The 57671-nt window shown below is 44.3% G+C and carries 61 protein-coding genes and 2 tRNA genes (1 of these 63 running past the window's edge); 17 read left to right on the top strand and 46 right to left on the bottom strand.

The window, feature by feature from the left end:
• On the top strand, positions 1-108 hold the 3' end of the coding sequence (gene fabI, locus Q0K92_RS05855) for an enoyl-ACP reductase FabI (protein ID WP_297324871.1). The gene continues 678 nt to the left of window position 1, outside the view; the window shows 108 of its 786 coding nt (coding positions 679-786); its start codon lies beyond the left edge, outside the window; its stop codon occupies positions 106-108.
• Positions 109-110: 2 nt separating this feature from the next.
• On the opposite strand, the gene Q0K92_RS05850 is transcribed toward fabI, so the two are convergent.
• From Q0K92_RS05850 to Q0K92_RS05810, 9 genes are all read right to left on the bottom strand, one after another.
• Complete coding sequence (locus Q0K92_RS05850) at positions 111-1991, bottom strand: SurA N-terminal domain-containing protein (protein WP_297324870.1); 1881 nt, start codon at positions 1989-1991, stop codon at positions 111-113.
• A 67-nt stretch (positions 1992-2058) separates the two neighbouring features.
• Positions 2059-2135, bottom strand: a tRNA-Asp gene (locus Q0K92_RS05845).
• 18 nt (positions 2136-2153) lie between these two features.
• A tRNA-Val gene (locus Q0K92_RS05840) sits at positions 2154-2229 on the bottom strand.
• A gap of 14 nt (positions 2230-2243) precedes the next feature.
• A complete protein-coding gene (locus tag Q0K92_RS05835; RefSeq protein ID WP_110340527.1) occupies positions 2244-2516 on the bottom strand; it encodes an HU family DNA-binding protein in 273 nt (90 codons plus the stop codon).
• A gap of 236 nt (positions 2517-2752) precedes the next feature.
• The gene (locus tag Q0K92_RS05830) at positions 2753-3745 is read right to left on the bottom strand and encodes an NAD(P)H-dependent glycerol-3-phosphate dehydrogenase (RefSeq protein ID WP_297324869.1); all 993 of its coding nucleotides are present in this window, start codon (positions 3743-3745) and stop codon (positions 2753-2755) included.
• The gene (locus tag Q0K92_RS05825) at positions 3742-4230 is read right to left on the bottom strand and encodes an SH3 domain-containing protein (RefSeq protein WP_366084112.1); all 489 of its coding nucleotides are present in this window, start codon (positions 4228-4230) and stop codon (positions 3742-3744) included. The genes Q0K92_RS05830 and Q0K92_RS05825 overlap by 4 nt, the downstream gene beginning before the upstream one ends.
• A gap of 29 nt (positions 4231-4259) precedes the next feature.
• Positions 4260-4697 carry a protein-export chaperone SecB gene (gene secB / locus Q0K92_RS05820; protein ID WP_297324868.1) on the bottom strand — a complete coding sequence of 146 codons (438 nt, stop codon included), beginning with the start codon at positions 4695-4697 and terminating at the stop codon, positions 4260-4262.
• A gap of 75 nt (positions 4698-4772) precedes the next feature.
• The gene (gene grxC / locus Q0K92_RS05815; RefSeq protein WP_297324867.1) at positions 4773-5030 is read right to left on the bottom strand and encodes a glutaredoxin 3; all 258 of its coding nucleotides are present in this window, start codon (positions 5028-5030) and stop codon (positions 4773-4775) included.
• Positions 5031-5038: 8 nt separating this feature from the next.
• Entirely contained in the window at positions 5039-5416 is a 378-nt protein-coding gene (locus Q0K92_RS05810) for a rhodanese-like domain-containing protein (RefSeq protein ID WP_366084116.1), read from the bottom strand.
• 395 nt (positions 5417-5811) lie between these two features.
• Here Q0K92_RS05810 and gpmA point away from each other — a divergent pair, with 395 nt between their 5' ends.
• Genes gpmA through moeB form a run of 4 tightly spaced genes read left to right on the top strand, consistent with a single transcriptional unit; the run spans position 5812 to position 10088 of the window.
• On the top strand, positions 5812-6561 hold the full coding sequence (gpmA, locus tag Q0K92_RS05805; RefSeq protein WP_297324865.1) for a 2,3-diphosphoglycerate-dependent phosphoglycerate mutase: 750 nt from the start codon (positions 5812-5814) through the stop codon (positions 6559-6561).
• A gap of 41 nt (positions 6562-6602) precedes the next feature.
• Entirely contained in the window at positions 6603-7817 is a 1215-nt protein-coding gene (locus tag Q0K92_RS05800; RefSeq protein ID WP_297324864.1) for a peptidoglycan DD-metalloendopeptidase family protein, read from the top strand.
• 46 nt (positions 7818-7863) lie between these two features.
• On the top strand, positions 7864-9300 hold the full coding sequence (locus Q0K92_RS05795) for a S41 family peptidase (protein ID WP_297324863.1): 1437 nt from the start codon (positions 7864-7866) through the stop codon (positions 9298-9300).
• Between the two features lie 11 nt (positions 9301-9311).
• A complete protein-coding gene (gene moeB, locus Q0K92_RS05790) occupies positions 9312-10088 on the top strand; it encodes a molybdopterin-synthase adenylyltransferase MoeB (protein ID WP_297324862.1) in 777 nt (258 codons plus the stop codon).
• An 18-nt stretch (positions 10089-10106) separates the two neighbouring features.
• Here moeB and slmA read toward each other — a convergent pair whose 3' ends face one another.
• The 8 genes from slmA to Q0K92_RS05750 form a co-directional block, all read right to left on the bottom strand.
• The gene (gene slmA / locus Q0K92_RS05785; protein ID WP_297324861.1) at positions 10107-10709 is read right to left on the bottom strand and encodes a nucleoid occlusion factor SlmA; all 603 of its coding nucleotides are present in this window, start codon (positions 10707-10709) and stop codon (positions 10107-10109) included.
• Positions 10710-10887: 178 nt separating this feature from the next.
• The gene (locus Q0K92_RS05780) at positions 10888-12066 is read right to left on the bottom strand and encodes a glycoside hydrolase (RefSeq protein WP_297324860.1); all 1179 of its coding nucleotides are present in this window, start codon (positions 12064-12066) and stop codon (positions 10888-10890) included.
• Positions 12067-12758: 692 nt separating this feature from the next.
• Positions 12759-13538: a phosphate ABC transporter ATP-binding protein PstB gene (gene pstB / locus Q0K92_RS05775; protein ID WP_366084109.1), complete on the bottom strand. Its 780-nt coding sequence runs from the start codon at positions 13536-13538 to the stop codon at positions 12759-12761.
• A 19-nt stretch (positions 13539-13557) separates the two neighbouring features.
• Positions 13558-14391: a phosphate ABC transporter permease PstA gene (gene pstA / locus Q0K92_RS05770; RefSeq protein ID WP_297324858.1), complete on the bottom strand. Its 834-nt coding sequence runs from the start codon at positions 14389-14391 to the stop codon at positions 13558-13560.
• 9 nt (positions 14392-14400) lie between these two features.
• Complete coding sequence (pstC, locus tag Q0K92_RS05765; protein ID WP_297324857.1) at positions 14401-15363, bottom strand: phosphate ABC transporter permease subunit PstC; 963 nt, start codon at positions 15361-15363, stop codon at positions 14401-14403.
• A gap of 99 nt (positions 15364-15462) precedes the next feature.
• A complete protein-coding gene (pstS, locus tag Q0K92_RS05760) occupies positions 15463-16509 on the bottom strand; it encodes a phosphate ABC transporter substrate-binding protein PstS (RefSeq protein WP_297324856.1) in 1047 nt (348 codons plus the stop codon).
• A gap of 382 nt (positions 16510-16891) precedes the next feature.
• Positions 16892-17155, bottom strand: a complete 264-nt coding sequence (locus Q0K92_RS05755; protein ID WP_297324855.1) for a hypothetical protein — start codon at positions 17153-17155, stop codon at positions 16892-16894.
• A gap of 19 nt (positions 17156-17174) precedes the next feature.
• A complete protein-coding gene (locus Q0K92_RS05750) occupies positions 17175-18497 on the bottom strand; it encodes an alkaline phosphatase PhoX (protein ID WP_297324854.1) in 1323 nt (440 codons plus the stop codon).
• A 171-nt stretch (positions 18498-18668) separates the two neighbouring features.
• On the opposite strand from Q0K92_RS05750, the gene Q0K92_RS05745 reads away from it, so the two are divergent.
• A complete protein-coding gene (locus tag Q0K92_RS05745) occupies positions 18669-18860 on the top strand; it encodes a hypothetical protein (protein ID WP_297324853.1) in 192 nt (63 codons plus the stop codon).
• An 11-nt stretch (positions 18861-18871) separates the two neighbouring features.
• Here Q0K92_RS05745 and Q0K92_RS05740 read toward each other — a convergent pair whose 3' ends face one another.
• Positions 18872-20485, bottom strand: coding sequence for a hypothetical protein (locus tag Q0K92_RS05740; RefSeq protein WP_297324852.1), 1614 nt, complete (start codon positions 20483-20485; stop codon positions 18872-18874).
• Between the two features lie 216 nt (positions 20486-20701).
• Positions 20702-20980 carry a hypothetical protein gene (locus Q0K92_RS05735; RefSeq protein ID WP_297324851.1) on the bottom strand — a complete coding sequence of 93 codons (279 nt, stop codon included), beginning with the start codon at positions 20978-20980 and terminating at the stop codon, positions 20702-20704.
• A gap of 183 nt (positions 20981-21163) precedes the next feature.
• On the opposite strand from Q0K92_RS05735, the gene Q0K92_RS05730 reads away from it, so the two are divergent.
• On the top strand, positions 21164-21754 hold the full coding sequence (locus Q0K92_RS05730; RefSeq protein ID WP_297324850.1) for an acyloxyacyl hydrolase: 591 nt from the start codon (positions 21164-21166) through the stop codon (positions 21752-21754).
• Positions 21755-21766: 12 nt separating this feature from the next.
• Here the strand turns inward: Q0K92_RS05730 and Q0K92_RS05725 are convergent, their stop codons facing one another.
• The 7 genes from Q0K92_RS05725 to Q0K92_RS05695 all read right to left on the bottom strand — a co-directional run bounded on the left by Q0K92_RS05725 (position 21767) and on the right by Q0K92_RS05695 (position 30305).
• The gene (locus Q0K92_RS05725; protein ID WP_297324849.1) at positions 21767-24988 is read right to left on the bottom strand and encodes a carboxypeptidase regulatory-like domain-containing protein; all 3222 of its coding nucleotides are present in this window, start codon (positions 24986-24988) and stop codon (positions 21767-21769) included.
• A gap of 171 nt (positions 24989-25159) precedes the next feature.
• Positions 25160-26338: a tetratricopeptide repeat protein gene (locus Q0K92_RS05720; protein WP_297324848.1), complete on the bottom strand. Its 1179-nt coding sequence runs from the start codon at positions 26336-26338 to the stop codon at positions 25160-25162.
• A 25-nt stretch (positions 26339-26363) separates the two neighbouring features.
• The gene (locus tag Q0K92_RS05715) at positions 26364-27002 is read right to left on the bottom strand and encodes an energy transducer TonB (RefSeq protein ID WP_297324847.1); all 639 of its coding nucleotides are present in this window, start codon (positions 27000-27002) and stop codon (positions 26364-26366) included.
• 6 nt (positions 27003-27008) lie between these two features.
• The gene (locus Q0K92_RS05710; RefSeq protein WP_297324846.1) at positions 27009-27413 is read right to left on the bottom strand and encodes a biopolymer transporter ExbD; all 405 of its coding nucleotides are present in this window, start codon (positions 27411-27413) and stop codon (positions 27009-27011) included.
• Entirely contained in the window at positions 27410-28045 is a 636-nt protein-coding gene (locus Q0K92_RS05705) for a MotA/TolQ/ExbB proton channel family protein (RefSeq protein ID WP_297324845.1), read from the bottom strand. The genes Q0K92_RS05710 and Q0K92_RS05705 overlap by 4 nt, the downstream gene beginning before the upstream one ends.
• Before the next feature lie 8 nt (positions 28046-28053).
• Positions 28054-29541, bottom strand: a complete 1488-nt coding sequence (locus Q0K92_RS05700) for a MotA/TolQ/ExbB proton channel family protein (protein WP_297324844.1) — start codon at positions 29539-29541, stop codon at positions 28054-28056.
• Positions 29538-30305 (bottom strand): DUF3450 domain-containing protein, encoded by a 768-nt coding sequence (locus Q0K92_RS05695; RefSeq protein ID WP_297324843.1) that lies wholly within the window; start codon positions 30303-30305, stop codon positions 29538-29540. The genes Q0K92_RS05700 and Q0K92_RS05695 overlap by 4 nt, the downstream gene beginning before the upstream one ends.
• Before the next feature lie 332 nt (positions 30306-30637).
• Between Q0K92_RS05695 and phoB the strand changes: the two genes are divergently transcribed.
• A complete protein-coding gene (gene phoB / locus Q0K92_RS05690; RefSeq protein ID WP_297324842.1) occupies positions 30638-31366 on the top strand; it encodes a phosphate regulon transcriptional regulator PhoB in 729 nt (242 codons plus the stop codon).
• Positions 31367-31438: 72 nt separating this feature from the next.
• Here phoB and Q0K92_RS05685 read toward each other — a convergent pair whose 3' ends face one another.
• Entirely contained in the window at positions 31439-32113 is a 675-nt protein-coding gene (locus Q0K92_RS05685; protein ID WP_297324841.1) for a tetratricopeptide repeat protein, read from the bottom strand.
• 85 nt (positions 32114-32198) lie between these two features.
• Positions 32199-32948, bottom strand: coding sequence for an ankyrin repeat domain-containing protein (locus tag Q0K92_RS05680; protein WP_297324840.1), 750 nt, complete (start codon positions 32946-32948; stop codon positions 32199-32201).
• Positions 32949-33285: 337 nt separating this feature from the next.
• On the opposite strand from Q0K92_RS05680, the gene Q0K92_RS05675 reads away from it, so the two are divergent.
• The 5 genes from Q0K92_RS05675 (at position 33286) to purD (ending at position 38776) form a co-directional block, all read left to right on the top strand.
• Positions 33286-34458 carry an FAD-dependent monooxygenase gene (locus tag Q0K92_RS05675; protein ID WP_297324839.1) on the top strand — a complete coding sequence of 391 codons (1173 nt, stop codon included), beginning with the start codon at positions 33286-33288 and terminating at the stop codon, positions 34456-34458.
• Positions 34459-34641: 183 nt separating this feature from the next.
• Positions 34642-35676: a tRNA dihydrouridine synthase DusB gene (gene dusB, locus Q0K92_RS05670; protein ID WP_297324838.1), complete on the top strand. Its 1035-nt coding sequence runs from the start codon at positions 34642-34644 to the stop codon at positions 35674-35676.
• Positions 35654-35896 (top strand): helix-turn-helix domain-containing protein, encoded by a 243-nt coding sequence (locus Q0K92_RS05665; protein ID WP_297324837.1) that lies wholly within the window; start codon positions 35654-35656, stop codon positions 35894-35896. The genes dusB and Q0K92_RS05665 overlap by 23 nt, the downstream gene beginning before the upstream one ends.
• Positions 35893-37452, top strand: a complete 1560-nt coding sequence (gene purH / locus Q0K92_RS05660; protein WP_297324836.1) for a bifunctional phosphoribosylaminoimidazolecarboxamide formyltransferase/IMP cyclohydrolase — start codon at positions 35893-35895, stop codon at positions 37450-37452. Before Q0K92_RS05665 ends, purH begins: the two co-directional genes overlap by 4 nt.
• Positions 37453-37468: 16 nt before the next feature.
• A complete protein-coding gene (purD, locus tag Q0K92_RS05655; RefSeq protein ID WP_297324835.1) occupies positions 37469-38776 on the top strand; it encodes a phosphoribosylamine--glycine ligase in 1308 nt (435 codons plus the stop codon).
• A gap of 13 nt (positions 38777-38789) precedes the next feature.
• On the opposite strand, the gene flgL is transcribed toward purD, so the two are convergent.
• From flgL to flgB, 11 genes are all read right to left on the bottom strand, one after another.
• Entirely contained in the window at positions 38790-39992 is a 1203-nt protein-coding gene (gene flgL, locus Q0K92_RS05650; protein WP_297324834.1) for a flagellar hook-associated protein FlgL, read from the bottom strand.
• Positions 39993-40016: 24 nt separating this feature from the next.
• Entirely contained in the window at positions 40017-41933 is a 1917-nt protein-coding gene (flgK, locus tag Q0K92_RS05645; RefSeq protein ID WP_297324833.1) for a flagellar hook-associated protein FlgK, read from the bottom strand.
• 86 nt (positions 41934-42019) lie between these two features.
• Complete coding sequence (gene flgJ / locus Q0K92_RS05640) at positions 42020-43027, bottom strand: flagellar assembly peptidoglycan hydrolase FlgJ (RefSeq protein ID WP_297324832.1); 1008 nt, start codon at positions 43025-43027, stop codon at positions 42020-42022.
• A gap of 20 nt (positions 43028-43047) precedes the next feature.
• Positions 43048-44157 (bottom strand): flagellar basal body P-ring protein FlgI, encoded by a 1110-nt coding sequence (locus Q0K92_RS05635; protein ID WP_297324831.1) that lies wholly within the window; start codon positions 44155-44157, stop codon positions 43048-43050.
• Positions 44158-44204: 47 nt separating this feature from the next.
• Positions 44205-44918 carry a flagellar basal body L-ring protein FlgH gene (locus Q0K92_RS05630; protein WP_297324830.1) on the bottom strand — a complete coding sequence of 238 codons (714 nt, stop codon included), beginning with the start codon at positions 44916-44918 and terminating at the stop codon, positions 44205-44207.
• Positions 44919-44944: 26 nt separating this feature from the next.
• The gene (gene flgG, locus Q0K92_RS05625; RefSeq protein ID WP_297324829.1) at positions 44945-45727 is read right to left on the bottom strand and encodes a flagellar basal-body rod protein FlgG; all 783 of its coding nucleotides are present in this window, start codon (positions 45725-45727) and stop codon (positions 44945-44947) included.
• Positions 45728-45755: 28 nt separating this feature from the next.
• Positions 45756-46499, bottom strand: coding sequence for a flagellar basal-body rod protein FlgF (gene flgF, locus Q0K92_RS05620; protein ID WP_297324828.1), 744 nt, complete (start codon positions 46497-46499; stop codon positions 45756-45758).
• 68 nt (positions 46500-46567) lie between these two features.
• Complete coding sequence (flgE, locus tag Q0K92_RS05615) at positions 46568-47818, bottom strand: flagellar hook protein FlgE (protein ID WP_297324827.1); 1251 nt, start codon at positions 47816-47818, stop codon at positions 46568-46570.
• A 13-nt stretch (positions 47819-47831) separates the two neighbouring features.
• Positions 47832-48497 carry a flagellar hook assembly protein FlgD gene (locus tag Q0K92_RS05610; protein WP_297324826.1) on the bottom strand — a complete coding sequence of 222 codons (666 nt, stop codon included), beginning with the start codon at positions 48495-48497 and terminating at the stop codon, positions 47832-47834.
• An 11-nt stretch (positions 48498-48508) separates the two neighbouring features.
• Positions 48509-48913, bottom strand: a complete 405-nt coding sequence (gene flgC / locus Q0K92_RS05605; protein ID WP_297324825.1) for a flagellar basal body rod protein FlgC — start codon at positions 48911-48913, stop codon at positions 48509-48511.
• A gap of 2 nt (positions 48914-48915) precedes the next feature.
• Positions 48916-49326 (bottom strand): flagellar basal body rod protein FlgB, encoded by a 411-nt coding sequence (gene flgB / locus Q0K92_RS05600; RefSeq protein ID WP_297324824.1) that lies wholly within the window; start codon positions 49324-49326, stop codon positions 48916-48918.
• A 208-nt stretch (positions 49327-49534) separates the two neighbouring features.
• Between flgB and flgA the strand changes: the two genes are divergently transcribed.
• The 4 genes from flgA (at position 49535) to Q0K92_RS05580 (ending at position 51643) form a co-directional block, all read left to right on the top strand.
• On the top strand, positions 49535-50254 hold the full coding sequence (flgA, locus tag Q0K92_RS05595) for a flagellar basal body P-ring formation chaperone FlgA (protein ID WP_297324823.1): 720 nt from the start codon (positions 49535-49537) through the stop codon (positions 50252-50254).
• Positions 50255-50411: 157 nt separating this feature from the next.
• Positions 50412-50681 (top strand): acyl carrier protein, encoded by a 270-nt coding sequence (locus tag Q0K92_RS05590; protein ID WP_297324822.1) that lies wholly within the window; start codon positions 50412-50414, stop codon positions 50679-50681.
• A 131-nt stretch (positions 50682-50812) separates the two neighbouring features.
• A complete protein-coding gene (locus Q0K92_RS05585) occupies positions 50813-51187 on the top strand; it encodes an Mth938-like domain-containing protein (protein WP_297324821.1) in 375 nt (124 codons plus the stop codon).
• Positions 51188-51394: 207 nt separating this feature from the next.
• Positions 51395-51643 (top strand): hypothetical protein, encoded by a 249-nt coding sequence (locus tag Q0K92_RS05580; protein WP_297324820.1) that lies wholly within the window; start codon positions 51395-51397, stop codon positions 51641-51643.
• 354 nt (positions 51644-51997) lie between these two features.
• Here Q0K92_RS05580 and hslU read toward each other — a convergent pair whose 3' ends face one another.
• From hslU to Q0K92_RS05545, 7 genes are all read right to left on the bottom strand, one after another.
• Positions 51998-53326, bottom strand: coding sequence for an ATP-dependent protease ATPase subunit HslU (hslU, locus tag Q0K92_RS05575; protein ID WP_297324819.1), 1329 nt, complete (start codon positions 53324-53326; stop codon positions 51998-52000).
• 118 nt (positions 53327-53444) lie between these two features.
• A complete protein-coding gene (hslV, locus tag Q0K92_RS05570) occupies positions 53445-53966 on the bottom strand; it encodes an ATP-dependent protease subunit HslV (protein WP_297324818.1) in 522 nt (173 codons plus the stop codon).
• Between the two features lie 79 nt (positions 53967-54045).
• A complete protein-coding gene (gene xerC / locus Q0K92_RS05565) occupies positions 54046-54939 on the bottom strand; it encodes a tyrosine recombinase XerC (protein ID WP_297324817.1) in 894 nt (297 codons plus the stop codon).
• Positions 54929-55630, bottom strand: a complete 702-nt coding sequence (locus Q0K92_RS05560) for a DUF484 family protein (protein ID WP_297324816.1) — start codon at positions 55628-55630, stop codon at positions 54929-54931. Before Q0K92_RS05560 ends, xerC begins: the two co-directional genes overlap by 11 nt.
• A 17-nt stretch (positions 55631-55647) precedes the next feature.
• Complete coding sequence (dapF, locus tag Q0K92_RS05555) at positions 55648-56475, bottom strand: diaminopimelate epimerase (RefSeq protein WP_297324815.1); 828 nt, start codon at positions 56473-56475, stop codon at positions 55648-55650.
• A 3-nt stretch (positions 56476-56478) separates the two neighbouring features.
• Positions 56479-56943 (bottom strand): GNAT family N-acetyltransferase, encoded by a 465-nt coding sequence (locus Q0K92_RS05550; RefSeq protein ID WP_297324814.1) that lies wholly within the window; start codon positions 56941-56943, stop codon positions 56479-56481.
• A gap of 63 nt (positions 56944-57006) precedes the next feature.
• Positions 57007-57444, bottom strand: coding sequence for a PGPGW domain-containing protein (locus Q0K92_RS05545; RefSeq protein WP_297324813.1), 438 nt, complete (start codon positions 57442-57444; stop codon positions 57007-57009).
• Between the last annotated feature and the right edge of the window lie 227 nt (positions 57445-57671).

The raw sequence follows: 57671 nt of genomic DNA, 5'->3' as shown, positions 1-57671 counted from the left end.
GGTAATGTTGCTGCTTTCTTATGCAGCGACCTAGCCAGTGGTGTTACCGGAGAAATTACTTATGTAGACGCTGGCTTCAATACCGTCGCATTTGATCTCACCAATTAAACCTAGAAATTATCTTGTTTAACCTTTACCTCATATTGCTTTCTAAGCACTGAAAAATAAGAAGAAATTTCTTCTTGAGTAATCATCTGCTGCAATTGTTTATTAAAATTATTAAGGTTCATTTCTTCTGTAAATTGCGGTTCTGTGACTTTACTGATTCGTATCAGACTAAATCCACCACTTGGGCTTACTGCGCCTACATAAGCAGGTAGATTATTTACTTGTGCTCTAAAGATTGCGCGCAAGGTTTCATGATCCACCCCTTGTGATTGCATATAAGAAATCTGCTTTGCCTCAGTCCATTCAACATCAATATTGTCACCATCTTGCAGACGTGCAAGTTTCGCTTCCCCTTCCTCGATCGCCTTGGCTTTAGCCATTTGCATCTTAAGCTTCTCAACAATTTGATCCTTAACCACCATGAGTGATTGGGCAGTGGCTGGTTTATGCTCGATGATACGAGCCGACACAAATGTATCGGGCTTTACTTCTATAGCCTCAGTATTACGCTGCTTAGAAATTGTATCTTCTGAAAAAATGGCTGACAGCAGTTTCTCATTAGCAAGAATCGATGGTTCTGTAGAATTTCTTGTAATCCAGTCGCTTTGTTGTATCGTTAACTCAAATTTTTCCGCCGCCGATTGAAGGCTATCGCTTTGCTCATAAACAACATTACCGAAATCTTCAGCAATTTCTCCAAAAACACTGCCTGCCATCTGTATTTTGAGCTTATCCGCAATTTGCTCTCGCACGTCTTCCAGAGTTGAACGTTTTTCTTCCTTAATGTCAGTTAATTTTATTACATGCAAGCCAAAATCTGTTTCCACAATATCACTGATTTCGTCCAGTTGCATCGAGAAAATCTTATCCTCAAATGATTTCACCATGACACCACGACCAAAGAAACCAAGATCTCCGCCTAAAGCCGCCGAACCAGAGTCATCTGAATGCTCCTTTGCAATCTCTGCAAATTGCTCTGGATTCTGTTTAACTTGCTCTAATAAATTTTCTGCCTTTTCTCGCGCTATCTGTTTTTCATCTTCCGGTGCACCAACCGGCACACTAATCAAAATATGACTAGCTTTCCGCTCTTCAGGTTGACTGAATTCGTCTCCATGTTCCGTAAAATATGCATTGATTGCTTCATCACTTACCGTTTCATTCTTAGCTACCGCATCCAATGATAAAACCAGATACTCAACTCGAGCACGTTCAGGTAGATGAAAATCCGTTTTATGTTTCTCATAGTAAGCGTCAATATCTGCTTCTACCGGTATTACTTGTGATAAAAATTGCTCTGGCTCAATTTGCAATTGACTAATTTCACGCTGCACCTCACTTAAATATCTCACTCTTTCAGCGACAGACTTGGGTGCAAATCCGTTCTCGCTATAGCCATCCAGCAATTGCTGCAGTAAGAGTTCCTGGCGCACACGTGACTCGAATACTGCCGGAGTAAGTCCTTGAGCACGCAACAACTCCTCATATTGCTGTTTAGAAAACTTACTATCTTTCTGAAATGCAGGTATATCTCGAATTGTCTTTACTAGCTGTGAATCAAGGACAATAAACCCATTATTAACAGCTTCTCGATTTAATAATCGTTGTTGAATCAGCCTTTCCAAAACCGAATTTCTTACTTCGAAAGTATCCAGCATTGCACTGTCAAAATTCGCACCCAACATGCCACGCATTCTTTCATGATGATCACGCAGTGCTTGCTCATATTCACGGCGCGGTATCTCTTCGCCGTCAACTATTGCAACATAGCCTTCGCCACCCTTATCACGGTACGATTCAACGCCCCAAAATAAAAACGGCAATACTGCCAAGCCCATAATGACTTGAACGACACGCTTTTTACGGTTGACGAAATCAAACACAATTAAAACCTGAGAATACTAAAAAAATAAGATTGAAGAATTTCTACTGTATGTAAACTGATATTTTTGGCGGAGTGGACGGGACTCGAACCCGCGACCCCCGGCGTGACAGGCCGGTATTCTAACCAACTGAACTACCACTCCTAGAACTAATTATTTGACTGGTGGGTGCTGACGGGATCGAACCGCCGACATTCGCCTTGTAAGGGCGACGCTCTACCAGCTGAGCTAAGCACCCAGTCATAAAGTCCGCTAGTTTACTGCATCTTTGAGTGCTTTACCAGCACTGAATTTAGGAACCTTTGCTGCCTTAATTTTAATGGCAGCACCTGTACGTGGATTACGGCCTGTGCGAGCAGCTCTAGTACCTACTTTAAAAGTCCCAAATCCGACCAGAGTTACACTTTCGTTCTTTTTAAGCGCTCCTTTTATTGCAGATAATGCCCCATCCAATGCACTACCCGCAGAGGCCTTGGAAATTTTAGCTGATTTTGCGATAGCTTCTATAAGTTCGGATTTGTTCATATAATTCCCCTTCTAAGTTAATGGTAATTAAATCACAAGCAAGTACTGCAAACGTTCTTATATCAAGCCGTCAACGCCTGGTCAAGCAAATTAAGGGTTTCCGTTACATTATTGATTTCGCCATCGCGCTAATTTAGTAAGCTCCAACCATTAATATGAATCATATAATTTCATAAAAACAAATAACTAGTTATTAAACCGACAAACTACTTGAAGTTTTGTGAATTAATTTTGTATTAATAAATTTCTGTTTTCTGTTCACGATTTAACAACACTTCAACGGCATCCCGAGCCGGCACGCCTTCATGAAGGATATTGCAAACTGCTTGTGTTATCGGCATTTCAATATGCAATCGATTGCCTAATTGCAACACCGATCTTGCCGTATGCACCCCTTCAGCAACATGCCCTAATTCATTCAAAATATCATGCAACGACTTCCCTTCTGCCAGCATCAATCCTACTTGCCGATTTCGCGACAAGTCCCCGGTACTCGTCAGAATTAAATCACCAACCCCAGCCAATCCCATGAAAGTTTTCATACTTCCACCTAAGCCGAGCCCTAAGCGGGTAATTTCCATCAATCCGCGTGTTATCAATGCCGCACGGGCATTATGTCCAAACCCGATGCCATCAGAGATGCCCGCTGCGATAGTGATGACATTCTTGATCGCTCCCCCCGTCTCCACGCCGATAACATCCTGGCTAGTATAAATACGCAATCTTGAACTGTGTAATTCAGCAGCTATTTTAGTGGCGAAATCGATATCCTTGGATGCCAGTGTTAATGCGGCCGGCAGACCCTGCGCTACTTCTTCTGCAAAACTGGGGCCGGATAACACACCACAGTATGGCAATATGTCGGAGTATTCTTCTTCAACTACTTGATGCGGCAATTTGGAGGATTCTGATTCAAATCCTTTGCATCCCCATATGACAGGTACTTTAATTTTGCTTGCGACAATTGTGCGTAAAGTCTCGCGCAGGCCTACAATAGGCACAACGATTAAAGCAAGATCTGCCTCATCTAATGCCTCATCGAGTACCGCTGTAATCTGCAAAGATTCTGGCAATGCATAGCCTGGTAAAAAGCTTCTATTAATTCGATGCTTATCCATCTCAATTGCATGATTCGGATCCTTCGTCCACAACCTAATTTGATGACGCGCCGATAAACTGATCGCTAATGCCGAACCCCATGCACCTGCACCCAATACAGCAATTCTCATGAACCCCAAACCTGATTGACTTTGACATAACCAGTTTGCCCATCAGAATGGCGCACTTTCACCCAGCCCTTCGCATCAGAATCCAGCCACTCCATAACGATATTCTCTTCCGCTTGAAAAACTAGCGTTGAATTCATATCGGCTGATTGATGTATATCAGCCAACGGTACGGTCACAACCACGTAACGTTGCTGACTCAACGCTTTCTTTTCAACCCAAGCAAGACTACCGCTACTATCACGCACTTTTGCCCAACCATCAACGTTTACCACAACTTCAACCGGAAGATATAGACTCGCCACATACAATTTATCCGCTCTAAGAGACGGCGCGTCATACATAATGACTGCATTCTCAGCAATCGAAGAATATTCGATCTCGGCCATAATATAGCCAGGCACACATAGCAAAGCACCTGCCACTAGCCCACAGGCTCGGTTTCTTAACTTCAATAACTTATACAACAAGCTTTTTTGCATCAACATCTTTACTCTATATGTTTTTCGGTTCTTTTCTAATTCTGATTGGTCTCTGCCTTTTTCTGATGATAGACCGCCTCAAAATTTACCGGACTGAGAATTACGGGAGGGAAACCAGCTCGTGTCACAATATCCGACACAACCTCGCGCAAATATGGAAAAAGAATATTGGGACACCCAATCCCCAATACAGGATCTATCTCTTCATCGGACAAGTTACGAATACGAAAAATACCTGCTTGTTGCACTTCAACCAAAAACATGATTTTGTCTTTAATTTTGGCGGTTACCGTCACTGTTAATAGCACTTCATACAATCCGTCATCAATACTCTGATTCTTACCCCCGAGCTGCATATTAATCTCAGGTGTCTCTCTCTCCAAAAAAATATTGGGCGCATTAGGAATCTCCACAGACAAATCTTTTACATAAATCTTTTCTATGGCAAAAACTGGTTGCAGTTGTTCATTCATATTTATCTACCAAGTATGTTTAATTAAGAAGTTAACCTACCATAACTGTAACCTACACTCATTCCAATCATGCGATCAGGATGCAAGCAACGCCAACAACTCACCCTTACGATCGAGTTGCGTTAAATCATCATAGCCACCAACATGCTTTTCTCCAATATAAATCTGTGGCACCGTACGACGGCCTGTTTTATCCATCATCTCAGCACGTTGCTCCGGCTCCAGATCAATACGGATTTTTTCAATATCCTGAACTCCTTTAGCACGCAGCAAATTCTCAGCCATCTTGCAATAAGGGCAAAAACCGGTTGTGTACATAATAACCTTGGCCATAGCTTCCTTTAGCGTTTGACGATAGGCAAGTTTGCGCGTTTCCAGGTATCAATTCCTCCCATTAGATTAAATACCTGAGCAAATCCATTCTTTTTAAGAAACAGGCTTGCGCGATTTGATCGAATACCACTACGATATATGATTACAATAGGTTTCTCCTTAAATTTTTGTATCTCAATCCAACGCTCTTCTATCTTCTCAGAAGGAATGTGCTTGGAGTTAGGCAAATGACCCGCCGCATATTCACTGTCATCGCGCACATCGAGTACCAATGCGTCCTGATGATTGATTAATTGGATAGCAACGCGTGTATCTATCTCCTTGATACCACGCTGCGATATCAATGGCCACAATAATAATAAGCCACTGATCACAGCTGTGATCACAAACAACAAGTTCTCCAGCTTAAGAAGAAAATGGTCTTGAAACAATGATAAGTCCATATACTTTTATTCTATTATTTAAATGTTAATTTTATCAGAAACGAAATTGAAAAATCGCAGGATACATAAAGATCCAATGAATCTCACCAACCAAACCTGCGCATATTAACATTATGCATACAAATGCATAACCATTTGACATTTGAATCGCCATTTTAACAAAAACGATATGCATCTATACCGCAATATCATTTTCCACAAAAATGTATATTACCCATAAATATTCGCACAGAAAATCAGTCAGATGCTGCATTCCCCAATAAAATATAATAAAATATCAATCTATCAGTGGTTCTCACTTACTTGATAATCATCCCCTTTTTCACAAAAAGATAACTATGAAGAAAATTGTTCTCCTACGACATGGAGAAAGTACTTGGAATAAAGAAAATCGTTTTACTGGCTGGACAGATGTTGACTTAACACCTAAAGGCCTACAGGAAGCCAAAAATGCTGGGCGACTTCTGCAAGAACAGGGATATACATTTGATATTGCCTACACATCAGTTCTGAAGCGCGCTATCCGCACGCTATGGATAGCGCTTGATGAAATGGACCAGATGTGGATTCCTATTCAGCACACTTGGCGCTTAAATGAACGACATTATGGTGCACTGCAAGGATTGAATAAAGCTGAAATCGCTGCTAAATATGGTGATGAACAAGTCTTGATTTGGCGCCGTAGCTATGATACCAGACCGCCCGCATTAACCACCGATGATGATCGTTACCCAGGCGCTGACCCTCGTTATAAAAATCTAACTCTCGACGATATACCTTTGACTGAATGTCTCAAAGATACTGTAGCAAGATTCTTACCTTATTGGAATACAACCATCGCGCCCCAAGTTCAAGCAGGTAAAAATGTCATCATTGCGGCGCATGGTAATTCATTACGGGCACTTGTAAAGTATTTGGATAACATGTCTGAAGAAGAAATTCTAAACTGCAATATACCTACCGGCATTCCACTGGTTTATGAACTTGATGACAACATGCAGCCAATTCAAAACTATTACTTGGGAAACCAAGCAGAAATTCAGGAAGCGATGCAGATTGTGGCTAATCAGGGCAAATCAAAAATTTAAAGTACTTATCAGCTCATTTATTCACAAGCAAACGTATTATCTTGAAAAAGTCATTCTTGGAAATCAGTACGTTTAATTTTATCTACTTTCAATACCTTAAGTTAATGCTGATTTGCGTTTTGGCTTCTCTTTATCCATTCTCAGCTTTCTCGGATAATCAGGAAAATCTCAAAGCATTACGTGAACGTATCCAGTCATTACAAAAAGAACTGGTAAGTAAAGAAACTCTAAAGCAAAACACGTCAGATGCAGTGCAGGAAACTGAGCGTGCAATCAACACGATCAATCACAGATTGACCAAACTCATCGAGCATGACCGGCAGGCCAATGAGGATTTCAAACAATTACAAACACAGTATCAGCAAACTGGCAACGAAATTCAGATAGAACGCAAGCAGTTAGAGCAGCTACTCTATCGACAATACTTAGGAGGACGGCAAGACTATCTGCAATTAATGCTGAAACAACAAGATCCTAATCAAATCGCCAGGGATATTCATTATTACAAACAGCTTTCACTCGCTTACTCAGGTAGTATTAAAAACCTTCAAGATAATCAATATAAAATAGCAACTTTGACTCAAGCCAGCCGTCAAAAAAAAGAAGAAATCACTACCATTCAAACCGAATATTTCGCACAACGAAAAAAACTTGAACAAGAAAGAAGTAAGCATCAGGCCATGCTTGCACAGATATCCGGGCAGATTACCCAACAACAACAAGAAATTAACAAGCTGGAGAATGATGAAAAGCGCATAACCAACTTAGTCAATGAAATCAATAAACTGCTTGTTCAAGAAAAACCCAGGGACGCACCGATTAACAGCAAGCTTCCCGATGCCTCTACGACAGGCATTGCGTTTTTATCACTCAAAGGCAAATTAAATTTACCAGTACGCGGGAAACTTATGAATAGCTTTGGTGGTCAACGCTCAGGTAAACACGTGACATGGAAAGGATTGTTTATTCAATCGTCTATCGGTAATGACGTTAAAGCTATTTCTGAAGGAAGAGTAGTATTTGCGGACTGGTTGAGAGGCTTCGGCAATCTGATCATCTTAGATCATGGCAGTGGATATATGAGCCTTTATGGTAATAACGCAACACTCCAAAAACAAGTGGGCAGTATTGTTCGCGGAGGCGATACAATTGCAATCGTAGGAAATAGCGGTGGTAATGCAGATTCAGGTTTATACTTTGAACTTCGTCATAAAGGTAAGCCGTTTGACCCTTTGACGTGGATAAAAATAGAGTAATCGTAATAGTCATCTTCATCAATTCGATTAATGCGGAGATAGCATCATGAGTAACGGAATTAAAAAAACAGGCCTAATTCTAATCGGCATAATCACTGGAATGATGCTCAGTCTGAATTTCTCTGCGATTGCCAAAAAGGACAGCATAGAAGCGATTCATCCGCTGCCAATCGAAGAATTGCGCACATTCGCCCAAGTATTCGGTCGCATCAAGAGCGATTACGTCGAGTCTGTAGAAGACAAAAAACTCATTACTGAAGCTATCAATGGTATGCTGGTCGGACTGGATCCGCATTCATCCTATCTCGACAAAGACGATTACAAAGAATTGCAAATCGGTACACAGGGTGAATTCGGCGGGCTAGGCATTCAGGTCACCATGGAAGACGGTGTGGTAAAAGTCATTTCGCCGATTGAAGATACACCCGCATTTCGTGCAGGTATCAAAACCGGCGATCTGATTGTCAAACTGGATGACACAGTGGTCAAAGGTATGACATTGAACGATGCGATCAAGCTCATGCGTGGCAAACCCAATACTTCGATAAAGATCACCATTGTGCGAGAAGGCGAAACAGAGCCACTGATTTTCAATTTAGTACGCGACATCATCAAAATCCAGAGTGTCAAATCAAAAATGATTGAACCTGGCTACGCTTATATCCGCATCACACAATTTCAAGAGCAAACCGGTGAAAATCTAGCGCAAGCCATTAAAACACTGTTTGCTGAAAACACCGGATCCATGAAAGGATTGATATTGGACTTGCGTAATGACCCAGGCGGATTACTCAATGGTGCTGTTGCCGTATCTGCTGCTTTTCTGCCAGAAAATGCATTGGTTGTTTACACCGAAGGACGTAGCGCTGATGCCAAAATGAAGTTGCACGCGAATCCTGAGTATTATCTACGTGGACCGGATGATGATTACTTGAAAGGGCTTCCTTCCGAGGTCAAAACAGTACCGATGATTACATTAGTGAATGGAGGCTCCGCTTCAGCATCTGAAATTGTCGCAGGCGCCCTGCAAGATCATAAACGTTCTATCGTAATGGGATCGCAAACCTTTGGCAAAGGATCGGTACAAACCATACTGCCGTTAGGAAATAATACCGCCATTAAACTCACTACGGCACGCTATTACACGCCCAATGGTCAATCTATCCAGGCACAAGGCATTACGCCGGATATTCTGGATGAAGCGGACAGCGGTGATGAGCAGCGCTTGCGTGAAGCAGATCTGAATCGTCACTTATCCAATGGCAAGAAAGCGGAAAAGAAAAAAGCTACCTCTGAAACTGAGAAAGCAGCACTGAAACCTGTCGGCGATAAGAAAGAGAAAAAGAATAAAGAGAAAAAAGACAAGGACAAAGCCCCTATTGAATTCGGCTCTGCAGAAGACCTCTTGTTGACGCAAGCCATGAACTACTTTAAGGGCATTACGTCATCACCCGAGAAAAAGAGTGATAAAACAGAGAGCTGATCTCAAGGATCGTGAATGACAATCAGCTGCTTCGATATAGCCGTCATATCCTGCTCCCGCAAATCGATATTGCGGGGCAGGAAAAGCTCAATCAATCTCGCGTACTCATTGTCGGTGCCGGCGGTTTAGGCTCTCCCGTAGCACTGTACCTTGCTGCCAGCGGAGTTGGCAACCTGATCATCTGTGATGGTGATCAGGTCGATCTGACCAATTTGCAGCGGCAAATTATCCATAACAGCGATTCAATCGGCGTAGCAAAAGTCCTATCAGCAAAGCAATCACTCGACAGAATCAATCCAGAAATTAACATCATCACGATCCAGGAGCAGGTTGACGCGGAAAAACTGCTACAACTCGCCGCAGAAGTCGATGCTGTCGTTGATGCCAGCGATAACTTCAGCACACGCCACCATGTCAATCAAGCCTGCGTCACCCATAAGAAACCACTGATTTCCGGTGCCGCTGTGCGTTTTGACGGCCAAGTCAGCGTATTCGATTTACGCCATGCCGACAGTCCCTGTTATCACTGTTTATATCCGGCAATCGATGGAGAACAAGAAGACATGCCTTGCGTAAGCATGGGCGTATTCTCGCCATTGGTGGGCATTATCGGCTGCATGCAAGCTGCGGAAACACTAAAAATTCTGTTAAATATCGGAGAAAGCCTGAATGGCCGCCTGCAATTATTGGACAGTCTCACGATGAACTGGCGCTCGATCAAGTTACACAAAGACCCAGCCTGCCCGGTATGTCATTCTGCAGCATCTACAAGCACTGCAACCCAATGAGCAATCAGTTTCCGGATTTTAAAGAAGTTGTGGCGGCAACAAAATCAGCCGCTGTACTTCCCAATTTACCAAAGGACCACGCCTGAATCCGCTTTTGACAAACTGATACCAACGGCCGATAACGAAGCACATGAATAAATTGGCCTGCACCGCAACATCCAAATTGGCATTTATTTGACGTTCGCCAGCTGCAAACCGCAATGCCTGTTTTAAAGTAACTTCCAACCGATCATGTAACTGATTGATGCGTAATTGCAAATGCTCATTTTCATTGACCAGCACATCGCCAATCAGAATACGCGTCATGCCTGGATTTTTTTGCGAGAAACCTAACAGCAACAGCAGTAAATTTTCAATCCGCTTAACGCCACACTGCTCTTCCTGCAAAATCTTGTTAATCAGCACAAACAATGTCTGCTCAATAAACTCAATCAGCGCCTCAAACATTTGTGACTTATTGGAAAAGCAGCGATAAATCGAGGATTCTGAAATTCCCAGCTGAGCGGCCAGCGCACCCGTGGTAATTTTTATTTGCTGAGGATGCTCCAGCATTCCAGCCAAAACTTGCAGAATCTGGTCTCTTCTTTCATCTGATTTTGCTGACTGATATGAACGCTTCAATTTGGGTAACGGTGAAAAACAAAAGTAATAGCTGGAATATATCAGACTAACAAAGCGGCGAGAAACCTATTCCATCCTAATCCAGGTTTCTCGCCGGTTAACTTATGAATTTCATCAAGGCCGGGGCAGTGCCCGCAACCAGACCGTATGTAGAGCTGCCATTTATCCTATAATAAATCTAGTCGACACAAGCAAAATAACTGCTGGGGCAAGCTGAATTCAATCCGCCTGCCGCATCACGTGTTTGATTCTTCCAGCCCATCACTTCCAGTACACCAGAAAAATAGTCTGGGCTTCGTGTCCAGAAAATGTAATTGACATCCAACTTGTGCCGCGCAAAAGCCAGGAGTTCAGAAATGGTCGGCTGATAACCTTTCCCATCGTACCGAGTATTCTCATAGTTTGCTTTCTCTATTTGAATCGTCAGGGGTATTTGCCCGGAAAGCTCAGGATAGTAACTATAGATACCTTTCGGCGGATTCTTCGCTGCATCGTAAAACAATCCTGGCTCATCCAGGAAAACATCCGGACAACCCAATGCTATTCCTGTTTCTTTCATATTATTCACGAATGACTCAATAAGCTGACGCGGGTAATTGATGAACTGAAATACCATGGTGTTTGGAAAGTACTGACGCATCTGCTGATTGATGCTGATCATATTCTTGTAATAGCCATCTATTTCAGCATTGGATAACGTGATTAATGGCTTACCCATGGAAGTCTCTGTCAGGCCCACACCTTCAAAATAAGGATGAGAATTAAAGCGATTCCCCAACTCACGCATCAGTGCGGCCAAGCGATCACGCACTAGCGGATTCCACAGCTTGATGTTGTATCCTTTAATGTCCGTGCTACGCGAACCGCTGTAAGGAAATACCCCCCCTTCATACAATATGCCTGCTTTCACGTAATCCGGCACAAGTTCTGCTTGCAGATATTCCACTGATGATCTTAGCTCCAATAAGATGATAAGTCTTTTTTTATGGATGGCCAGCTCTTTCAGATGTTCGTCGATAGCGGAAAAATCATAAACACCCTTTGCCGACTCCAGTTCTGACCATCGGTAGCGGATGGTTATGCCTTGTAGTGCTGGATTTTCTTTGAGTTCACTATACACTTGTTCCATATACCAGGGGTTATTCGGACCTGGACTCACGAGTGTCACGTAATGACCGGGATGCCATTTGATCGGATTATCCACAGGTGGAATGAATACAGCACCGGCATGCGCCATTCCCCACGGCAAAACCATTCCGATGGCAAATAATAATACAATCGATACGGTACATATTTGTTTAGCTGCGCCGCTGAGACTGATGCTGATCCTGGATTGAATACTATTTTCAATTCGCATATAAAAATTCCTTTCTTTTCAGTTAGGCTTCATCCTTTTGACTTTCATTCAAAAGTAATCAGTAGGTTAATTAATCGAGATTATCAGCGATGTCGCACACTATGCTCCGGGCCTCACCGCGCAATAGTGCGGAAATACGCAAACACCACTGCTGCTAGCCATTAGAGGGATTAGCGCTAGTTCGACACAGTTTGTTCTTTAAAAAACTTGCATAAGATGACTACACGCCTGGTCCAGCGTACTCATCTCGAATGTCATTCAAACGTTGTCGTGCGTCCTGAGCTTCTCAAGAAACCAAATAAAAACTTACTTCACTTCTTTCTTACGATACGACATTAGCTTGCAACAGCTCATGGACTTCATACAGTTTTACGCTCAATCCCGGACCGTTTTCCGCCATATTCCATATAGATTTATGACAAGCTGGAATTATAACAACCGGTAAAATCACAACTTATCGATTTTTACCAGCCTCGACTGTACCATTAAATAGCGTGGGTTGAATACCCACTTTATCTGATATTGCGTAGGAAAAACAACGCAAAAAAACAGGACATTCCTCCTAGGATACTACCCGATTAAACATATTAATCATGGATAAACAGCATGACATCAATCCTGGATTTAGCATTTTCTCAATTTGCATACACAGACACTCCGAGCTAAATTAAGCCCCAGCTTTCAATCTGCTATCAGCCGAATTTGCCGGTAATATAATCCTCGGTAGCTCTTTGCTTGGGCGTAGTAAACATGGTATCGGTATCGTCAAACTCGATCAGCTCTCCTAAGTACATATAAGCGGTATAGTCGGAAACACGCGCCGCCTGCTGCATATTGTGCGTAACAATGACAATGGTGTAATCCTCTTTGAGTTTGAAGATGAGATCTTCAATGCGCGCAGTGGAAATCGGATCCAGCGCTGAAGTCGGCTCATCCAGCAACACCACTTCGGGTCTCACTGCGATCGTGCGGGCAATGCACAAGCGCTGTTGCTGGCCACCGGAAAGACTGGTACCGCTTTGATGCAACTTATCCTTGACTTCCTCCCATAGTGCCGCCTTATTTAATGCCCATTCCACCCGCTCCGCCAGTTCGCAACGATTTAACGTTTCATACAGTTTTACGCCAAACGCCACATTATCGAAAATTGACATTGGGAATGGCGTCGGTTTCTGAAATACCATGCCGATTTTTGACCGCAGCGTATTCAAATCCTGTTTCGCATCGAGAATATTGACGCCATCCATCATAATTTCACCCTTGGCTTGTTGGTCAGGATAAAGCTGGTACATGCGGTTAAGGGTGCGCAACAACGTTGATTTTCCGCAGCCGGAGGGCCCAATAAAGGCGGTAATCTTCTTCTCCAGGATACGCATGTTGATGGATTTCAATGCATGATAGCCGGCATAGAAAAAATCCAGATCATGCAGAGTCACTTTGGCAGCAGCGGATTGCAAATGGTTTATATTCATCTCGGTGATCATTTAGAAATTAGTGCTTACGCAAGCACAGGCGGGCTGCAATGTTCAGTCCCAGAACGCTCAGCGTAATGAGTAATGCGCCGCTCCAGGCCAATTCCTGCCAGTATTCGTATGGACTCATGGCAAACTGAAAGATAACGACCGGCAAATTAGCCAAGGGCCGATTCATGTCCGCACTCCAGAATTGATTATTCAACGCAGTGAACAGTAATGGCGCGGTTTCTCCGCTGATACGCGCAACAGCTAACAATATGCCCGTCAGCATGCCGGCCCTGGAAGCGCGCCAAGTCACCAGCGTAACAACTTTCCATTGTGGTGCGCCCAATGCGGCGGCAGCTTCGCGCAAACTGTCCGGAACGAGTCGCAGCATATCCTCGGTCGTGCGCACAACCACTGGAATTACAATCAGCGATAGCGCCAGTGCCCCGGCCCAGCCGGAAAAATGGCCTACCTTGGCGACATAAACGGTATAAATGAAAAGACCGATCACGATGGACGGTGCCGATAGCAAAATATCGTTAATGAAGCGGGTAGCGGGAGCAAGCCAGCCACGCTGGCCGAATTCAGCCAAATAAGTCCCCGCCATGATGCCGATCGGGGTACCGATCAAAGTAGCAACCGTGACCATCATCAAACTACCGGCAATGGCGTTAAGCAAGCCACCGGTATCATCGGGTGCCGGCGTCATCTGCGTAAATAAAGCCACACTCATGCCGCCCAACCCTTTATTGAACAGCGTGAATAAGATCCAGAACAGCCAAAACAAACCGAAGCCCATCGCCAGTACGGAAAAGATCAGATTAATGGCATTCACAATGCGGCGGCGGGTATAAATTGGTATCATGATGCGGCTCTAGGAAGTACTGCCCTCGCGTTTTTTAAGTTGCATCAACAGCACCTTGGAGCAAGCCAGTACAATGAAAGTAATCAAAAATAAAATCAAACCCAGTTCAATCAAGGCTGAGGTATACAATTCGCCATCGGCTTCAGTGAATTCATTGGCCAGCGCTGAGGCAATGCTGTTTCCCGGCATGAAAAGCGAAGCATGCAATTGATGTGCATTGCCGATCACAAACGTAACCGCCATGGTTTCGCCCAAGGCGCGGCCAAAACCCAGCATGATTCCGCCGACAACACCGGTACGGGTATAAGGAAGAACCACATACCAGATCACTTCCCAGGTGGTGGCGCCCAGCGCATAGGTTGATTCCTTCAACATGGGCGGCACAATCTCGAACACATCACGCATAACCGCAGCAATAAAAGGAATTACCATAATAGCCAGAATAATGCCTGCGGTCAGGATGCCGATGCCCATAAAAGCGCCTTCAAATAACAAACCGATCCCGGGTACATGTCCCAGCGTATCTTGCAGCCAGGGTTGCAAAGTTTCTGCAAACAAAGGCGCAAATACGAATAAACCCCACATGCCGTAAATAATACTGGGAATTCCGGCCAGCAGTTCGATGGCCGTTCCAAGCGTGCGGCGTAACCACGGCGGAGATAATTCCGTGAGAAACAACGCAATTCCGAAACTGATCGGAATACCGATCGACAAGGCGATGATTGAAGTAATCAACGTGCCCGTGATCGGCACCAGTGCGCCGAATTGTTCAGTAACAGGGTTCCACTCAGCGTTCAAAAGAAAATCGAAACCGAAAGTCTTGATCGCCGGCATACTGCCAATGATTAATGAACCAATCAGCGCCGCCAGCAGCGTAAAAACGATCAAAGTAAACAACCAAGTGGTTTTACGGAATACCCGATCGAATAGCAGTTGTCTTTTTAATTTTGCTGCAGAATGTACTTTTGACATCATCGTGTTGTTTACTGAAAACGCACTAAGCCCAACTCTGTTATCGTTGTCATGCTATGACAGTCGCCCATAACGCTAAATTACCTTTCATATTGATTGCTATCTGGCGGTATAAATAGCATGGCCATCTTTACTTTGGATATTTGCTTGCCAGGAATCTTCGATCAACTTAACGATATCGTCGGGCATCGGAATATAATCCAGTTCCAGCGCCATTTCATCGCCTTGGGCATAGGCCCATGCAAAGAATTTCAGTACTTCTGCGGCTTGAGCAGGATTCATCTGGGATTTGTGCATCAAGACAAAAGTAGCGCCCGTGATCGGCCAACTGTTCTGGCCGGGCTTATTGGTAAGAATTTCATAAAAATCAGTTGATTTATCCCATTGCGTATTGGTGGCAGCAGCGCTAAAACTTTCCTCTGCGGGGATGACGTATGCGCCATCATGGTTCTGCAATTGAATGTAGTTCATTTTGCTTTGCTTAACGTAAGCAGCTTCCACGTAACCGATTGAGTTCTTAATCTGTTTCACGAAATTGGCCACGCCTTCGTTACCTTTGCCGCCGGTACCAATCGGCCACGCTACAGAAGCGTCCGAACCGATTCTCTGTTTCCATTCCGGGCTGACTTTGCTCAAATAATCGGTAAACAAAAAAGTGGTGCCGGAGCCGTCAGCACGATGCACTACCGTAATGTTACTGGCCGGCAATTCAAAACCATTATTCAGGCTGACAATCGCCGGATCGTTCCAACGCTTGATTTTGCCCAGAAAAATATCGGCCAGAACTGTTCCCGTTAAGCGGATCTGACCTGCTTTAATACCATCCAGATTGATCACCGGTACGACACCACCGATGACTGTCGGAAACTGGGTCAGGCCGCTCTTTTGCAGTTCTTCCGGTGACAAGGGTTTATCAGATGCGCCGAAATCAACTGTTCTGGCTTTGACTTGTTTGATGCCGCCGCCGGAACCGATGGATTGATAGTTCAATCGGGTACCGGTTGCTTTTTTATACGCATTCGCCCATTTGGCGTATATCGGATAAGGGAAGGTTGCACCAGCACCGGTAATGTCGGCAGCGAAGGTTACGCGGGTGACAAGCAGTATAGCAATCGTAAACAATGCAAGACCACAGTGTGGTTTCATCTAAAATTCTCCTGCCTAAAAGCAATGGGCAATAGCGCCTAAATCAGATGAAATCTTAATCAGATAGTATTACAAGATGATGACACGGATATTGCTTGGAAGGATGGAAGCCCTCCCAACGGCTGCCAGCAGTTCGCTGGCTGGGAGGTGCGGTAGTGGAGGTAGAAACGAAATATAAAAAACCCAATTCAACACGCCCCCGATCCCCTGGATCGTTGTGACACTTCCACTCACAGAAGTGCTTGGGCTAAGCGGTTTATCTACACAAACAAAGGGGAGTATAGATACTTATAAAGACCGTTTGAATCCTAAAAGATTCCTTGAATACAGGAATATCTTAATTAATCACACAATATTTTATTAACAAACAATTAGTTGCTTGTTAATACTCGTATACCTCGTTGCGATATACCTTTGGATTTTTTCCATGCAGCATTGCTCTTTGAAAAGACTGCAGCCGATTTTGGGGCTTGCCACAGATAATACTGAGCAAGAGATACGCCACATAGAGATAAATTCCCAGGATAATGCCCGAAATACTGTCCCAATCTACATCAACTGCATACAATGAAACGCCATACACTGCACCTAACAAAGTCAAGCAGATACTTACCGCTACAACGATAAAAACATTATCGTTTTTCATGATCTTCTACCCCTGGAAATTATTTTTCAGACTCGATGCCTCTGCGGGTAATTGCCATGGTTTTGTCATTACCCGTTTCGGAATGTTGCACGTTTACGAACAAAGTGTGCGGATCCTTGCCGAAATAAATACCCGTCCCTTCCGCACTTTTATCTTTCAGAGAAGCAAACAGGTGCACACCATCGCTGTAACCATCATCATCCTCATCAGGTAAAGCCACCCAGATATCGCTATTATCGTTGTCCTCAACAATCCATAGCTTGTCATCCGGGCCTTTTGCCAGATTATCCGGGCTCTTGAAGCCGGTCACCCCAGGCGTAGTGCTGGTAGGTTTGACTTCAACAGGCACATTCACGCCGGGCTGTACAAAATAATTCACCTTCGGTACGGATGTCAGGCGAATTGCCAGTATCGCCCCGGGACCGTTAATGTTGGCAGGATCGGTGGCATCTTCACAGGTAAGCGCAGCGTAGAGTGTGCGGCCGATACGCTCCAAATCTTCCGGACGACAGAAAGGAGTTGCATTCACCGCCTGCGCAGCGATTCTGGCATTGATTTGCACTTGATTCATGTCCAAAGCCACCCATTCGGCTTCCCCGGTTTTCTGACTATTTTTTACCCGTAGCGCATACAATTGCCCGCTGCTCAAGTCGCCAAAGGTATTGGGAACGAATTTATAAATAGCACCTTTTCTATCTTCATCGATCACATACACATTGCCTTCTTCATCAACTTCAATACCTTCGTGCGATAGTGATCCCAGCATGGGCCGCACTTTGATTTCCTCGACAGTCGTCGGATCATCTTTCGCAAATTTCAATTCATATAACATGCCGCTCTGTGCATTAGGCGCATCAGGATCGAGCAATTGCGCTGTGATGGTCTCTTCAGCAAACAGCAACGTTTGCCAGGGCGTCCATACCAGACCATCCAAGGCTTCCCAATCGGCACGCTGCGCCAGAATCTCGGCCGCACCGGTTTTTAAATCTACGATTGAAATCGCCCCACCCAAGTAGGGGTCTGTACCTGGGCGCACTTCATGCGTGCGGTAGAGATATCTGCCCGCATGCTTTCCGGTTTCGTTGGCAGTATTCATGTCATTCCAGTCGTTAGAATCTGGATAAATATCCAAATTACTCTCATCAGAAATAATGTACTGAGTAAAGCCTGCCGGAATCACCCAAGGTTTGCTATTCAAAATGAGTGGATCGTTCGTCGTTTGCTCGTAGGCGGAAGCAGCGATGGGCTTGAACTTCATAGGACCGTTGATATATACCGCATCAGCATAGACAATGGTGGTTAAAGCAGCGCAAATAGGTAGCGTTAACATCGATTTTTTCATGTGGTTCTCCATAGGAACTGAGGATTACATTCGATAAGCTTCGGGACGATAAACCGAATAAACTGCATTCGTCGCTGCTACTCTATCGCCCTGACGTTAAATACTGATGTCAGCAAAATGAATTTTTTATGAATGCTTTGTTGCAGTGCTTTCCGGATTTTTTCAGAATCCATGGAGTTTCTAAAAGAAGAAATTGCCGGTTCGCATAAAGGTAAATCCAGCAATTGTTATGAACTCAATGAAGAGAGTCTATTGAATGAATCGAAAGCTTCTCTATTCATTGAGAAAACAGAGAAGCTTTTTAGCAGGCCGTTGAAAAACTATCTGCGTTGCCGCATCAAAAACGTTTCTCAACGCCTGTAGGTCAACAAGGATTAATTAAAGTTGAAAGTCCATTCCCGGGTCCAATCATCGTTCGCATCTTTAAATGCGCCAGCATAATCCACGACAGCAAAGAAGGCGTCGTTTACAGCAGCACCACCCAGTGTCAGCGGTGATCCGGTTGCCGGCAAGTAACCGCTCAACAGAGGATCACCTTCCTGATTTTCAGATTGCGACAAGAACCAATCCGATGTGGTAAACGTAGCACCCTCGCCATCGGCAAAATTGGCAGCACAATTGACAAACGAATTTTGCATGGTTAATCCACCTGTCAAGCTACCTGGTGCACCCGCATTCGCAAAAGTTCTTTCGCCATCGATCATCAAGCAAGTTGGAGCACCGGTAATGACGGAATTCCAAATATTCGCACCTGTTCCACGGCGCAATAACACACCTTGTGTTGCTGAATCACCGGTACGGCCAATAATGGTCAAATTGGACAGAATCGGTTGAGCACGTGGAATGCTGTCATGATTTCTCTCATTGTTGTCAGCCTCAATGCCGCGATCACCAATGGTAGCCGCTTGTTTGATCAGAGCAAATTGCACACGACCTTGCCAGCCATTGGTCCAATCCAGAGAGTCATCCTGAATGTTCGTGAGCACCAGATGCTTCATCTTTACCGTACCGCCAAAGACTTCGACACCGTCATCCAAACCTTCGTGAACTTGCACATAGTCAATAATCGTTCCTGAACCCACACCATTGAGTGTCAGACCATTGAGCTCTTCATCCTGACGCACGGCACTTCCGGCAAACCGAATTTGTGTATATTTAAGCACGCCACTGTTATCAGCCGGATTGTTACCACCGTAGATTTCACTGACGAAAGCCTCAAAAGGAACTTCACAGACAGGCACGCCTTCATTACATCCGTTCACCGGTGCATTGCCGGAAATCAGCAAACCGCCCCATTCGCCAGCCGATGCCTCAGTGGGGCCAGTCATGACGACTGGATTGTCCGGTGTTCCTTCAGCCATGATCTTTGAACCACGTCTGATCCACAGAAAAGCTGCTTGATCCCCCTGGCCACCCACACCAACGATTTTAGTTCCAGGATTAATGGTAAGCGTAGCGCTTTGAGCATTATCAGCACCCACAAAAACATTGCCCTGTAGTACCCATTCAATGTTCTTTGTCAAGGTAACATCCGAAGTAATCGTGCCACTCAAAACACAGGAATTCGCTGAGGCTCCCGGTTGTGCAAAGCTTGGGCAACCGGTAAATGCGTTATTGACCAACTGATCGATGGTAAAACGCAGTGGATCAGAGCCAGGCACCAATTTCAATTTGGCATAATAGCTGTCAGCACCCACCGTTACTGAAGCCACATGCACTGAATTCGTATCCGAATCAAACACATTACGTTGCCCTGTTACAGCAGCAATCGGATTAGCGGAAACCAGTTGTAATTCATTGCCAACAAGCTGTAATTGTGCGTTATAAAATGCTGAAGATCCGCCGCTCAACACTTCAACGACGGGAAGATTTACTGTATTAGTTACAGGATCATACGTTGCGGTTGCATGCGCATTAAATGCAACGCTGCTTAATAGAATTGCTGATGTTGTTAGTAATTGTTCTTTTATATTTTTTAATTGATACATAATAAGCCCACCTCCGATTTTTATTTAGGGTAAGCCAATCTAACAGGTGAACATGACGGGAATATTACATTTACATGTAATTTCATATTAAAGAAGAATCAACAATAACTTGAATGACTTATCGATGAATAATCGATTCTCAAATTACAGATGGATCTGACGGGAAGTCCTGGAAATCAACCATGTCGATCTCTCGCCATGGGAAGCTTTGATCCATTAAAACCGCGTCCAATGCTCATCAACAATTTGACCATTTTGAATAATGAAGCGATAGTTGTACTGATCAATTCGATAGATCCACACTTCCCGTTTAATATAGAAAACGCCGCCAAATGCGCGGGTTTGGACAAGCCCCAGATCAGTCCGCACATTGGGCTCGCCTAAATTAATCAGCAACTTATCCGACAAATCCCCTTTGGAAATAATATTACCATTGGGTGCACGGAAGCCACAAAGCAACATGATTGCAATCATAAGAATGAATAGTTTTTTCATGATCAGATCCTTTCCTGATTCTTTTAATCAGCTACGTCCAATTGACGATTGCAACTATAATCTACAGAAAATTAATGCATGCTGAACACGAAAAAAATTTGGTTGTATACTCGTGTCGTTATTTTTCAATGAGATAACTTGCAATTTAGCGTGATCAGTAAAGCCAATCGGATACGCTCTGAAATGAATGACATGAATTTAAAGCAAAAGGATCAGTTACTAGATAAAGCCATTGCCAGTTGTTTACTTTTCCTTATAGGCAGCATCGGCTCTTCCCATGTCTTTGCAGAAGAGCGCAAGATGACGGCTTGGTTACATGAAATCAAATTTGGGGTGCTTCATCACGACACAGGTGGTTTATGGAGTAACTTTCGTCGTGAAAGTGGTGTTGATCTTAATTTGGAAACCATTTTCTCACCACATATCCAATTTCTCGGTGGCACCATTCGTCCTGCGCTGGGCGGTTCAGTCAATACAGTTGGAGATACTTCCAAGCTTTATACAGGCATGCGCTGGCAGTATGAACATAGCAGCGGACTATTTTCAGGTATTGGCTTAGGTGGAGCCATTCACGATGGAAAACTTCATCTGCACCATAGTGACCGCAAAGCACTTGGATCGCGAGTTTTATTTCATATTCCTGTTGAAATAGGCTACCGTTTCAACGCCAAAGGTTCATTATCGATATTCTTTGATCATGTCTCCAACGCCTACTTCGCCGCTGCCAACGAAGGCATGGATACTCTGGGTGGGCGTTTGGGTTATCGATTCTAGTTTTTAGTAATATCAATACGCCAGACGCACACTCAGATTAAAAAAGCGCCCGCGGCGGAACTGGCGCGTAATTTCATCACCTTGTGTAATGCGTATGTCATCATCCAGTAAATTTTGCATGGAAGCCTGCATGGATAGCCCTCGATATAAATTCTGGCTGAACACAAAATCCAGTTGATGCACAGGTTGTTCATACTTATCCGGCGCGGTCAATACACCGGCAGCCATGATACGCTTGCTGGAAACATTGTATAGCAGTGTTGCTTGTGTTTTCCATTTTGGATTGTCATACCCGATCTGAAAATTGACGATATGTTCAGAATGTCCTTGCAATGATCTATTGTTCGTTGTCTGAGCAATCAGATTCTGCGCACTTAACTGAGCATTCGATAAAGACCACGTGTAGTTACCGCCCACATAAAAATTCTGCAACAGCGGATGTACAAAATCCAATTTCTTCAATACCTCCCATTCAAATCCATACACGTTTGCTTTTTCCGCATTCTGATAGGTATTTAAAGCTCCGGTACCTGGTTGAGCAACCAATTCAATGGGGCTGGTTAAATCTTTCCAGAAAAAACCGGCGAAAATATTTTCTGTCGGCGATAAGTAATATTCCCAGCGTAAATCCCAATTGGTAATCGCTGTTTGTTTCAGTTGGGGATTACCAACGGTTTCCTGATTAGTATTCATATCAAAAAAGGGAGCTGACGACAATTCCCTGAAATCAGGCCGTGATAATGTTTGACTGAAACCTGCCCGCAATTGCTGTTTATCCGTAAGAAAAACAGTGGCCACTACCGACGGTAGCATATCAATTCGATCCAATCGCGCTGTTGTAGGCAGGCCTCTCAAAAATGTATTCACTCTCTGATCATTGTCTTCCCAGCGTAAACCGCCCGTAATATTAACTCTTTCATAGGACATTAAATCCAGCTTGCCATAGTAAGCCAACAAATTCTGCGAAGCGGTATATTGATCGCTCAAGCGCGTCACATCACGAAGCTGGAATCCATTGGCACCGATATACTGCGGCTGCAAAATATTTTCAAGCGATGATTGTGAAGTAATGGCAGTATTCGATGCATCGGGGCCAAATCGAAAGTAACTGAACCGTCGTGCGCTTGCATCCCGGCTTTTACTCTGAGTAATCAATCCACTACTCAACGTCAATTTATGATGGGGTGTCAGTTGCAGCGGCAATTTTCCATCCACCCGCCAGCTCTGGTCCTTGTCGACCAAATCAGCAAATGTGGTCACATTACTATCCGCTCTTTGAGAAAAAATATAATTACCCGTTGTTGGACTCGTATCGTAGCGATAATCCCGCGTTTTAGGCTCATCCCGGTTGGCCGTGGCATCGGTATATAACCAATTGATAGAAAAATCTTTCAACCAGTCAAATCGATGTTCACCGCCAAATTGATTCATCAATAATTGATTAGAGAAAAACCTCAGTCGCGTCCTGCGAACATCCGTTGTTTCGGAATCAACAAACCCTTGAGAAATCCGCGCTTCATCGACTGACTGGCGCAAAAACATGGTCTTGGCAAATAACCGGTGAGTGTCCTTATATTCCAGCTCTGTTGCTGCATAGCCGGTTACCGCGACCTCCCGCAGCGATCGTTGCACATCCAAATTCTGAGTCTCTATCAACCTCGAAGAAGCAAATTCACGATTGAGCTCATTTTGCTTCCTGAATTCCTGTTTCCAACCCGCCGCAGCAATATAGCCCACCCTGAAGTCACCAAAAGTAAAGCTATCTCCCATCGAAGTCTGAAAACCGGTATCAGGTCCGCGCTTATTTCTGTTTACATCCCATGTCCCCGATAAGTTCTCTCCCAGTTTTTCGAGTTGCCCGGGTGTCACGCCATTCGGATTAAAAGCGGAGGCTGGTTGCAGATTTCCATTTTTGGTTGCATCGGCAAGCGAATCAGGCATGGCGCGTGCGCCATCGTCGTAACTGGTAAAATCGGCTCCTCCGCCTTTGTATGTCAAACCATCCTGAAAAGTCGTATTATCATTCATACCCGTTTGCAAATTTAAATTGAAGAAAAATGCATCGGGAATACCGCGCGTGCGCAGTTCCACCGTACCCCCTGCAAACTCCGCAGGGCGATCTGGCGAATAGGTTTTTTGCACCATCACGCTTTCCAGAATATTGGTCGGAAAAAGATCCATCGGCACAACACGCCGCGTTGGATCCGGACTGGGTACTGCCGCGCCATTCACCAGGGTGGTTGAAAATCGCTCACCCAAACCGCGGATAAAAATGAATTGACCACCCACCAGCGTTAATCCGGAAGCTCTGCGTAACGCGCTGGCGGCATCGCTGTCACCTGCCCGGCTGAATTGCTCGGCACCGATAACCGTTGCAACGGATGTCGCGGTGCGCTGTTCTTCGATGATCGATGCAACAGTCCCCGCAAGATGAGGTTCCAATACCACATACTCTGCCAATTCAACACCGGCTGGTGTCAATTTAAAATTGAGATCGGTCGTCTGTGCGTCCTTAATGCTCACTTCGTCCTGCGTTTGGCTGCTGTAAGCGCTGTGCAACAACGACACACTGTAACTGCCGGCAGGCACCGTTGCCGTTACTTTCCCTTGTTCATCCGTTCTTAATTTCTGTTTTGAACCGCTTAAAAAAACCTGCACATCCTTAACGGGCTTTCCGGTTTCCGCAGATAAAACCTGCACCGTGAGAATTCCATCGCCCTGATCTTGCGTAGCCGCTGGAGCCTTATCCGTGCCTGCCATGGTGCCTGCGACGGAACTCTCAATATTGAGCAGCGGCTTCTTCTTACTGGCATAAAAAGTAACCAGAATTTGCGCATTCTCTGCAGAGCGCAGCGGCAAATCAAAGGTGAATTCCCGAGCGCCTGCTTTGATCGTGAACTGGTAAAGCCCGGGAGGTAATTTACCAGCCAAACTACCATTTTCGTTGGTTTTAAGCGGCGCATCTCCGACCTTCCAAGTATACGTAGCAGGTATCGCCTCAAAAATCAGCTTCGCGCTGGATTTATCAAAAGACTCGCTGCTGATGAGCAATTCGGCATTGGCTATCGGCAGGCCATTTTGAAACAAATGCAGGGAAAATTCAGCCTTTTCAGTTTCTCCCCAAGCAGATGGACTTATCAGGACAGTAACTACAAGAACCAATACAGCAAAGACATACGTTTCAATGCCCGGCAAACCACAAGACCAGAAAGATTTGTTAGATTCAGTGCTCATTCGGCGTATCAAGCCCCCTCTTCACCCGCAATCCAATTGCTCGTGAAGATAAATTTTTAGTTATCAGTTAAGGAAAGTGTCTTTCTTGAGTAAGGCGTTAGGGCGGCATAGAGAGAAATACAACGGATAGTACTTGCGGGCCAGAATTTACAAGCGGCTGCAGTGATCGTATTAAGTACATTGCCATGGCTCGCTTTTACAAACCTCCATCAAACGCCGCAATTCGGTGCCTTTTCTGAAAAGCTCGGCACTTGTCAAATGATCCAAATGCTTATTGGCTTCGGAAAAACGGCGGCTTGAAAACAACGCATACGCCAGTGCGTAACGGACATCCTGATCTTCCAGTAATCCGTTGCGATACAAGCCGGATTCCATATTGGCCGCACGCTCATACTGCTTTAATGCCAGCAAAATGGATAATCGCTGCTTCAGTTTTACTTTCTGATCGCTGATGCTTTCATTCAACGTCAATGCTTTATGAAATCGTCCCGCGCGCCGGTAGATTTCCGCCGCTTCGGCTTGCAAACTTGGATTCTGCAGTGCCGCCTGCTCAAGAATAAATGCCGCGGAATTGAGTTTCCCTTGATCCAGATAGGTATGTGCCAGCAGCTTGGCAACCATTTCATCGTGAGGAAATTGCAAACGCGCAATTTCCAGAATACTCAGCGCTTCCTGATATTCTTTACTGAGCCGCAATGCATTTCCCAACGCAATATAATCGGCGGCCGCAGCTTTGGATCGCTGCAAATATTGCCTGCCCAACCGAACCGCTTCCTGGTAAAGCCCAAGCTCGACAAAATAAAAAACCTTACGCTTGAGAAAGCGGAAGTCTGCCGGGAAAATCCTCTGTCCATCATTCAATGCATTGATGGCGGCCTCGGTTTGTTTCAAATGCCAGTAAGATTCCGCTTTTAAACTTATCAAAGTGGCATCTTTATTGGCCTGTTCACCTGCCTTACCAATCGCATCAATAGTCCGCTGATAATCTTTAAGTCCGAAATGGATTTGCGCCAAATAGATATAAATTGCCTGGTCTTTTTGTCCATTCTTGATCGCTTGCTGCAAACTGTCCTTGGCCGCTTCAAGGTCGTTCAAACCCAGATAGGCCAAGCCCTGCAAGGTATAAAATCTGGCCAGATCTGTTTTCTTGTTTTCCAGATCGACGCTTTGTAATGCCAATAGAGCACGATCGTTATGGCCGTCTTTCAACATGACGGCAGCCAATTCGAGAAAATCCGTCGGCTGAATTTTGTTCTCGGCTGCCCACACTGGGTTGCTGTAATATCCCAGGATAATGGCAGCAATGAGGTAATGAATCTGCCTGGTTATCGGGAATTTCATTTTATTCATCGAAATTAAGTATTCAGCGAGAACATCAGGAAAGATCAAATCGAATCTTTTGTTTTGCCCATACTTTGACAGTATCTCCCTTATATTTTGCCGGCTCGAAATGCCATGATCGGATACCCTGTAAAGCAGCCGCATCAAAAATCCCTGATGGACTGGATTCGAGCACTTGTACCTGATGCACCGAACCATCCGTTTCAACCAGTACCGACAAAACGACATAACCCTTGACGCCATTCTTTTTAGCTGCTGGCGGATATTTAAAAGCGCCGCGTGTGATCGGTTTGGGCGGAACATCGACCAGATCCGCCGTCATGACGACATTACCGGTTTTACCTAATAAGTTGTCATCCAGCCCCCCGCCCTGCCCGTTATCCAAGCCCAGCAATCCCAAGTCAATACCGGACAACGCGGTATCCAGTCCTTTAAAAGGCGCAGGGGTTTGCGGCCGGGTCGCTTGTTTTTTCGGCTCTACTTTCTTGATTTCTTTTTTGGGTTCCTGTTTGATCTCCCTGGTCATACTGATTTCTGTGACTTCCTGAGGAGGCGTCTTTTCAATCTTCCCCATATAATGATTCATTATCACGATCAGACCGAAAACCAATATCAGTCCGAATAGCATGGATACCGCGCCTGCCAAGTGCTGCTGCAATTTCATCGTTGCCATTTTTCCTTACCCCGCTTCTTTTTTAGTTGCTACACCCACGCTCTCGGCTCCCGCCAGGCGTGCCTGATCGACTACTTCAACCAGCTTGCCCGCTGGCACACCTTCATCCGTTACCACCAGAATCACTTTGCTGGCAGAAGTACTCAACAAATCACGTAACTTGCTCTGTATCAGCCATAGCCGCACCGGTTCACCATCCACATAGGTATCGCCGTTGCGGTCGATAAACAGGCGGATGGCCTTACTCGATGCCGCGACAGAACTACTGGCTTTAGGCCGTTCCAGCTCCAGTTTCATATCTTTGACAAAAGTCGTCGTCACCATGAAGAAAATCAACAAGATGAAAACGATATCAATCAATGGCGCCATATCGATGGTGGCTTCGGCTTCAGCAGGTTCGTGATTTCTCATTGTGAGTAACTCTTCGTTTGGGTGGCGTGATGGCTCAGCGTTTGATGATGGCACAACAGGTCCTTGACTTGGGCAAGATCCTGTTCGATCTGATGTTGTTTCCGGTTCAGGATGCTATGCGCCAACAAACCCGGAATCGCGACGGTCAGTCCCATCTGCGTAGTAAACAAGGCCTGTGAAATGCCGCCGGCAATGCCGCCGGATTGGGAATGCAATGTCATCGTCGCCAAGGAATCGAATGTTTCAATCATGCCAATCACCGTACCCAATAAGCCCAACAATGGAGAAATCAGGATCACCACGCGCACCAGAACAGAAAATTTCCCGATTTCCCTTTCATACTCATAAAAAGCCGCGTCCAGGTGGCGCCGCAGATTTCTGACACCTTTCTTCTTTAGCGCGATACCTTGTTTGATCGCTTGTGCCACAATATTTCCGGTCGGATTGTCATCGTGTGTCTGATAATATTTCAACATGTCGCGCACCCCCATCAATTTGGGCGCTTTCATGATCCAGAATCGACACCCCAATCCGTACCACAGTAACAAGACACAGAGCACCAACGGCGGCATGACAATTCCACCGGCAACAAACAACTCCTTAATCAAAATAATCAATTCAGACAAATTCATTTCAAGAGTTATGCGACAACCAGGGTACTTTCATTCACAGCAGGGCCAGCCGCTTCTTCCAGATCAAGCCCGCCACCCAAAAAAACATTAATGATTCTGAGTGCTGCATGTTCCATGTCACGCTTGATATTTCTCGCCCAGGAAGATAGCAAGGAACCCAGCAGCAACGTCGGAATGGCAACAATCAAGCCCAGTTCGGTAGTCACCAGTGCAATGGCAATACCTTCGGACAGTAATTTCGGATCGCCGGTACCAAACTCGGTGATCATGTCAAACGTTTCAATCATCCCGGTTACCGTTCCCAGCAAACCCAGGAGAGGCGCTATCGAAGCAATGACCAGAATGGCCGGGCCAAACCGATCCAGCGGACCGGATTCTTGCAGAATCGCCTCGTACACGATGCCTTCCATATGATCCCGATCATCTTTCAAATGACGCAAGGTATAGTGCAAAACACGCCCGATAGCGGATGAATTGTCTGCGCAGCTTTTTTTAGCGACTTCCAGATCGCCGCAAGCCAATTGCTGCATGATCTGATCAGAGAGTTGTTTCGTATTGGCGCTATTGGCGCGCAATAAATAAGACCGAATCAGGATAAGAAAGACTGCAACGCCGCCCAGTATCACGATGACCCAGCCAATCGGGCCACCTGAATCAATAATACCGATGATGGTTTTCTCGGGCGTTTCTTCGATGGCATTTGTCCGTGACTCAAACAAATACAACTGCAAAATGTCAGGTTGCTGGTTTTTGCTCAACGCAGCGGCACTTTCCGCACCGGAACCTTTCCATATCTTGAAATCACCGCCGCCCGCAGGCACCAAACTGCCACCACCTTCGCTACTGACACCATACGCTGCGATATTGCCCAGCTGAATTAGTGTTCCTTGCGTTTGCTTACCATTTTCCAGGAAGAAATTTCCCGGTTTTGTCTGAATAGCACCGAGTCCCTGCGATAAAGCAAGCGCTTGTTTAAACAAATAACCCACTTTATCCGGGTCATTGCCTTTGGTTTCCTTCATGGACGCAGGCATTTCGATACCATGATTCTTCAGGGTCGCCTCTGCCTGTAGGTATGTGGTCTCCAGTGCATCACTGCGCTCGGTAACGGCGGCCTCTTTGCGTTCAACTTCGGTTAGCTGCGCAGTCAGTTGATCAATTTTCGTCGAACGCTCAACGGAGCTGCGTTCAAGCGCATTAATCTTGCTGTTGAGTGCCTGTTCTTCGCGGTTTGCACTGGATTGATAACCTCTCAGCCGTTCGGTCAATTCCCGTTTCTGTGCTTCCAGGAATGCGTACTCGCGTTTATAGGCGGTTTCCAGGCTAACGGCTTCCTGCTTGGGTGCACCTTGCTTCTTAGGTGATGCAGCTTCAGATTTACCTTCCGGCGCTGATGCGGATACGTCCTCGGCACTAACCGCTGATTTATTCTCTTTGGCATAAGCTGAACTGGCGATCACCATCAGCACTAACGCAATCAATACTATTTTTCTCATTTTCTCAATGGATTAGGTAATTCAAAATAACCTTGGCGTATCTGTTTCTTCAACGAATCAAATAAATTTCTGATGCGCTCCAGATCACCTGCGTTATCAACGGTCTCAAATTTCCAACCACTTTCTGCTGATCGTCTGGCCATTCCCCCCCGGTTATCCCGGGTTTGAAAAAAAAGAAATACCGTGCCCAGCTTGGCAATATCCACCAGCACGCTTTCTCCATCCAGCAATATGGTTTGCTGGTAAATGCCATTTTCCTTGCCTAACCGAATTTCATCTTCAATCAATGACCATGCTTGATTAACCGCTTTATTGGGATCAATCAGTTGATTGGTAATGTTAGTTTCGAGATTATTAATCGCCTTGATACGGTCTTCCATCTTGAATGGAAAACCTGTTTGAATATGGCGTCTATAATCAGCCAGCACCGCTAACAGGACAGGCTTCAGGGTCTCGCCTGATTGCTCGGTTTTTTTTGCACTCTCGGTCATCTTGTCAATGGAATGCTGCAACTTCTCGATACTCAGCTTTTGCCTTCTTTCTTCCACGCTCAAATCCGCCAATTGCGAATTCAGTGCGGACATCCGACTGCCATGCTTTTCCTTTTCAAGATCCAGTTGTGTCTGCAGTGTCTCGACTTCACCGCGAATCTTAGCCAACGACTTCGCTAAATTCTCCAGACTGCTTCCCATCGCCGCAGAAGCGGAAAACAGCAGCGCCAATCCGGCACATGAAATTATTTTTTTCGAAAAATGGTTGCGCATAAATTCCTCATCAACAATGCTTGTGCATACTACAAGTTGAATATTGCATTTTCATGACAGTTCGATGTCATTGAACGTGACAGTCTTCAAACAGATTCGTATCCTGCGGCCCTATTTCACGCCGAGGTACGTCACGTTGATTTTTATTCTGGATATGACGCTGTGAAAGTTCTGGTCGGAGAATTGATCGGTCTTTGGCAAGAAATTAGCCGGTAAATCAGACTATTTGATAGCCATCATTTAATAAAATTCTTATTTTCATCAGGCTGTCATAAAAATGTAACGCTTTATTTATATTATCTCAACAACTCCTAATTACATTTAATATAAATATGGCTGTAACAATACTCGTTGTTGAAGATGAGCCTGCAATTCAAGAATTGATCGCCCTCAATTTAAAAAAAGCAGGCCATATGGTGTTATGCGCTGATAGCGCGGAACAAGCAAAATTATTGATCGACAACGTGCTTCCTGATCTCGTATTACTGGATTGGATGTTACCGGATGTCACGGGCTTGGAATTTGCGCGACGATTACGACGGGAAGAGCGTACTAAGGCCATTCCGATTATCATGCTGACTGCCCGCATTCAGGAAAATGACAAAATCGCAGGACTGGAGGCCGGTGCAGATGATTATATTACCAAGCCTTTCTCGCCGCGTGAGCTCATTGCCCGGATTAAAGCGGTATTGCGTCGGCGCTTGCCGGAAATGTCGGATGAAATTATTGAACTGGGTGGATTAAGGCTTGATCCAACCACGCACAGAGTGCATGTCTGTAGCAATGATGAGCCATCAAGGCCAACGGAAGTCAGTTTGGGGCCTACTGAATTCCGCCTGTTACACTTTCTGATGGCGTATAAGGAACGCGTACACACGCGCGCGCAACTGTTGGATCGCGTGTGGGGTGATCATGTATTTATCGAGGACCGCACCGTTGATGTCCACATTCGCAGACTACGAAAGATTCTTGAGTCCGTCGGCAAGGAGAATCTGGTACAAACAGTGCGGGGAACGGGTTATCGATTTTCAGTCGAATGTAACGAAGAAAGCATAGGATAAAAAATCTGATGACACTGTGCCGCGCCGGGAAGTCGAATTATTTCCAGCATTGCAGCCTCAGGCTCGCCGGCTTTACTTTCCAGCTGCTCTGATTGCATCGAGGTTGGCTTGTGCATCTTCGTTTCCTTGAGCTGCAGCTTTCTCAAACCATCCAATCGCTTTTTTCTCGTCTCTTTCTACGCCTTCGCCGGTAAAGTACAGTGCACCCAGATTGTTTTGCGCGTCCACGTGCCCCTGTTCCGCAGCTTTCTTAAATAACTCAACAGCCTGTGTCATATCTTTTTCCACACCTTCGCCATTGGCATACATTAATCCCAGATTAAACTGAGCATCTGAAAATCCTTGCTCGGCTGCACGGAAGAACCAGCCTGCCGCTAATTCCGGGTCATTATTGAGTACTTGACCCGAAGCAGTCTTTGAAATGGCTTCACCGGTATAATACATAACACCCAAGCCATTCTGCGCAGCAGGATCCCCCGCTTTTGCATCCTCCAATAGCGCTTTGAATTTTTTCTCCGCCGCTTCAACATCACCCACCCCTGAGGGCAGAATCTGTTCCTTTAGCTCAGCTTTTTCTTCAGGTGTCAGGCCTTCGCTGATCGTTGATGGAATCTCACCCAGCTTGGTCACTTCGGCCATAACCTCTGACGAAGTGCTAGCCTCTGATTTATCACTTGGTGGTTGTTCACCGCAACTGATTAGTAACAACAATGCTGTAGAAAGCAATAAAACAGTGAAAGCATTCATGTGCAATTTTCCTTATTTCCTTTGTTAGTTTAACGATACAGCTCCGTAGGATACTGTAACTTGATGAAAGCCGTTCGTTATTTTGCTATCTCGCACCAGCTTTCTTCAACAATTCAATCACTTCTTTATAACGATAAAGATTAGCAAACTGTATGGCTGTCATACCATTGCTTGCTTTCAGATTCAGGTCCGCATTGGCGGCAATGAGCGAATAAACCGCACCCAGATGACCGTGTTGCGCAGCCAGCATCAATGCTGTCGCGCCATTTTCCAATTGATAATTGACATCAGCATGTGCCTTGATCAAGATTTGGATTGTCTGTTGGTATCCCTCTTGCGCAGCAATCAAGAGCGCGGTCATGCCATTGCTTCTTTTCGCGTTGATGTCCGCATTGGCAGCTAATAATAATGGAATAACCTTTCTCCTGTCCTTCTCGGATGCCAGAATCAGCGCCGTATCATTGTCTTCGGAAACGGCGTTAACGTCCGCACCGGCAGTCAGTAACATTTCCACAACTTGATCACGGCCGTCGCGAGCGGCCTGCATCAACGGAGTATAGCGATCTTCTCCTCTTAGATTTACATCCACGCCTGCTTGCAAAAATCGCTCAACGATCGCGGCATTTCCTTTTTTGATAGCCGCCCAAAAAGCAGTATTCAATTCTTGTTGCTCAATTTGCTGAGTATCCAGTATTTTTTTTACCAGGGGAAAATTACCTTTGTCCGCCGCATTCACAAGCTCTGTTTCAATCTTCATGGACCAGGCATCGGTAACAGCAAAAGCCAATAAACAAAATAAACATCTTGTCCATTTATTATTTAATACACTCGTCATGCAAAAATTCCTATATAATACAAATCATTATAGCTTTAATAACCACCCAGACCAACATATGCACAGCATTTAAAATAATTTTGCTTTCTCAGCGCTTACACGCAAGATGATGCAATTATGCCATTTTCCTAACCGCATATCATTATCGATAGTCAATCGACTTATTCCATGACTGTAAGCGCTATGCTATGCTTAATCATGCGAAATCAATTTGGTCGAATCGCGGTTTTGGCCTATGCATGAATGAAAATGAATCACAAAACCCGAGTAGCTTTGCTGATAAACCGAACCAACATTTAATCCCGTGTCCCTGTGAAAAAATTCCAAAGAAAATCATATGGCTGCTGAGCAATATGACATTATTATCATCGGAGGCGGCCCTGTAGGCATGGCATTGGCGCTTGCGCTACACGACACCGGTATTTCCAGCTTCTTACTTGAGGCTCGCGGTCTACCCGAAAAAGTTGAAGATCCGCGCCCATTGGCCTTGTCACATGGCAGTCATTTAATTTTGCACCGCTTAGGCGTATGGAACAAGTTGACACAAAATACGCCAATTACTACGATTCATGTCTCCAATCGCGGCAATTTCGGTCAGACTATCTTAACGCCGCATGATGCCGGTGTACCCACGCTGGGATTTGTAGTGAATTATCATGATCTTTTCCGATCAATGCATAAAAAATTAACTGCAAACAAAGCGGATTATATTGCTGGCGCAACCGTTACCCGGTTGGAAACTCATGAAAGCTCCGGTACGGTATATTTCGATTACCAAGGCAAAGAAGAAAAAGTTACCGCGAAACTGCTCGTTCTCGCTGACGGCGGCCAGCTTGCCAAGCAACTCCCTGATATCACGTATCAAACCCATGATTATCAACAGTGGGCAGTGGTCGCCAATGTTAAAGCTGAGAAAAAACAAACAGGTGTTGCGTATGAACGTTTTACCAATGACGGCCCCGTCGCCTTGCTTCCACATCAGGAAGATTTTGCCTTAGTTTGGACTGTCGCTCCCGAAACAGCCAAAGAAATCACTGCACTGAATGATGCGGCATTTTTAACTCGATTGCACCAGCATTTTGGTGATAGGCTCGGAAAATTCATCGAGGCAGGCAAGCGATCTGCATTTCCACTCACCCTTAAATATGCGACACCGATTACAACACAAAGAATTGCGTTAATCGGGAATGCTGCGCAAACACTGCATCCGGTTGCCGGACAAGGGTTTAATCTGGGATTGAGAGATGCTTACGAATTAGCCAATGAAGTTATCACTACAAAAAACACACGCAATGAAATCGGCGCATCGACCATGCTGTCGAGATACCGTCAAAGCAGGCAAATGGATAGTAGTGCCGGCAGAATTTTCACAGACTCGCTGGTCAAGCTTTTTTCTAATGAAAGCAAAATGCTAAGACAAGCCTGCGGATTAGGATTAAGTACACTGGACTGCATGCCACCACTTAAACGATTTGTTGCACGTCGCATGATATTTGGCGCAAGAGGATAATTTCAGATCATAGTTGCCCAATCCGATCGGACAAAAGTTATAATTGGCAACAAAGCAATTGTAAAAATCTTACCCATATTGCTTTAGTGCTAACCGAGTTATTATTTATCTTCTTAAGTACATGAAGATACTGAATTTTATTAAATAGAAATACTTCATTCATTGACTCACAAGCATTCCCACATGCAAATCGGCCCACATATTTTAAGAAACAAGCTCATTGTCGCTCCAATGGCCGGCGTTACCGACCGACCATTCCGGCAATTATGCAAGCTCATGGGTGCCGGCATGGCGGTTTCTGAAATGGTATCGAGTAATTCCTTGTTGTGGGGTTCAAAAAAGACTGAACGCAGAGCCAATCACGAAGGTGAAGTTTCTCCAATTTCCGTTCAGATCGCAGGTGCCGATCCTGACATGCTCGCCGCTGCAGCACGCTATAATGTTGAGAATGGGGCTCAAATCATTGATATCAATATGGGCTGTCCGGCAAAAAAGATATGCAATGTCATGGCAGGCTCCGCCTTGCTACAAAATGAAAATTTGGTTGGAAAAATTCTCGATGCTGTGGTGAAGGCTGTCGATATTCCGGTAACACTCAAGATTCGCACAGGCTGGGATAAGCAGCATAAAAATGCGTTATCCGTTGCACATATTGCAGAAAACGCCGGTATCCAAGCACTGGCTATTCATGGTCGCACACGTGCCTGTGCCTATATGGGTGAGGCAGAATATGACACAATCGCTGCGGTCAAAGCGGCGGTTAAGATTCCTGTCATTGCAAATGGCGACATCACTACCCCTGAAAAAGCAAAGCATATCCTCGCTTATACCAAGGCCGATGCCATTATGATAGGCCGGGCTGCGCAAGGACGTCCGTGGATTTTTCGCGAGATAAACCACTATCTGACAACAGGCCAACATCTACAACCACCTGAAGTCACCGAAATACATCAGGTACTCATTAATCATTTACATGATCTATATGATTTCTATGGTGAATACTCCGGTGTTCGTATCGCACGCAAACATATTTCCTGGTATACCAAAGGCTTGGTTGGTTCTGCCGGTTTTCGTCACGCAATGAATCAATTACAGACCAGTGAACAGCAACTATCAGAGACAAATATCTTTTTCTCGAAATCAGCTGAAGCAAATCAAAGATTGAGTTATATCAATAATGGGGAGACGTCAGTTTATGAATGCAACGAAGGAGAATGAGATTGTATCCTGTATCCGCAAGGCTATTGGTGGCTATCTCAATGACCTGGACGGGGAGAAGCCAGGGCATCTATACAGCATGGTAATCAATAGTGTTGAAAAACCTCTGATTGAAATTGCAATACAACACACCAAAGGCAATCAAACCCAAGCTGCTGAATTACTTGGAATTAATCGCAACACACTACGTCAAAAAATGAAACAATACCAAATTAAATGACCATTAAATATGCACTCATCAGTGTCTCAGACAAAACCGGAATAATTGATTTAGCGCAAACATTAATCCAGTACGGCATAACTATCCTATCAACAGGCGGCACTGCCAAATTATTGCATGATGCCGGAATAGCTGTTACCGAGGTCAGCGACTACACTGGCTTTCCGGAGATGCTGGATGGCCGGGTAAAAACGCTCCACCCCAAAATTCATGCCGGCATACTCGCGTGCGACGATTTACCGGATCATCAGGAAGCGCTTAATCATGCAGCCATTCCGAATATCGAGTTAGTCATTGTCAATCTGTATCCATTCCGGGAAGCAATTGCAAAACAACACTGCAGTCTGGATGAAGCTATTGAGAACATCGATGTTGGCGGCCCGACCATGGTGCGTGCAGCGGCTAAAAATTACCGCAAAGTAACCATCGTCACGGATCCTCAAGATTATTCGTTGCTCAGTGAAGAATTGGGCGTGAATCATGGTGTTATCAGTCTGGCCACGCGCTTCAAATTGGCGCAAAAAGCTTTTACGCACACGGCCTCTTATGACAGTGCCATCAGCAACTATTTAACTTCCCTTGATACGAGTTATCAGTGTAAAGATTTCCCCGATTCACTCAATCTGAATTTCAATATTGCACAGCATTTGCGCTATGGCGAAAACCCGCACCAGAAAGCTGCTTTTTATCGGGACGAAACCGTTACTCCGGGCAGTTTAGCGAACTACCAACAATTACAGGGCAAGGAATTGTCCTACAATAACATCGCTGATACCGATGCTGCCTGGGAATGTGTCAAAACTTTTGATCATCCGGCCTGCGTGATTGTTAAGCATGCCAACCCTTGCGGGATAGCCATTGCCGGAACCACACTACGTGCGTATCAACTGGCGTTTGCAACGGATCCAACGTCTGCTTTTGGCGGCATTATTGCATTTAACCGAACTGTAGATAAAGATACTGCGGAAACCGTCTTGAAACAATTTGTTGAAGTAATCATCGCACCGGAAATTACCCAAGAAGCGCAGCATCTTCTGGCACAAAAGAACAATATTCGCGTATTGATTCTGCCTTTACAGCACGGATTTCATCGTTACGACTTAAAACGTATCGGTGGTGGCGTGCTTGTACAGACACCCGATACCCAGAACATCACGGTTTCAGACCTGCAAATCGTTACAAAAGTAAAACCCACATCGCAACAGTTGGAAGATTTACTGTTTGCATGGCGGGTTGCGAAATTTGTTAAATCGAATGCGATTGTATTTTGTAACAATGGCCAAACCGTCGGCATCGGTGCCGGCCAGATGAGCCGCGTTGATAGTGCGCGTATTGCATCGATAAAAGCGCAGCAAGCAGGTCTCACGCTGACAGGGTCGGTAGTTGCATCGGATGCATTTTTCCCCTTCCGGGACGGATTGGATGTCGTGGTGCAAGCGGGCGCAACTGCAATCATTCAACCCGGTGGTAGCATTCGTGACAACGAAGTCATTGCTGCCGCCGATGAACAAGGTGTTGCAATGGTGTTCACCGGCATCCGCCATTTCAGACACTAGATAATCTCAGGATATTATGAAACTACTGGTCATTGGCGGCGGCGGCAGAGAGCATGCATTGGCATGGAAATTAAGCCTATCCCCCCGGGTACATAAAGTATTCGTGGCACCAGGCAATGCGGGTACCGCATTAGAACGCAAGCTTGAGAATGCTCCGATTACGTTGATCCCTGAATTAGTCGAATTTGCAAAAAAAGAACATATCGCAATTACGATAGTCGGCCCGGAGATTCCACTTGCGGCAGGTATCGTTGATGCCTTCCAAGCCGCTGATCTTAAAATTTTTGGCCCGACACAGCAAGCAGCGCAACTTGAAACTTCAAAAATCTTTGCCAAGGAATTTATGCAGCGGCATCATATTCCTACCGCAGCTTATGCAAGTTTTACAGACCCTGTGCTGGCACATCAATATATTGATCAAAAATCTGCGCCTCTGGTAGTTAAAGCGGACGGCCTCGCGGCGGGAAAGGGCGTGGTGGTTGCTCAAACCAATGAACAAGCACATTCTGCGGTCAATGCCATACTCGTTGAAAAAAATCTGGGTAATGCTGGCAGTGAAATTGTTATTGAAGAATTTCTGCAAGGAATAGAGGTTAGCTTTATTGTGATGACTGATGGTCAACACATTTTGCCTCTAGCAACTAGTCAAGATCATAAACGTCTGTACGACGGTGAATCAGGCCCCAATACAGGTGGGATGGGTGCCTATTCACCCACGCCATTTATTTCCCCAAGCCTGCATGCAAAAATCATTCGAGATATTATCCATCCAGTCATCACAGGAATGAAACAAGAGGGGATTAGTTATAGTGGTTTTCTCTATGCAGGGTTAATGATTACTGCAGAAAATCAGGCAAAAGTATTGGAATTTAACTGCCGATTAGGAGATCCGGAAACTCAACCCATTATGTTGCGCTTAAAAAGTGATCTTCTGACATTAGTCGAACATGCCGTGAATGGGACACTGGATAAAGTGGATGTTGAATGGGATCGACGTGCTGCGCTGGGCGTTGTGATGGCAGCACACGGGTACCCTGAGAATCCGAGAAAGAATGATGTCATCCATGGTTTGTCCAACTTGATTGTTGAGCAAAATAATACAGACAGTTTCCACATTTTTCATTCCGGAACCGCTATGGGGGGGGATGGTGGCAAGGAATTTATAACTGCCGGGGGGCGTGTTTTATGTATAACAGCGCTAGGTGAGAGTATTAAAAATGCGCAACAAAATGCCTACAAATTAATCGAGAGTATTTCTTTCAATAATTATCAAGCTCGCCGCGATATAGGATATCAGGGAATTAATTTTTATCGAAAGAAGTAGTATCTCGTAGCGGTTAAATAAAATTAAACAGGCTCAAGCCAGAAATTTTAATATACGATTGTTGTGCAGCCTGCAGATATAGTTGTTGCCGTTGCAAATCCGATATCGCTTTCGCAAGATCAACTTCTTGTAATTGCGTAAGCATTTGTTCAAATTGAATATCCTGACCACTGCCTAAATTTTCCAACGACTCAATTTCCATACGCCGAGATCCAATAGTGGATTGTTTCGTGAGTATGTTTTCCAGACTGTTATCCATATTTTGTAGTGCTGTATTCAAACTATTTTCGAGCCGGGTACCGGGCTGACCATTGGAAGGTGTTTCCAGTGCTGTAATCAGATCCCCTACTGTTTTAAAAATACTTTGATTACTACTTGGAGAAACAGTAAATTTGTCTCCATTAGCAGGAGCCCCCTTAATATTCAACTGCATCCCGTCAAAACTGATCGTATTATTATTTACATAGGGATTGGCTGCCGAAACAGGTAATCCTGTAGTTGTATTAACAACATCATAAGTTGTTACACCTGCAGTAACTGTGAAGCTTATTTCATAATTATTACCGGTAAGACTGGTCGGTGTAATAACTGACCCTACATCAATAACACCTGCCCCCATATTCAATGGATCAGCTGCTGTTGTAAAAACACCATTGCCGCTTTTGATCCGATCAAAAATATCGGTACCGGAATCACTAACAGCAAGCTGGCTTGTCGGTCCCACTTGATTCAATCTCTGTCCCTGGTCTCCCATATACTGCACGTTTAATCCAGTTTGAATAAAAGGTTTCGTATTTGCTTGATATCCTGAGAACAAAAACTGCCCTTTCTCATCCGTCGTATTGGCAAGACTAACAAGCGAATCTAATCGACTACGAAATTCTGCAGCAATCATCTTTCGATCAGCGTCGGTAAGTACTTTTCCGGCACTTAGTGCCGATTCTTTCATAGCATGTAAAAGTGATGTTGCCTCTGCTAATACATTTTCCTCTAACACCAATGAAGAATCTGCACTGGCACGATTCACTGCGTATTGCTTATTTAACGATGCTGATTGTGTAATATTTAATACTTGTGCAGCAGCAATTGGATCGTCTGAGGGTGTTAAGATGCGTTTACCGGTAGAAACCTGTTGCTGTGTTTTAATTAACGACTCCTGCTGCTGAAGCATTAAGTTAATCCCAGTCTCATAAATTGTATTTGTACTAATACGCATAATACTTCCTCTGATCTAAATTTCTCAACCAATTCGAAGGATTGAGTCAAACAGTGAATTACTAATTTCAATGACCTTACTTGAAGCCTGAAAAGCCTGTTGAAAACGCATTAGATTAGCGGCCTCTTCATCCAGATTAACACCCGATATTGATTGTATTGATTTTTCAGTTTGCGCAAGCAAATTAGCTTGGGCTTTACTGGTTACATCCAATTCGCGCGTCTTATTACCAATTTGACTCACAAGCTGTCCGTAAGCGGATTGAAATGTTGCAGAACCATTTTCCAAGGTATTGGTTGTCTGCAAAATACCCAGCAATAGCACATTACGATTATCAGCAGACCCACTATTATTAGGAGTAACTGTAAAAACATCACCTGCGGCAGGATTACCATCAATCTGAAAGGTATAACCATTAAAACTAATATCAGTTCCTGCGGTATAAACTTGATTGGTAGCTGGTAATCCAGTACCCGTGCCTGTCACATCATACTGCCCATCGTATGGCGCATGGAACGTGATGGTCAGCGGTTGCTGAAGATTAGGGTCAAGTGGTAGTGAATTTACAGTTCCGGCACTAATTGTCCCAGTACCGGTATTCGACAAAGCCGCGCTGGTGCGATTGGGTCCCGCCGCTGCAATTTCAGTTGTATCAGTAATATTTACCGCTATATTCTTTGCGCCATCAATAGTTGGTTGAATTAGAAATCTTTCATTCGGAAGAATAGTCGCTCCCGTAACAGATACGCCGTCAAGTATCAGAGGTGTGGCGCCTGATGGAGCCGCCAATGTACTCACTGAGCTATTGTCTGATAACCGTGTCAGTGTATAGTTCGTGCCATCATAAGAAAATTCATAATCGCTTGTTGTAAGAGCGCCAAAATCACTAATTCCTACAGCGATAGCCGAAGACGAGTCATTAGTCGAGGCGGAAATCACCTTGGGTGGAGGCACGATAAAGAAATCCTGCCCCATGTTTCCATTAAGATCCAGCCCTAGCTGATGCTGCTCATTAAATGTTTGTGCTAACGTTATCGCTATTCTTCCCAGTGCATTTTGTGCACTATCGAGTGAAACGTTCCGAAAAGATAAAAGACCACCTAAAGCTCCGCCTGTGATCTGGCTTTCGGGTAATTGAATAGTGTTGCCGCCACTCATTAAACCAATTGTTAAATTTTCCGGATCATCGGGGGATGGAATTGCTTGCAGTGATAGTGTTTGAGAACCCACAACCAATGCCTGACCGTTGCCGATATAAACATTTATAGAACCATCATTCTGTCTTACTGTATCAGTGTTAATCAATTTACTTAATTGATTAACAAGCTCATCCCTTTGGTCCAGCATATCATTAGCAGGTTGTCCACCAGCGGCACCTTCAGCTAACAAAATCTGATGATTCATCTCAGCTACTTGATCGGCCAGGGAATTTATTTCAGTAACGCTACTGGTAATCTGAGAATTTACACCGTCTCTAATTTGGGACACTCGCTGATCCATACTATGAAAACGCGATACCAGCGCTTCTGCATTACTCAGCATAGCCTGACGTGACGGAATTACAGAAGGATTGGTCGCTACATCTTGTATAGCACTAAAAAAATTTTGCAGTGTTGGAGAAAGACCGGAAGTAGCTTCAGCAAACATATTATCCAGTTGTTTTATTTGCGCAAAATTACTATCCAATGATTGACTTTGTGTTTGGACTTGCAATGATTGACTCACAAGAAACTGACTGTAAATACGCTGTACCGTAGTTGAATGAACACCCCGCCCAACAAACCCAGCACCTGATGATTGTGGAATATTTGTATTAAGAATAACCTGCTGACGCTTATAGCCAGGTGTGTCGGCATTACTGATATTATGACTTGTTGTTTGCAACTGGCTTTGTGCAGTCAATAAGCCACTAATTCCAATATCAAGGATACTATTTCCCATAATCTTAATTCAGTTCTTAATTATATAAAAAGCTTATATTTATAATATCGGCCAATTGACAAAAGAATTAATGAAGCTCCTAGACATTAAATCAATTCTTGGCGTTGCAATACCTCACTATTAAGTATCCGAATTAACTTTTCAGCATACAATGGATCAGTTGCATATCCAGCACGTTGCAAACCATTTGCAAACGTTGCGGCATCGGCGGATTTCAAAACTTTTGCATAGCGCGGATTATCCAGTAGTAATTTGGCATAATCATTAAACCCTTCAGCATACGAATTATAAGCACGGAACTTCTCGACCATTTTCTGTGGTACACCATTAATGTATTCGGTAGTTACCGTTTCAACAACATCTCCTTTCCAACTTGCACCTGCTTTGATACCAAATAAATTATAACTTGGGCTATTATCCGCATGACGAATCTCATGTTTTCCCCACCCACTCTCCAAAGCAGCCTGTGCCAGCATGAAATGAGGAGGAATACCGGTTGATTGCGATACAGCCTTTGCATGCGGCAAAAGTTTATCGATGAAACTCGTTGAATGATTGGATGGTTTTCTAAATTGTGTTTCTGACTGGATAGTCGCAGCAGATCCTCCAATAGGGGGATTTATTATTCCTAGTGGAGCCCCTGCATTGGATGCAGTTTGAGAATTTGGCCATAACTGTGCTGATTTGTCATTTGGATGCCCATCCTTAACTAAAGAGGAGTGACTGATGGAATTAATCGTGGATAAAATAGCATCTGTTTGGCTAATAGAAGTTTCTGGATTTATTGAATTATTAGTTCGAGTTAACTGTTTCACCATCATGTCAGCAATCCCGATACCTCTGGTTGATATATGTTGAGCCAATTGTTGATCATACATTTGCGTAAAAAATTGAGTTTGCTGACTATCGAACAACCCGTCTTTAGGAGTCGCTTCGCGCATACTTTTCAGCAACATATTCATAAACAATGATTCAAACTGTTGCGCTACCTTTTGTAAGGCTTCATCTGGACGCTGCTTGGCCATTAAATGCAGGTCATCTATGCTCTTGGCATCAATTGCAAGCTTACTCGAAGTATCGGGTGAGATAATCATATCTTCATATCACCATATTATTAAATAATCTCTAGATCGGCACGCAATGAACCCGCTGCTTTTAATGCCTGCAATATGGACAGCAAATCCTGCGTCGTTGCACCAATCGCCGTCAATGCCTTCACAACTTCACCAAGATCCGCACCATTGGGCAAAAGCATTAAATTTCCCTCCTCAGTACGTATTTCAACTTGAGATCGTTGCGTAACCACTGTCTCACCCCGTTGCGCAAATGGGCCAGGTTGACTGATTACAGGTTCCGTATTGATAATTATTGATAAATTACCATGTGCAACAGCACTGCTTTCAAGCGTTACCGCTTGATTCATAACGACTGAACCAGTTCGTGAATTAACAATAACCTTGGCAGGCGCCTTTGCGGGCGTTACATCCAAACTCTCAATTTGGGAAATAAACATAATACGTTGACTATTATCAGCAGGCGCTCTTACTTGGATCACTCGGCCATCTACAGCAGTTGCAGCTGAAGGATAAATGCCATTAATTGCACCAACAATACGATGAACCGTTGTAAAATCAACTGAATTGAGTTCAAGGTTAATATAATCACCTTGCCCAACTGCAGTAGGGATCTCACGCTCCACAATACCACCACCTGCGATACGCCCAACATTGAGATGGTTAACTTGCACACTGCTGCCTCCAGCAGCCGCACCAATCCCCCCTACTAGAATATTTCCCTGAGCCATTGCATACACCTGGTTATCAATGCCTTTGAGAGGAGTCATTAACAGTGTGCCGCCACGCAAACTTTTCGCATTGCCCATGGAAGATACTGTGATATCAATTTGCTGACCGGGTTTGGTAAATGCAGGTAATGTCGCTGTCACCATCACAGCGGCGACATTGCGTAATTGCAAGTTAGTGCCAGGCGGTAAGTTAATACCTAGCTGCCCCAACATACTGATGATACTTTGTACTGTAAATGGTGTTTGAGTTGTCATATCGCCACTGCCATCCAAACCCACAACCAACCCATACCCGATTAATTGATTATTGCGCACTCCCTGAATGGATGCTAAATCCTTAATGCGATCAGCAACGCCTAGACCCGGTAGAAGCAAACCAAGAGCAAGAAAAAAACAAATAATTATGTTTTGTATTCTCATAGTTTTGTGCACCTCTAAGCTGATGGCTTTTTCGTACATTTAATTCTTTAGAAAGGCGAAACGGTAAGGAAAAACCGTGACAACCAGCCCATTGTCTGAGCCTCATCAATATATCCATTGGCTCGATATTCAATACGTGCATCCGCAACTTGAGTTGAAGAAATTGTATTCCCCATGATATGGATCGGATTCACAACACCCGAGAGCCTTATAAACTCTTGCCCTTGGTTGATACCTATTTGTTTTTCTCCGCTGACAACCAAATTCCCATTCGGTAGTGCTTCTATCACTGTCACTGTAATTGTTCCTTTGAAATCATTTTTACTTGAACTTTCACCACCGCCATCAAATTTATTGTTGGATTTAGCCTCAATGGTTGCGTTTTTCTGTAAAAGGGTCAAAGGAACCCCTAACAGATTCGGAATCGAAAAATCAATACTTCCAGAACGATCAACATTACTCCCCGAACTTTTACTAGCATTTGTTTTTTCGTTTAAAGTTACAATGATAGTATCGCCGATATTTCGTGCGCGCCGATCTTCAAACAACGGGGTATAACGAACTCCTCCAGCTGTACTATTCACAGTCTGAAAGATTGCCCCATTCGGTTGAACTGCTGTCCCGCCCTGATGGGGTGGTCGTAACGAATAAGGCTGATGGGTAGTTGTTGATGGTGTTACACAACCTGATATAAACAAAACAAGTATCAATAAGCATGCATGCAGGTTTTGATGTTTCCTCAGCGAATTGCTATTAATCATCACATTACTCCGGATAATCATCCAAATTACAGTTGAGCTAATCTTTGCAGCATCTGATCTGAAGTCTCAATTGATTTGGAATTCATCTCATATGCACGCTGGGTCTGAATCATACTCACCAACTCTTCCACAACATTCACATTCGATGTTTCAACAAAATTTTGTTCTAATAGCCCCAACCCATTCGTACCGGGAGCATTCTGATTAGGTGTTCCACTGGATGCAGTTTCCATATACAGGTTTTCACCCATTTTCTGTAATCCCGCCGGATTTACAAAACTGGCCAGTTGGATATTGCCAACTTGGATAGATGCAGTAGAACCAGGTACTGTTGCCGATACTGTCCCATCTCGTGCGATTGTGATACTCTGCGCGTTCGGGGGAACAACGATCGCTGGTTGTACTGCGTATCCACTGGATGTTACAAGCTGACCATTCAGATCGGATTGAAATGCACCATCACGAGTGTAAGCTGCTGTTCCATCAGGTAATAGAACTTGAAAAAAACCTATCCCCCGTATGGCAACATCGCGTTGATTATCCGTTTGTTGCAGCCCACCCTGGGTGAATATACTTTCTGTTGCAACCGGTTTGACACCAGTACCTATTTGTAAACCTGAAGGCAGTTGAGTTTGCTGGGAAGATTGCGCACCTGGTTGACGCACTGTCTGGTACAGTAAATCCTCAAAAACCGCACGCGCACGCTTAAATCCATTGGTACTAACATTCGCCAAATTATTGGAGATAACATCCATCTTCGTTTGCTGTGCATCAAGACCTGTTTTGGAAATCCATAATGAGCGTATCATCGTAATTGACCTCTTGAATTTTTCCTGATTAAACTCTTACAACCATTATTTCACTGGCCTGCTCTGCGTTACGTTGTGCACTTTCAAGCATTTTCATCTGCATATCAAATTGACGAGCCAAGCCAATCATGCTGACCATCTCATGCACAACATTCACATTGCTGCCTTCCAAGGTTCCATCCACCAATCTCACTCTGGCATCAACCGGCGCTTCGCCGCCATTTTTGAGACGAAACAAGCCATCAGCGCCCTTAACAAGATTGTCCTCAGGTGGATTAACCAGTTTAATGCGACCTACTGATGCAACTGTGTTTGGTTGAGGATTAATAGGAACAGACGACACAGTTCCATCAACACCAATCGTGATACGGGTCTCCGGAGGAATCGCGATAATCCCTCTGTCACCTTTCACTTTAAGTCCATTTTGCGTTAATAAAATACCACTGGAGCTCACTTGCAAACTGCCATTTCGAGTATAGGCCTCTTCACCATTATCCAATTGCACAGTAATCCAACCAGAACCTTTAATTGCAACATCCAGATCGCGGCCAGTAGTCTGTAATGTACCTGGCGTAAAATCCGCACCTATTGTTGAATCAACAACAAATGCACGTGTAGGCAATCCATCACCAAATACCGGGATAGCACGGAATGCATTGTTCTCTGCCCGATAACCGGTTGTAGCAGCATTGGCAAGATTATGAGCAACCGTAGCTTGTTGATTGATTGTATGGTTTGCTCCAGTCATTGATGTGTAAATTAATCTATCCATTTTTTACTCAATTTTGTGAAATAAAAATACAAGCAACTTCCAATAACCCATAAGCTACTGATAAATAATCAGAGATTAACCAATGTTTGCAAAACCGCATCCTGAGTTTCAATTGTTTTAGCATTAGCCTGATACATACGTTGCGCCGTGATCATTTTTACCAGTTCAGTTGTCAGATCAACATTAGCATCTTCAATGGCAGAAGCTTGAAGTGTACCCAGCGTTCCTGTTTTTGGCGGCCCGACCACAGGTTGACCAGAATTTGGTGTCTCTACCCAAAGACCATCCCCCACGGGGTTCAATCCTTGCGGATTAACAAAGTTTGCCAAAACAATTTGTCCAACTGTTCTAGTTTGACCATTCGTATAAGTGCCTTGAATCACGCCATCGGCAGCCGTGGTAAAGCCAGCCAATCGGCCGGAAGTAAAACCATCTTGTGAGATAGCGCTTTTACCAGAAGCTGCTCCATATTGAGTCGCTTTGGTTAAATCCAATGAGAAATTCAACGGAGAAACAGCACCTAATGTTGGGTTAATAGTTGTCCAGTTAACATCTACAGTCATTGGTGCAGTAGGTGCAGTTAATGCACCAGTTCCATCAAATGTTAAAGTGGTTCCCCCCAAGGTAACTCCCTCGGGCACACCCGCGGCATCAACTTTTCCGTCAACCGTTGCATAGATATTCCAAGTATTAGCCGCCGATTTCTGGAAATAAGTAGCAAGGACATGTTCATTACCTAAGCTATCGACAATCTTTCCTGATGTTTGCCAGTTATAGGTTTCTGGATTAGTTGCACTAAATGTTGTTATAGTGGGTACAGCATCACCCGAATTCAGATTAAAGCCCATTTCGAATGTTGATGTGGCTTGCGGAGCAAGATCAGAAGTAATTAATTTTAAATTGGTCGGTTTGCTGGCATCAATGTTTCCATTTGTATCGGCCATATATCCGGTTAGATTCGCGCCATTCGCATTGGTAAGAAACCCATTGCCATCTAAGCGGAACTGACCGTTTCTACTATAGCTAACCACACCACCTTCATCCATACGAAAAAAACCTTGACCATTAATGGCTATATCCAATGGGTTGCTGGTCGGTGAGATATTTCCCTGACTAAATGACTGCGCAACAGTTGATACTCTTGCACCAATACCAACTTGAGATGAACCTGAGCCGCCTAGGGAATTTGCGAAAATATCAGTAAATTGAGCTTGAGATTGTTTAAATCCGGCAGTATTCGCATTGGCAATGTTACTTCCAATGACATCCAAGTTTGTCGATGCTGCACTCAGTCCACTTAAACCATGTTGAAAACTCATGACAATCTCCTAATTAGAATACCCGTTTGACATCAGACATACTGACAAGCCCTAATTCGCCCATATCAAGCAGCGCGCCATTCTCACCCGATGAAACACTATTGACCAAACCTAGTGAAAGTGTATTTGCTTTTATTTCATTTCCATCTTGCTTCGCGTTTACAGAAAAAGTGTAGTTCCCAACAGCCGCTTTTGCACCGCTATCTGTTAGGCCATCCCACGGAATTGTGCTGATACCTGTCGGATGTGCGCCAAGATCCATATGCCGAACCGGTATACCCGCGCTATCCATTATTGTTACTTTAAGGTGATCGACGGGTTGCGCTAATTCGATTCCAGCCACAGTTGAATCTCCTTCGAGTTTAATGGCTGTTCCAGGAACAAAAGCACTGTGTCCTATCATTCCCGTCGCTTCCATGGACAGGCTATCTTCAACATCCGAAGTCAGCAATTGCAGTGTTGTATTCAATTTATCGATACCCGTTACAGTACTGATTTGTGCCAATTGACTGGTGACTTCTGCATTATCAAGTGGTTTAAGCGGATCTTGATTTTTCATCTGAGTAACCAAAAGTTTCAAGAAACGATCCTGCGAATCCTCAACATTCTTTTTAGCTGTGACACCTGTCGTTGCTGCCGATGCAGCAGTCTGTGAACTGGCTTGTTGAATTGCACTCATCATGTACTCCTTTATTGACCAATAGTCAGCGTTTTTTGTAGTAGTGATTTGGTGGTATTCATCATATCCACACTATTCTGATATGAACGCGATGCAGACATCATATTGACCATTTCGTCTACCACGTTAACATTCGGCATCGTCACATACCCATTTTTATCTGCGAACGGATGTTTGGGTTCAAACACTTGTCGCATCGGCGAGGGATCATGCACAACACCAGCAACCTTAACGCCGCTCGCACCATTAGCAGCCGCCTGCAACGTGCTGAAAACCACTTGGCGCCCACGATAAGGCTCACCCGTCGAACTGGTGACACTATCAGCATTTGAAAGATTACTGGCTACTACATTCAAACGCTGAGATTGTGCCGACATTGCTGAACTTGCAATATCAAATACATTAAATAAGGACATTATTATCTCTCCTGCATAGCTAGTGTTAGGTTCCTAAACTCGTTCGTAATGAATGTGATACTCGCATCATATTTAATTGAGTTATCCGCGAATCGGGTACGTTCCATGTCCATATCCACTGTGTTACCATCTGCACTCGGTTGCAAAGGAACGCGATACAATACGTCGTTTCCAAGCCCCCTCTGGGTAGCGGGATTAATATGCATTGAAGATGTCGTATTTAAATTTACAGTGTTCGGATTCGTAGTTGGTGAAAGCTTCTCACGTAGTACGCCAGCAAAATCAATATCCTTCGCTTTAAAATTTGGAGTATCTGCATTGGCCACATTACTCGACAGTAATTCTTGCCTTGCAGCTCTTAGGCTCAGGGCTTGATGGTGAAAATTCAGCTCTTTATCAAGTTTGTTAATCATTCTATTAATCCTGATTAAATATATCTTTCAATCGTTCTATCAGCATTTAGCATGCCAAGTATAATAAATGCTTTAATTGGTCGACCAATCAGCGAAAAAGGCGTGAAATAGATGCTATCTTTAAACATAAATTTCTGCGTACTTGTTTAAGATAACGATACTGCGGCAACAATTGCCGAAAACGGCAACAATTAATGGTCGAATAAATATGATACGTTACTTAGTGTTAACGCTTTGTCTACCAGTACTTACAATCTTTCCGTTTTCTTTGTTGGCATCACAGCACAAGCCTATTCCCCAACAGCAAGAAATTTCGCTCATTAAAAACGCGGTAGAAAATTTTATTTACAGTAATACTGCGACACTATCCGGTCAGGTCATTGCTAATGTCGATAAAATTGATCAACATCTCAGTTTGCCCAAGTGCCCGGAACTGGAGCCTTTTGTACCTACCGGCGGCCGTTTATGGGGAAAAACTTCCGTTGGTGTTCGCTGCAACAGTCCATCTGCGACTTGGACTATCTACGTTCAGGCTGAAGTAAATGTGATGGCCAATGTACTGCATGTAGCACGTTCCGTTTCAACTGGACAAACACTCGCATACGAAGATGTAACGTTACAGAATGTTAATCTAACGCAAATGCCTGATGGTATATTCACAAATGCGGCACAAGTAATCGGCAAAGTTGCCACCACTAACCTTACTGCCGGACAACCATTGCGCCCACAAATGCTACGCGCACCCTACGTCATCTTGCGTGGACAGAAAATCAATCTGGTTGTTCAGGGACGAGGATTTAATATCAGTTCGGAAGGTCAGGCCTTGGCTGATGCTGCCGAAGGTCAAGTCGTTCAAGTTCGCAACAAATCGGGGCGAATCACTAGCGGAATTGCTCGCACTAATTCAATCGTTGAAATACAACCTTAGCCCCAGTAATCAAGAATTTTCACAGTTGTACTGACCGTATGCTGTCAATTAATTACTCGCCATGCAAACAAAGTAATCAAAATCCTAAATCAGACTTATAATTACAGGTTACTTAATATACCTATAAAAACACAAAGCTTTCCAACAGTTAATCCGAATGGACTATACCACTGAAATAAAAATAATCTTATCTGATATCTTGGGATTAGGTGAACGATGCGATTCCATTACAGCAGATACTTTTTTACTGGGCAATATTCCCGAGCTTGATTCAGTTGCCGTGGTAACTATTATTTTGGCCCTAGAAAAAGAATTTTCAATCTCAATTAATGATGATGAGATTAGTGCGCAAACATTTCAAACGCTCGGCACTTTAGTTGATTTTGTTGAAAGAAAAGTAGCTCACAAAAACAAACAATCACTCTAAAATTATTCAATACATAAAAATGTACTATTCCACAGTACATGTGGCACTCAGGTAATCCGAATGTATTGATTGTTTTTTGATTTCATTAATGCATAATTACAACTATCAATATCATCCTATGGAGCAAACTATTGAAATTACATTTGGCAAATTTTGCTCATCAATATATTTTTACTGGCTACGGCGATGGATATGTACTGATTAATCAAACCCGTTATGAAAAAAGCTTGATCGTATTACCTGATTATCTAATTGAGAATTGGCCAATACTGTCAGTCTCACAACTCGAAGTTCAGCATTTTGAGAACCTGCTGCCGCATACACCTGAAATCGTAATCTTGGGGACAGGCGCAAAACATCAATTTCCAGATCAATCTCTACTAAGCCAATTAGTCAAACTAGGTATCGGTATTGAAGTTATGGATACAAAAGCCTGCTGCCGTACCTATAACATATTGGCTGAGGAAGGACGTCGTGTTGCTGCAGCTATACTTATTGAGCCTTGATGAGACTCAACAATTTCATAAAAATATGAAAATAGATTATTTAACGGTAACTGCAGGAGCAGAAAATTATGCTATAGTTCGCTGGCTCAAATCATAAGATTTTTAAAAGAAATGGCCATGACATTTATGATTGTGATAAATTCATGTTTGGAAAGTCAGACGCATTAAAATTGGCTTCCTCGATAATATATAATATAGGAGTTAAAAATGAACAAATTTCTTATTGCAGTATTCGCTTCAGTATTTCTATTCGGTTCTTCTGTTACTTTTGCAAGTGGAAATCTAGAATCCGGACTGCCACCGGTATCTGCTCAAGATATTCTGAACAAAATGGCATGTGAAGGTAAAAAAGCTGGTGACACAATCAAAGATCGTACTGACGGTGAAAAAGTTACCTGTCCTGCAAAAATAAAGAATCCTAGACAGGGCGGACCAGCAGCAGGATCAACCTACTAATATTGAAGGCGCGGTTATCACTTGCCTCCTTGTTGAACAAAAAATCTGACAAATAAGCAAGAGCAACTAGCTGTCATATAGTAGTAACCTGTATTTAGGCCAGACCGGATAGCGTATTAGGATTATTTCTTATTAAATTCAACAAACTAAATGAATTAAGTTCAATTAGTCTACCCAAAGAAGTAAAACACGCACGACTATCGGTTTGGCCAAGCATTTTGATTGCATCAAAACAATCTTCGCAGTACAAGCAAATCCCTTTCACCTAACTTTAAGAAGCTACCATTCTTATCTCATCAGCATGATGAATAATAAGGTTAGCATCCTAAAGCTAATCAATCTTAAACTGAAAACTCATAAAACATACCGTGCCAGATCTTCGCTTTGCGAAAGATCCTTGAGGCGCTCATCGACATATGCCGCATCAATAACAACAGTTTCTCCACTGTGTTTCGGTGCATTATATGAGACTTCTTCCAGTAATTTCTCCATGACGGTATGTAGACGTCTGGCACCAATATTCTCAGTTCTACTGTTCACAGAGTATGCAATCTCAGCCAAACGTTTAATGGCATCACTGGCAAATTGCAGCTGTATACCCTCTGTCGCCAGCAATGCTTCATATTGACGAGTCAGGCAGGCATCCGTATTCGTCAGAATCTGTTCAAAGTCGCTGACACTCAAACTGGCCAATTCAACACGAATGGGAAAGCGTCCTTGCAACTCGGGAATCAAATCAGAAGGTTTGGACATGTGAAACGCACCACTGGCAACAAACAGAATGTGATCGGTTTTGATCATGCCGTATTTGGTTGATACGGTTGTGCCCTCAACCAGAGGCAGCAAGTCCCGCTGCACACCCTGGCGTGAAACATCTCCTCCGGTATTACCGGTACGGCTGGCAATTTTGTCTATTTCGTCCAGAAATACAATGCCGTTCTGCTCTACATTCTGAATAGCCGTCAACTTTAGTTCCTCATCATTAACCATTTTTGCGGCTTCTTCTTCGAGCAGCATTTTTCTGGCTTCCCGTATTGTCATCTTACGGGCTTTCTTTTTCTCCCCGGTCATATTCTGAAACATTCCCTGAATCTGGGATGTCAGATCCTCCATGCCGGGTGGTGCAAAGATTTCCATATTAGCGCGCGGCGCTGCCACTTCTATTTCAATTTCTTTATCATCCAACTCACCTTCGCGCAATTTTTTGCGGAATTTCTGGCGTGTGGAATTATCTTGCTCATCCACATTGAGTGAACCAAGATCTCTAGCAACCGGCAGCAGCGCATCAAGAATGCGATCTTCTGCACGATCCTCCGCAAGTGGTTGCTTCTTGCGGGTTTCCCTCTCGCGCAATTCCTTAATCGCTGTCTCAACCAAATCACGAATAATCGAATCGACATCACGCCCAACATAACCCACTTCGGTAAATTTAGTCGCTTCAATCTTTATAAAGGGCGCGTTCGCCAGCTTTGCCAAACGACGTGCAATTTCGGTTTTACCGACACCCGTCGGACCGATCATCAGAATATTCTTAGGCGTAATTTCCTGGCGTAATGGATCGGCAATCTGCTGTCTGCGCCAGCGATTCCTAAGTGCGATCGCCACAGCCCGCTTGGCTGAATTCTGGCCGATAATGTGTTTATCCAGCTCGTGGACAATTTCTTGTGGGGTCATTTGAGACATGATTTTAAATTCAGTGTTAGATGTAAAATGAACAAAATTCCAAATGGGAGACGCAGGTCAATCAACTGCTCGCTCTCTGCAACAATAGAAAATATTCTTACTGCTTGACAGGAATAACCTAGTCAATGGTCTCGATAACATGATCCTGGTTGGTGTAAATACAGATATCACCCGCTATCGTCAGTGCTTTTTTCACAATTTCCTGAGGCGATAAATCGGTATTTTCCAATAATGCGCGAGCGGCTGCCAGAGCATAAGAACCGCCACTACCGATAGCGGCAATACCCAACTCAGGTTCGATCACATCGCCAGCGCCAGTAATAATCAACGTCGCATCTTCGTTGGCAACCACTAACATCGCTTCCAATCTGCGCAGAATTCGATCGGTACGCCAGTCTTTAGCCAATTCAACGGCGGCACGCATGATATGTCCATGATGCGCTTCCAGTTTACCCTCGAAACGTTCGAATAGTGTAAAGGCATCTGCAGTACCGCCTGCAAATCCAGCCAGAATTTTGTCATGATAGAGCCTGCGGACTTTACGCGCGCTGGATTTAGCCACAACAGCACCCAGTGTTACTTGACCATCACCACCTAATGCAACCTGACGGCCGCGCCTTACTGAAACAATCGTTGTCATGAAATTTGCTTAACTCGTTACAAAATATCATTATAGCCTATAAAGCATGGCTGACTCAGATAGAAAAATAAGCAAATGATCAGCTTCTTTTTTTGGCCCGCGGGTGCGCGGTATCATAAACTTTTGTCAGATGTTGGAAATCCAGATGCGTATATACCTGTGTAGAAGTGATATGAGCATGCCCCAACATTTCCTGAACGGCGCGCAAATCACCACTGGATTGCAACAGATGTGACGCAAAAGAATGCCGTAAAATATGCGGATGTACATTTTGATGAATGCCTTGCTGTCTGGCCCTGTTTTTCAAACGATAGCTAATAGTACGGGCACTGATCGCATCGCCATGCTGTGATAAGAAAAGCGCGGATACATCCGGTTTGACAATCTGTGCGCGTTGTTCAATCCATGCTTTCAAAGCCTGGATTGCATAATCGCCGACCGGCACAATACGTGTTTTCCCACCTTTGCCAAGCACTCTGACCGTTCCTTCCGCAAAACTGATATCCACGGGCTTGAGCTGTGTCAATTCAGCCAATCTTAAGCCTGAAGAATAAAACAATTCAAACATGGCGCTATCCCGTATTGTCAACATATGATCGGGTGAGAATGCCAATAACTGCGTGGCTTCATCAGGAGAAAGTACATTGGGTAATTTCTGCGCGGATTTGGGAACATGTAAACCAATACAAGGATTATGCCGGTACTGATGATCGCGTATCAAATAACGATAAAAACTGCGCCACGCCGATAGCATCCTGGACAAACTCCGGCTGGAAAGCCCTTTGCCATGAAGTTGCGCGATCACCTGACGGATATTCGGCGATTGAATCTGTTCTAAATCGTCTTTATTGACGTACTTCAGCAAAATACGAATATCACGCGCATAGTTTTCGCTGGTCAGTGGCGACAAACGCCGTTCATAAGTCAGATGATGAATATAGGCGGCGGCCAGTGACTCAGGTTTACTGCTCATTGGTTACATGGTCTTGCGTTACTTCGCTGCTTGCAGTTTCCGCCAGGTCATAGCGGGCAATCGTAGTACACGCCAACTCCCCCAACCGTTTTAAATACAGTGTGCCCATTTCCGGATAAAATCTTTCGGCATCAGGGCTACCCAGAACAAGCAAACCAATGGTTTGTGTGGTATTCAGTGGAATCATGGAAAATGAATTGAGATGCTCCGCGCCTTCACCAAACCAACACTGGATTTCGTCCGCAATATGATTGCCACAATAAGGTTGCGACAGGCTTTCAGCAATAATGTGAACATCCTGGCTGGCAGGGGTAAATTCAACGTGCTCCTGGTCACTGCAGGAAATATTCCACAAGCGCATTGCCACAAGCGGCACAGCAAAATCCTCACGCAAACTGAAATAGAGTGCATTGAAGAATTCACTCATATTGGAAACAGAAAGTAATGCGATGGTCAGGCGATGCATTTTCTCACCAATCGCATCGTTTTCTTCACCAAAACTGATTAATTCAAGTAGCTTATCCTGTAATACGCGATTTCTTTCTCTTAATGAGGCAACTTGCCGCTCATTGATTGAAACAACCTTATCATCGTGCAAGCCAGGAATATGAATATCCGCCAACAAGTCGGCGTATTCATTGAAAAATTGTGGGTGATCCTGTAGATACTGCGCAACATCTTCCGGTTTCATGATGCTTCCTTGATTGATTACAAATTAATTTCACCTTCAAATACCGTAACCGCCGGGCCTGTCATCCAAACCGGCGCATCGTTCCCCTGCCAGCTTATCGTTAACTCACCGCCTCGCGTACTGACTGTAACCTGATGATCCAACAAACCAAGATTGATACCTGCCACCACTGCGGCGCAGGCGCCTGTTCCGCACGCCAGCGTCTCACCGGCGCCACGCTCAAAAACGCGCAACTTGATGTGACTGCGATCGATCACCTGCATGTAACCGACATTCACGCGTTTAGGGAAACGCGCATGCATTTCGATCAACGCGCCTTCGGTCTCTACCGGTGCGCATGCAATATCCTGCACGACACGGACAGCATGCGGATTACCCATAGACAACGCACTTATTGTAACCGGCTCATCCGGCATTTCAAGCTGATAAGTCAACGCGCATTGCTCTGCAATGAATGGAATTGCTTGCGGTTCAAATAGGGGTTTTCCCATATTAACAGTAATACTTCCATTGACCTCCAGTTTCGGAGATATCACACCACTGAGTGTTTCTATGCGAATTTCATTTTTACGGGTCAATCCGTGATCATGCACATAGCGGACAAAACAGCGCGCACCATTGCCGCATTGTTCAACTTCACCGCCATCCGCATTAAAAATGCGATAACGGAAATCAGCCTGCCCCACGGCTCTCTCAACCAGCAGTATTTGATCGCAGCCGACACCAAAATGACGGTCTGCGAGCAAACGAATCTGCTGTTGATCAAGATTGATCGATTGATTGATCCCATCCAGGACAACAAAATCATTACCCAAACCCTGCATTTTGGTAAATTTCAGTTTCATGGATTAAATATTCCAGCGACTCAATTTCGTTAAGGTCATCAAATAATCATTCATGGTATAGCCGCCCCCAATATCCACAATACTATCACCCGTGATTTCAAATCCATACTGCTGATATGCCAGAATGGCAGTTCGGTTATGCTTATTGACAGTCAGGATCAGTGACTGCAGATTATTTCCCCGCATTATTTCAACAGCATCTGCCATCATCATCGCGCCGTAGCCTTTGCGATGATGATCACAATGAATATACAGTTTGTCAATTTTTAGTTCGTTCGGCTTATTCGTGCGCATACAGCAAGAAAAACCGATGATCGCTTCATCCAAAACCAACTTTCTCCACCAGATTCCCGGATTTGATAATTGTTCCTTGATCAAATCCGGCTGATAGCGTTGCATCAACATATAATCAATCTGCCCGGATGAAATAATATCCGCATAGTGATGCCGCCAGATTGTCTCAGCCAAGGTTGAAATCGTAAGTGCATCAACTCTTGTTACAGGCAATATTCCGGGAATCATATCAGGCGACTATTCTTCGGCATGTGGCTTTAGTGTAAATGGCAATTGATTGAATTTCTGACGCATCTTATTGACAGCGCTAAATACCGTATGTTGCCCGACAATTCGGGCTTCCAGCTTGCGCTTATTGGGGAAATCCATCAATGAAATTCCAACCAGCATCGTCAGCAAACCCTGCCCCGGCAGAAAAAGCATCAGAAATCCCGCCAACAGGAACACAACACCGATTATATTTTTAATCATCAAACCGATGATGCGCAGCACCGGGTGCTGATCTTTCATCCAGTAACGCGGAATACGCGTATCAAAATAATCACTCGGTAAGCGAATCAGAATCCAGGGGATCGCGATTAAAGAACCCACGAAGCCGACAATCGAGGCTATCGTCAAACCAATGAGCACATCGGTGGATACCCACTGCTGAACGGTTATGACAACATCTTCCATGATACAAACATCCAGGTATGTGAAACAAACTTGTTCAAAAAATTGACCGGATAAAGATCTTTTGGCAGAAATTCAGCAAGTAGGCCAGAGAAACGCCCTGCTGCCTGTCGAAACAGGCAGCAGGCATGATGTCTAGGACATCGGAGATTGGATTAAGGAACAATCCGGTTATTGAGAATTTCTTTGCTTTGGTTATTCCAGATAACGTCGGTCAGGTTCGAGTAACG

It is taken from the genome of Nitrosomonas sp., from assembly GCF_024282095.1.
GTDB lineage: Bacteria > Pseudomonadota > Gammaproteobacteria > Burkholderiales > Nitrosomonadaceae > Nitrosomonas.
Note: the sequence above shows the minus strand (reverse complement) of the source record. Positions and strands in the feature narration are given on the sequence as shown.

Bases quoted from the DNA above. Each gene is read 5' to 3' on its own strand.
- Q0K92_RS05835 (WP_110340527.1), bottom strand. From the start codon at position 2,516: ATGAACAAATCCGAACTTATAGAAGCTATCGCAAAATCAGCTAAAATT.
- Q0K92_RS05830 (WP_297324869.1), bottom strand. From the start codon at position 3,745: ATGAGAATTGCTGTATTGGGTGCAGGTGCATGGGGTTCGGCATTAGCG.
- Q0K92_RS05825 (WP_366084112.1), bottom strand. From the start codon at position 4,230: ATGTTGATGCAAAAAAGCTTGTTGTATAAGTTATTGAAGTTAAGAAAC.
- secB (WP_297324868.1), bottom strand. From the start codon at position 4,697: ATGAATGAACAACTGCAACCAGTTTTTGCCATAGAAAAGATTTATGTA.
- grxC (WP_297324867.1), bottom strand. From the start codon at position 5,030: ATGGCCAAGGTTATTATGTACACAACCGGTTTTTGCCCTTATTGCAAG.
- gpmA (WP_297324865.1), top strand. From the start codon at position 5,812: ATGAAGAAAATTGTTCTCCTACGACATGGAGAAAGTACTTGGAATAAA.
- Q0K92_RS05795 (WP_297324863.1), top strand. From the start codon at position 7,864: ATGAGTAACGGAATTAAAAAAACAGGCCTAATTCTAATCGGCATAATC.
- Q0K92_RS05780 (WP_297324860.1), bottom strand. From the start codon at position 12,066: ATGCGAATTGAAAATAGTATTCAATCCAGGATCAGCATCAGTCTCAGC.
- pstB (WP_366084109.1), bottom strand. From the start codon at position 13,538: ATGAATATAAACCATTTGCAATCCGCTGCTGCCAAAGTGACTCTGCAT.
- pstA (WP_297324858.1), bottom strand. From the start codon at position 14,391: ATGATACCAATTTATACCCGCCGCCGCATTGTGAATGCCATTAATCTG.
- pstC (WP_297324857.1), bottom strand. From the start codon at position 15,363: ATGTCAAAAGTACATTCTGCAGCAAAATTAAAAAGACAACTGCTATTC.
- pstS (WP_297324856.1), bottom strand. From the start codon at position 16,509: ATGAAACCACACTGTGGTCTTGCATTGTTTACGATTGCTATACTGCTT.
- Q0K92_RS05755 (WP_297324855.1), bottom strand. From the start codon at position 17,155: ATGAAAAACGATAATGTTTTTATCGTTGTAGCGGTAAGTATCTGCTTG.
- Q0K92_RS05750 (WP_297324854.1), bottom strand. From the start codon at position 18,497: ATGAAAAAATCGATGTTAACGCTACCTATTTGCGCTGCTTTAACCACC.
- Q0K92_RS05745 (WP_297324853.1), top strand. From the start codon at position 18,669: ATGGAGTTTCTAAAAGAAGAAATTGCCGGTTCGCATAAAGGTAAATCC.
- Q0K92_RS05740 (WP_297324852.1), bottom strand. From the start codon at position 20,485: ATGTATCAATTAAAAAATATAAAAGAACAATTACTAACAACATCAGCA.
- Q0K92_RS05735 (WP_297324851.1), bottom strand. From the start codon at position 20,980: ATGAAAAAACTATTCATTCTTATGATTGCAATCATGTTGCTTTGTGGC.
- Q0K92_RS05730 (WP_297324850.1), top strand. From the start codon at position 21,164: ATGAATGACATGAATTTAAAGCAAAAGGATCAGTTACTAGATAAAGCC.
- Q0K92_RS05725 (WP_297324849.1), bottom strand. From the start codon at position 24,988: ATGAGCACTGAATCTAACAAATCTTTCTGGTCTTGTGGTTTGCCGGGC.
- Q0K92_RS05720 (WP_297324848.1), bottom strand. From the start codon at position 26,338: ATGAATAAAATGAAATTCCCGATAACCAGGCAGATTCATTACCTCATT.
- Q0K92_RS05715 (WP_297324847.1), bottom strand. From the start codon at position 27,002: ATGGCAACGATGAAATTGCAGCAGCACTTGGCAGGCGCGGTATCCATG.
- Q0K92_RS05710 (WP_297324846.1), bottom strand. From the start codon at position 27,413: ATGAGAAATCACGAACCTGCTGAAGCCGAAGCCACCATCGATATGGCG.
- Q0K92_RS05705 (WP_297324845.1), bottom strand. From the start codon at position 28,045: ATGAATTTGTCTGAATTGATTATTTTGATTAAGGAGTTGTTTGTTGCC.
- Q0K92_RS05700 (WP_297324844.1), bottom strand. From the start codon at position 29,541: ATGAGAAAAATAGTATTGATTGCGTTAGTGCTGATGGTGATCGCCAGT.
- Q0K92_RS05695 (WP_297324843.1), bottom strand. From the start codon at position 30,305: ATGCGCAACCATTTTTCGAAAAAAATAATTTCATGTGCCGGATTGGCG.
- phoB (WP_297324842.1), top strand. From the start codon at position 30,638: ATGGCTGTAACAATACTCGTTGTTGAAGATGAGCCTGCAATTCAAGAA.
- Q0K92_RS05685 (WP_297324841.1), bottom strand. From the start codon at position 32,113: ATGAATGCTTTCACTGTTTTATTGCTTTCTACAGCATTGTTGTTACTA.
- Q0K92_RS05680 (WP_297324840.1), bottom strand. From the start codon at position 32,948: ATGACGAGTGTATTAAATAATAAATGGACAAGATGTTTATTTTGTTTA.
- Q0K92_RS05675 (WP_297324839.1), top strand. From the start codon at position 33,286: ATGGCTGCTGAGCAATATGACATTATTATCATCGGAGGCGGCCCTGTA.
- dusB (WP_297324838.1), top strand. From the start codon at position 34,642: ATGCAAATCGGCCCACATATTTTAAGAAACAAGCTCATTGTCGCTCCA.
- Q0K92_RS05665 (WP_297324837.1), top strand. From the start codon at position 35,654: ATGAATGCAACGAAGGAGAATGAGATTGTATCCTGTATCCGCAAGGCT.
- purH (WP_297324836.1), top strand. From the start codon at position 35,893: ATGACCATTAAATATGCACTCATCAGTGTCTCAGACAAAACCGGAATA.
- purD (WP_297324835.1), top strand. From the start codon at position 37,469: ATGAAACTACTGGTCATTGGCGGCGGCGGCAGAGAGCATGCATTGGCA.
- flgL (WP_297324834.1), bottom strand. From the start codon at position 39,992: ATGCGTATTAGTACAAATACAATTTATGAGACTGGGATTAACTTAATG.
- flgK (WP_297324833.1), bottom strand. From the start codon at position 41,933: ATGGGAAATAGTATCCTTGATATTGGAATTAGTGGCTTATTGACTGCA.
- flgJ (WP_297324832.1), bottom strand. From the start codon at position 43,027: ATGATTATCTCACCCGATACTTCGAGTAAGCTTGCAATTGATGCCAAG.
- Q0K92_RS05635 (WP_297324831.1), bottom strand. From the start codon at position 44,157: ATGAGAATACAAAACATAATTATTTGTTTTTTTCTTGCTCTTGGTTTG.
- Q0K92_RS05630 (WP_297324830.1), bottom strand. From the start codon at position 44,918: ATGATTAATAGCAATTCGCTGAGGAAACATCAAAACCTGCATGCATGC.
- flgG (WP_297324829.1), bottom strand. From the start codon at position 45,727: ATGATACGCTCATTATGGATTTCCAAAACAGGTCTTGATGCACAGCAA.
- flgF (WP_297324828.1), bottom strand. From the start codon at position 46,499: ATGGATAGATTAATTTACACATCAATGACTGGAGCAAACCATACAATC.
- flgE (WP_297324827.1), bottom strand. From the start codon at position 47,818: ATGAGTTTTCAACATGGTTTAAGTGGACTGAGTGCAGCATCGACAAAC.
- Q0K92_RS05610 (WP_297324826.1), bottom strand. From the start codon at position 48,497: ATGAGTGCAATTCAACAAGCCAGTTCACAGACTGCTGCATCGGCAGCA.
- flgC (WP_297324825.1), bottom strand. From the start codon at position 48,913: ATGTCCTTATTTAATGTATTTGATATTGCAAGTTCAGCAATGTCGGCA.
- flgB (WP_297324824.1), bottom strand. From the start codon at position 49,326: ATGATTAACAAACTTGATAAAGAGCTGAATTTTCACCATCAAGCCCTG.
- flgA (WP_297324823.1), top strand. From the start codon at position 49,535: ATGATACGTTACTTAGTGTTAACGCTTTGTCTACCAGTACTTACAATC.
- Q0K92_RS05590 (WP_297324822.1), top strand. From the start codon at position 50,412: ATGGACTATACCACTGAAATAAAAATAATCTTATCTGATATCTTGGGA.
- Q0K92_RS05580 (WP_297324820.1), top strand. From the start codon at position 51,395: ATGAACAAATTTCTTATTGCAGTATTCGCTTCAGTATTTCTATTCGGT.
- hslU (WP_297324819.1), bottom strand. From the start codon at position 53,326: ATGTCTCAAATGACCCCACAAGAAATTGTCCACGAGCTGGATAAACAC.
- hslV (WP_297324818.1), bottom strand. From the start codon at position 53,966: ATGACAACGATTGTTTCAGTAAGGCGCGGCCGTCAGGTTGCATTAGGT.
- xerC (WP_297324817.1), bottom strand. From the start codon at position 54,939: ATGAGCAGTAAACCTGAGTCACTGGCCGCCGCCTATATTCATCATCTG.
- Q0K92_RS05560 (WP_297324816.1), bottom strand. From the start codon at position 55,630: ATGAAACCGGAAGATGTTGCGCAGTATCTACAGGATCACCCACAATTT.
- dapF (WP_297324815.1), bottom strand. From the start codon at position 56,475: ATGAAACTGAAATTTACCAAAATGCAGGGTTTGGGTAATGATTTTGTT.
- Q0K92_RS05545 (WP_297324813.1), bottom strand. From the start codon at position 57,444: ATGGAAGATGTTGTCATAACCGTTCAGCAGTGGGTATCCACCGATGTG.